This is a genomic window from Arthrobacter globiformis NBRC 12137 (assembly GCF_000238915.1).
Lineage (GTDB): Bacteria > Actinomycetota > Actinomycetes > Actinomycetales > Micrococcaceae > Arthrobacter > Arthrobacter globiformis.
In genome coordinates this window covers 1-55,065 of record NZ_BAEG01000113.1, presented here as the reverse complement: position 1 = coordinate 55,065, position 55,065 = coordinate 1, and the positions used below count along the sequence as shown (strand labels likewise).

53 protein-coding genes (1 of these 53 only partly in view) are annotated in these 55,065 nt (G+C 65.5%); 27 read left to right on the top strand and 26 right to left on the bottom strand.

The features are described 5' to 3' along the window. Nucleotides 1–62: the 5' portion of a ribokinase gene (locus tag ARGLB_RS21045; protein ID WP_003806146.1), read on the bottom strand. It extends 808 nt beyond the left edge of the window; only the first 62 of its 870 coding nucleotides appear in the window; the start codon lies at nt 60–62; its stop codon lies off the left edge, out of view. 142 nt (nt 63–204) lie between these two features. Here ARGLB_RS21045 and ARGLB_RS21040 point away from each other — a divergent pair, with 142 nt between their 5' ends. Continuing rightward, complete coding sequence (locus tag ARGLB_RS21040; protein WP_003806145.1) at nt 205–1,635, top strand: MFS transporter; 1,431 nt, start codon at nt 205–207, stop codon at nt 1,633–1,635. Nucleotides 1,636–1,668: 33 nt separating this feature from the next. Then, nucleotides 1,669–2,670, top strand: a complete 1,002-nt coding sequence (locus ARGLB_RS21035; protein WP_003806144.1) for a nucleoside hydrolase — start codon at nt 1,669–1,671, stop codon at nt 2,668–2,670. An 84-nt stretch (nt 2,671–2,754) separates the two neighbouring features. On the opposite strand, the gene ARGLB_RS21030 is transcribed toward ARGLB_RS21035, so the two are convergent. From ARGLB_RS21030 to ARGLB_RS24215, 3 genes are all read right to left on the bottom strand, one after another. Further along, nucleotides 2,755–3,129, bottom strand: a complete 375-nt coding sequence (locus ARGLB_RS21030) for a PH domain-containing protein (RefSeq protein WP_003806143.1) — start codon at nt 3,127–3,129, stop codon at nt 2,755–2,757. A gap of 283 nt (nt 3,130–3,412) precedes the next feature. After that, the gene (locus tag ARGLB_RS24220; RefSeq protein WP_245531581.1) at nt 3,413–3,847 is read right to left on the bottom strand and encodes a hypothetical protein; all 435 of its coding nucleotides are present in this window, start codon (nt 3,845–3,847) and stop codon (nt 3,413–3,415) included. Between the two features lie 797 nt (nt 3,848–4,644). Further along, the gene (locus tag ARGLB_RS24215) at nt 4,645–4,941 is read right to left on the bottom strand and encodes a GntR family transcriptional regulator (protein ID WP_003806141.1); all 297 of its coding nucleotides are present in this window, start codon (nt 4,939–4,941) and stop codon (nt 4,645–4,647) included. Nucleotides 4,942–5,109: 168 nt separating this feature from the next. Here ARGLB_RS24215 and ARGLB_RS21015 point away from each other — a divergent pair, with 168 nt between their 5' ends. The 6 genes from ARGLB_RS21015 to ARGLB_RS20990 all read left to right on the top strand — a co-directional run bounded on the left by ARGLB_RS21015 (nt 5,110) and on the right by ARGLB_RS20990 (nt 12,018). Continuing rightward, nucleotides 5,110–5,925 carry an IclR family transcriptional regulator gene (locus ARGLB_RS21015; RefSeq protein ID WP_003806140.1) on the top strand — a complete coding sequence of 272 codons (816 nt, stop codon included), beginning with the start codon at nt 5,110–5,112 and terminating at the stop codon, nt 5,923–5,925. Nucleotides 5,926–6,053: 128 nt separating this feature from the next. Next, entirely contained in the window at nt 6,054–7,394 is a 1,341-nt protein-coding gene (locus tag ARGLB_RS21010) for an MFS transporter (protein ID WP_003806139.1), read from the top strand. Then, a complete protein-coding gene (locus ARGLB_RS21005) occupies nt 7,394–8,437 on the top strand; it encodes a zinc-dependent alcohol dehydrogenase (RefSeq protein WP_003806137.1) in 1,044 nt (347 codons plus the stop codon). Before ARGLB_RS21010 ends, ARGLB_RS21005 begins: the two co-directional genes overlap by 1 nt. After that, complete coding sequence (rhmD, locus tag ARGLB_RS21000) at nt 8,437–9,618, top strand: L-rhamnonate dehydratase (RefSeq protein WP_003806136.1); 1,182 nt, start codon at nt 8,437–8,439, stop codon at nt 9,616–9,618. Before ARGLB_RS21005 ends, rhmD begins: the two co-directional genes overlap by 1 nt. A 35-nt stretch (nt 9,619–9,653) precedes the next feature. Continuing rightward, the gene (locus ARGLB_RS20995; protein WP_003806135.1) at nt 9,654–10,511 is read left to right on the top strand and encodes a fumarylacetoacetate hydrolase family protein; all 858 of its coding nucleotides are present in this window, start codon (nt 9,654–9,656) and stop codon (nt 10,509–10,511) included. Nucleotides 10,512–10,749: 238 nt separating this feature from the next. After that, entirely contained in the window at nt 10,750–12,018 is a 1,269-nt protein-coding gene (locus tag ARGLB_RS20990; protein ID WP_003806134.1) for a S8 family serine peptidase, read from the top strand. 3 nt (nt 12,019–12,021) lie between these two features. Here the strand turns inward: ARGLB_RS20990 and ARGLB_RS20985 are convergent, their stop codons facing one another. Next, nucleotides 12,022–12,804: a GntR family transcriptional regulator gene (locus tag ARGLB_RS20985; protein WP_003806133.1), complete on the bottom strand. Its 783-nt coding sequence runs from the start codon at nt 12,802–12,804 to the stop codon at nt 12,022–12,024. Nucleotides 12,805–12,945: 141 nt separating this feature from the next. Here ARGLB_RS20985 and ARGLB_RS20980 point away from each other — a divergent pair, with 141 nt between their 5' ends. Further along, a complete protein-coding gene (locus tag ARGLB_RS20980) occupies nt 12,946–13,893 on the top strand; it encodes a DUF6414 family protein (RefSeq protein WP_003806132.1) in 948 nt (315 codons plus the stop codon). A gap of 98 nt (nt 13,894–13,991) precedes the next feature. On the opposite strand, the gene ARGLB_RS23410 is transcribed toward ARGLB_RS20980, so the two are convergent. Both ARGLB_RS23410 and ARGLB_RS24490 read right to left on the bottom strand, forming a co-directional pair. Next, entirely contained in the window at nt 13,992–14,390 is a 399-nt protein-coding gene (locus tag ARGLB_RS23410; protein WP_003806131.1) for a hypothetical protein, read from the bottom strand. Nucleotides 14,391–15,070: 680 nt separating this feature from the next. Further along, nucleotides 15,071–15,223, bottom strand: a complete 153-nt coding sequence (locus ARGLB_RS24490; RefSeq protein WP_373279143.1) for a Wadjet anti-phage system protein JetD domain-containing protein — start codon at nt 15,221–15,223, stop codon at nt 15,071–15,073. 211 nt (nt 15,224–15,434) lie between these two features. Between ARGLB_RS24490 and ARGLB_RS20975 the strand changes: the two genes are divergently transcribed. Both ARGLB_RS20975 and ARGLB_RS20970 read left to right on the top strand, forming a co-directional pair. Continuing rightward, nucleotides 15,435–15,962, top strand: a complete 528-nt coding sequence (locus ARGLB_RS20975; RefSeq protein ID WP_003806130.1) for a hypothetical protein — start codon at nt 15,435–15,437, stop codon at nt 15,960–15,962. 68 nt (nt 15,963–16,030) lie between these two features. Further along, entirely contained in the window at nt 16,031–16,834 is an 804-nt protein-coding gene (locus ARGLB_RS20970; RefSeq protein WP_003806129.1) for a hypothetical protein, read from the top strand. A 40-nt stretch (nt 16,835–16,874) separates the two neighbouring features. Here ARGLB_RS20970 and ARGLB_RS20965 read toward each other — a convergent pair whose 3' ends face one another. The 3 genes from ARGLB_RS20965 to ARGLB_RS20955 all read right to left on the bottom strand — a co-directional run bounded on the left by ARGLB_RS20965 (nt 16,875) and on the right by ARGLB_RS20955 (nt 21,468). Beyond that, nucleotides 16,875–19,061, bottom strand: a complete 2,187-nt coding sequence (locus tag ARGLB_RS20965; protein ID WP_003806128.1) for an amylo-alpha-1,6-glucosidase — start codon at nt 19,059–19,061, stop codon at nt 16,875–16,877. Between the two features lie 92 nt (nt 19,062–19,153). Further along, nucleotides 19,154–20,848, bottom strand: coding sequence for a thiamine pyrophosphate-binding protein (locus ARGLB_RS20960; RefSeq protein ID WP_003806127.1), 1,695 nt, complete (start codon nt 20,846–20,848; stop codon nt 19,154–19,156). Nucleotides 20,849–20,964: 116 nt separating this feature from the next. After that, nucleotides 20,965–21,468: an Lrp/AsnC family transcriptional regulator gene (locus tag ARGLB_RS20955; protein WP_003806125.1), complete on the bottom strand. Its 504-nt coding sequence runs from the start codon at nt 21,466–21,468 to the stop codon at nt 20,965–20,967. A gap of 93 nt (nt 21,469–21,561) precedes the next feature. On the opposite strand from ARGLB_RS20955, the gene hisC reads away from it, so the two are divergent. From hisC to ARGLB_RS20940, 3 genes are all read left to right on the top strand, one after another. Continuing rightward, on the top strand, nt 21,562–22,671 hold the full coding sequence (gene hisC, locus ARGLB_RS20950) for a histidinol-phosphate transaminase (RefSeq protein WP_003806123.1): 1,110 nt from the start codon (nt 21,562–21,564) through the stop codon (nt 22,669–22,671). 69 nt (nt 22,672–22,740) lie between these two features. Next, nucleotides 22,741–24,153 carry an amino acid permease gene (locus ARGLB_RS20945; protein WP_043420104.1) on the top strand — a complete coding sequence of 471 codons (1,413 nt, stop codon included), beginning with the start codon at nt 22,741–22,743 and terminating at the stop codon, nt 24,151–24,153. Nucleotides 24,154–24,319: 166 nt separating this feature from the next. Continuing rightward, nucleotides 24,320–24,769 (top strand): YybH family protein, encoded by a 450-nt coding sequence (locus tag ARGLB_RS20940; protein ID WP_003806121.1) that lies wholly within the window; start codon nt 24,320–24,322, stop codon nt 24,767–24,769. Between the two features lie 84 nt (nt 24,770–24,853). Here ARGLB_RS20940 and ARGLB_RS20935 read toward each other — a convergent pair whose 3' ends face one another. Further along, entirely contained in the window at nt 24,854–25,261 is a 408-nt protein-coding gene (locus ARGLB_RS20935; protein ID WP_003806120.1) for a (R)-mandelonitrile lyase, read from the bottom strand. Then, a complete protein-coding gene (locus tag ARGLB_RS20930; RefSeq protein ID WP_043420134.1) occupies nt 25,258–26,130 on the bottom strand; it encodes a helix-turn-helix transcriptional regulator in 873 nt (290 codons plus the stop codon). The genes ARGLB_RS20935 and ARGLB_RS20930 overlap by 4 nt, the downstream gene beginning before the upstream one ends. 128 nt (nt 26,131–26,258) lie before the next feature. On the opposite strand from ARGLB_RS20930, the gene ARGLB_RS20925 reads away from it, so the two are divergent. After that, nucleotides 26,259–26,603, top strand: a complete 345-nt coding sequence (locus ARGLB_RS20925; protein ID WP_003806118.1) for a carboxymuconolactone decarboxylase family protein — start codon at nt 26,259–26,261, stop codon at nt 26,601–26,603. A gap of 21 nt (nt 26,604–26,624) precedes the next feature. On the opposite strand, the gene ARGLB_RS20920 is transcribed toward ARGLB_RS20925, so the two are convergent. The 4 genes from ARGLB_RS20920 to ARGLB_RS20905 form a co-directional block, all read right to left on the bottom strand. After that, nucleotides 26,625–28,475, bottom strand: coding sequence for a glycoside hydrolase family 15 protein (locus ARGLB_RS20920; protein WP_003806117.1), 1,851 nt, complete (start codon nt 28,473–28,475; stop codon nt 26,625–26,627). A 45-nt stretch (nt 28,476–28,520) separates the two neighbouring features. Then, nucleotides 28,521–28,997 (bottom strand): hypothetical protein, encoded by a 477-nt coding sequence (locus ARGLB_RS20915; protein WP_003806116.1) that lies wholly within the window; start codon nt 28,995–28,997, stop codon nt 28,521–28,523. A 137-nt stretch (nt 28,998–29,134) separates the two neighbouring features. Next, nucleotides 29,135–30,412, bottom strand: coding sequence for a flavin-containing monooxygenase (locus ARGLB_RS20910; RefSeq protein WP_003806115.1), 1,278 nt, complete (start codon nt 30,410–30,412; stop codon nt 29,135–29,137). A gap of 2 nt (nt 30,413–30,414) precedes the next feature. After that, nucleotides 30,415–30,801: a TfoX/Sxy family protein gene (locus tag ARGLB_RS20905; RefSeq protein WP_003806114.1), complete on the bottom strand. Its 387-nt coding sequence runs from the start codon at nt 30,799–30,801 to the stop codon at nt 30,415–30,417. A 431-nt stretch (nt 30,802–31,232) separates the two neighbouring features. On the opposite strand from ARGLB_RS20905, the gene ARGLB_RS20900 reads away from it, so the two are divergent. Then, complete coding sequence (locus tag ARGLB_RS20900) at nt 31,233–31,436, top strand: cold-shock protein (protein ID WP_003806113.1); 204 nt, start codon at nt 31,233–31,235, stop codon at nt 31,434–31,436. Nucleotides 31,437–31,596: 160 nt separating this feature from the next. On the opposite strand, the gene ARGLB_RS20895 is transcribed toward ARGLB_RS20900, so the two are convergent. After that, nucleotides 31,597–33,441, bottom strand: a complete 1,845-nt coding sequence (locus tag ARGLB_RS20895; protein WP_175305044.1) for an AfsR/SARP family transcriptional regulator — start codon at nt 33,439–33,441, stop codon at nt 31,597–31,599. A 119-nt stretch (nt 33,442–33,560) separates the two neighbouring features. On the opposite strand from ARGLB_RS20895, the gene ARGLB_RS23760 reads away from it, so the two are divergent. Beyond that, nucleotides 33,561–33,725: a hypothetical protein gene (locus ARGLB_RS23760; RefSeq protein WP_003806109.1), complete on the top strand. Its 165-nt coding sequence runs from the start codon at nt 33,561–33,563 to the stop codon at nt 33,723–33,725. Nucleotides 33,726–33,869: 144 nt separating this feature from the next. Next, nucleotides 33,870–35,222, top strand: a complete 1,353-nt coding sequence (nhaA, locus tag ARGLB_RS20890) for a Na+/H+ antiporter NhaA (RefSeq protein ID WP_003806108.1) — start codon at nt 33,870–33,872, stop codon at nt 35,220–35,222. A 31-nt stretch (nt 35,223–35,253) separates the two neighbouring features. Here the strand turns inward: nhaA and ARGLB_RS20885 are convergent, their stop codons facing one another. Then, nucleotides 35,254–35,988, bottom strand: a complete 735-nt coding sequence (locus ARGLB_RS20885; protein WP_003806107.1) for a FadR/GntR family transcriptional regulator — start codon at nt 35,986–35,988, stop codon at nt 35,254–35,256. 190 nt (nt 35,989–36,178) lie between these two features. On the opposite strand from ARGLB_RS20885, the gene ARGLB_RS20880 reads away from it, so the two are divergent. The 3 genes from ARGLB_RS20880 to ARGLB_RS20870 all read left to right on the top strand — a co-directional run bounded on the left by ARGLB_RS20880 (nt 36,179) and on the right by ARGLB_RS20870 (nt 38,564). Further along, nucleotides 36,179–36,724, top strand: a complete 546-nt coding sequence (locus ARGLB_RS20880; RefSeq protein WP_003806106.1) for a gluconokinase — start codon at nt 36,179–36,181, stop codon at nt 36,722–36,724. 53 nt (nt 36,725–36,777) lie between these two features. After that, on the top strand, nt 36,778–38,181 hold the full coding sequence (locus tag ARGLB_RS20875; RefSeq protein WP_003806105.1) for a GntP family permease: 1,404 nt from the start codon (nt 36,778–36,780) through the stop codon (nt 38,179–38,181). Between the two features lie 116 nt (nt 38,182–38,297). Next, nucleotides 38,298–38,564 (top strand): hypothetical protein, encoded by a 267-nt coding sequence (locus tag ARGLB_RS20870; RefSeq protein WP_043420101.1) that lies wholly within the window; start codon nt 38,298–38,300, stop codon nt 38,562–38,564. A 68-nt stretch (nt 38,565–38,632) separates the two neighbouring features. Here the strand turns inward: ARGLB_RS20870 and ARGLB_RS20865 are convergent, their stop codons facing one another. Further along, a complete protein-coding gene (locus tag ARGLB_RS20865) occupies nt 38,633–39,334 on the bottom strand; it encodes a type 1 glutamine amidotransferase domain-containing protein (RefSeq protein ID WP_003806103.1) in 702 nt (233 codons plus the stop codon). A 40-nt stretch (nt 39,335–39,374) separates the two neighbouring features. Next, on the bottom strand, nt 39,375–40,694 hold the full coding sequence (locus ARGLB_RS20860; RefSeq protein WP_003806102.1) for a class I SAM-dependent methyltransferase: 1,320 nt from the start codon (nt 40,692–40,694) through the stop codon (nt 39,375–39,377). 348 nt (nt 40,695–41,042) lie between these two features. Between ARGLB_RS20860 and ARGLB_RS20855 the strand changes: the two genes are divergently transcribed. Then, nucleotides 41,043–41,510 (top strand): hypothetical protein, encoded by a 468-nt coding sequence (locus ARGLB_RS20855; protein WP_003806100.1) that lies wholly within the window; start codon nt 41,043–41,045, stop codon nt 41,508–41,510. An 81-nt stretch (nt 41,511–41,591) separates the two neighbouring features. Here the strand turns inward: ARGLB_RS20855 and ARGLB_RS20850 are convergent, their stop codons facing one another. After that, nucleotides 41,592–42,074, bottom strand: a complete 483-nt coding sequence (locus tag ARGLB_RS20850) for a hypothetical protein (protein ID WP_003806099.1) — start codon at nt 42,072–42,074, stop codon at nt 41,592–41,594. A gap of 383 nt (nt 42,075–42,457) precedes the next feature. Between ARGLB_RS20850 and ARGLB_RS20845 the strand changes: the two genes are divergently transcribed. Then, the gene (locus ARGLB_RS20845; protein WP_003806098.1) at nt 42,458–44,098 is read left to right on the top strand and encodes an alkaline phosphatase D family protein; all 1,641 of its coding nucleotides are present in this window, start codon (nt 42,458–42,460) and stop codon (nt 44,096–44,098) included. Between the two features lie 27 nt (nt 44,099–44,125). On the opposite strand, the gene ARGLB_RS20840 is transcribed toward ARGLB_RS20845, so the two are convergent. Further along, nucleotides 44,126–44,479, bottom strand: a complete 354-nt coding sequence (locus ARGLB_RS20840) for a GYD domain-containing protein (protein ID WP_003806097.1) — start codon at nt 44,477–44,479, stop codon at nt 44,126–44,128. Nucleotides 44,480–44,624: 145 nt separating this feature from the next. On the opposite strand from ARGLB_RS20840, the gene ARGLB_RS20835 reads away from it, so the two are divergent. The 4 genes from ARGLB_RS20835 to ARGLB_RS20820 all read left to right on the top strand — a co-directional run bounded on the left by ARGLB_RS20835 (nt 44,625) and on the right by ARGLB_RS20820 (nt 49,944). Next, nucleotides 44,625–44,876 (top strand): hypothetical protein, encoded by a 252-nt coding sequence (locus tag ARGLB_RS20835; RefSeq protein ID WP_003806096.1) that lies wholly within the window; start codon nt 44,625–44,627, stop codon nt 44,874–44,876. A gap of 1,080 nt (nt 44,877–45,956) precedes the next feature. Then, on the top strand, nt 45,957–47,450 hold the full coding sequence (locus ARGLB_RS24210) for an excalibur calcium-binding domain-containing protein (RefSeq protein WP_139023435.1): 1,494 nt from the start codon (nt 45,957–45,959) through the stop codon (nt 47,448–47,450). Between the two features lie 577 nt (nt 47,451–48,027). Further along, nucleotides 48,028–49,047, top strand: coding sequence for an exonuclease domain-containing protein (locus ARGLB_RS22545; RefSeq protein ID WP_003806094.1), 1,020 nt, complete (start codon nt 48,028–48,030; stop codon nt 49,045–49,047). Nucleotides 49,048–49,188: 141 nt separating this feature from the next. Next, a complete protein-coding gene (locus tag ARGLB_RS20820) occupies nt 49,189–49,944 on the top strand; it encodes a ZIP family metal transporter (RefSeq protein ID WP_003806093.1) in 756 nt (251 codons plus the stop codon). Between the two features lie 19 nt (nt 49,945–49,963). Here ARGLB_RS20820 and ARGLB_RS20815 read toward each other — a convergent pair whose 3' ends face one another. From ARGLB_RS20815 to ARGLB_RS20800, 4 genes are all read right to left on the bottom strand, one after another. Continuing rightward, nucleotides 49,964–50,146, bottom strand: coding sequence for a PspC domain-containing protein (locus ARGLB_RS20815; RefSeq protein WP_050934442.1), 183 nt, complete (start codon nt 50,144–50,146; stop codon nt 49,964–49,966). Nucleotides 50,147–50,339: 193 nt separating this feature from the next. Continuing rightward, a complete protein-coding gene (locus ARGLB_RS20810; protein ID WP_003806091.1) occupies nt 50,340–52,688 on the bottom strand; it encodes a multicopper oxidase domain-containing protein in 2,349 nt (782 codons plus the stop codon). A 162-nt stretch (nt 52,689–52,850) separates the two neighbouring features. Next, nucleotides 52,851–54,251: a GAF domain-containing serine/threonine-protein kinase gene (locus tag ARGLB_RS22540; RefSeq protein ID WP_003806090.1), complete on the bottom strand. Its 1,401-nt coding sequence runs from the start codon at nt 54,249–54,251 to the stop codon at nt 52,851–52,853. A 140-nt stretch (nt 54,252–54,391) separates the two neighbouring features. After that, nucleotides 54,392–54,649 (bottom strand): hypothetical protein, encoded by a 258-nt coding sequence (locus ARGLB_RS20800; RefSeq protein WP_003806089.1) that lies wholly within the window; start codon nt 54,647–54,649, stop codon nt 54,392–54,394. Nucleotides 54,650–55,065 lie beyond the last annotated feature (416 nt).

Here is a 55,065-nt window from a genome sequence, read left to right as displayed (position 1 = left end):
GTGGCGATGATGTCCAGGTTGATACTGCCGACGACGGTGACGGCAGGAAGCTGAGTGCTCATAAGGAAGTCCTATCAGGTCGAGCCAGGGGCGGCTGAATTAGGAAATAGTGTACGGCATGGTTGTACTTGTTCGTCATACATGGTTGTATAACAACTGATTTCCCATCCGCAGGACCCCCTGCAGAGAACAATGGAGTTTGATGTGAACACCCCAGTTACAGCTAGTATCTCGCCGCCCACCGCCGTCGAAAGCGAAACTGATGTGAACAGACTTGCCGGCCGCCCGGCCGCCCTGCTCATTTCCACCCTGCTCCTCGGCGTGCTGTCCTTCCAGCTCAACGCCAGCATGGTCACCCCCGCGCTGCCGCAGATTGCCGCCAGCTTCGGCCAGGCACCCGACGCCGCAGCCCCCGTGCAGTCCATGTTCTTCCTCGCCGGCGCCATCGCCGGCCCGGTGATCGGCAGGTGGAGCGACTTCATCGGCCGCCGTGCCGCTCTCCTGCTGGTGCTGGCCATCATGGGCACCGGCACCATCCTCTGCATCGCGGCGCCCACGCTGCCGCTGCTCATCACGGGCCGCTTCCTGCAGGGCGTGTCCAGCGCCGTCTTCGCCCTGTCCTACATCGTGCTCAGCGAGAACCTGCAGCCGCGCGTCTTCGGCACGTCCGTGGGCATCATCGCCGCCATCAACGGCGGCATCGGGGGCGTGGACGGCTACGTCGGCGGCCTGATGTCCGAGACCCTCGGCTTCCGGTCCATCTTCGTCGTCGTGCTGGTGCTGACCGCCGTCGCCGCCGGCTGTATCCTCAGGACCGTCCCGAAGGGGCGGCCGCAGCACGTCCGCGGCGCCATGGACTGGTGGGGCGCGGGCTCGCTCTCGGTGTTCCTGGTGTTCATCACCTACTTCGTTTCCGGCGGATCGGCCGCCGGATGGACCGCACCCGGCACCTTGGCCCTGCTCGCCGGCACCATTGCGTCCTTCGCCGCCTTCTGGATGATCGAGAAACGGCGCAGCCACCCGCTCATCGCCGTCCACCACCTGCGCTCCCGCCAGGTGTGGCCCGTCATTGCCACCACCGTCCTGACCCTGGCCGGCATCTTCGCCGTCATGAACTTCACCGTGGTGCTGCTCAGCCAGGACAAGGGCTCCGGCTTCGGGCTCAGCCCGTCCCTGTCCGCACTGCTGTTCCTCACCCCGGCGGCGCTCATCGGCGTCTTCGCCGCCCCGCTGGCCGGCTGGCTCGCCGGCCGCCGCGGCTGGATCAAGACCCTCCGCACGGGCACCGCCCTGAGCCTGGCCTGCGCGGTGGCGGCCGCCTTGTTTTCCGGCAACCAAGTGGCGGTGATGATCGCCGTCGCGTCGCTCGGCATCTTCTACAATGGCCTCTTCCTCACTGCCATCAACGGACTCTCCGTCCTGCTTTCGCCCAAGGAAGCACCCGCTTCCCTGCCCAGCATCAACGGCGCCTCCTTCGGCATCGGGGCGAGCCTCGGCGTCGTAATTGTTGCGCCGTTCGCCGCCCAGGCGACATCCGCCGGCTACGCCACCGCCCTCTGGATTTCTGCGGCCATCACGGCGGCGGCGTTCATCGTCAGCCTCTTCGTCGCCGCCCCCAAGGGCGAAACCCTCTAAACCTCTCCCCTGACTGAAAGAAGGACCACTCCCATGACCAGCTTCCCGTTCTACCTCGACTGCGACACTGGCATCGACGACGCCCTCGCCCTGGCCTACCTGCTCGCCTCGCCCCAGGCGGACGTGCGGGGGATCGGCGCCGTGAGCGGCAATGTCAGCGCCGCCGTCGGCGCCCGCAACAGCCTGGACCTGCTCGAGCTCGCCGGGCACGCGCACATTCCTGTTGCCCTCGGCGCGCACGACCCCCTTGCCGGTTCCTTCGGCGGGGGAGCGCCGTGGGTGCACGGCGCCAACGGCATCGGCGAGGTGTCGCTTGCTGCGTCCTCTGTTTCGCTTGCGCCGGAGACGGCGGCGGAGATGCTGGTGCGGCTCGCGCACGAGCACCCCGGCACGCTGCGGGTTCTGGCCATCGGCCCGCTGACCAACATCGCCGAGGCCCTGGGGCTGGAGCCTTCCTTGCCGGAGCTGGTTGCGGAGATCACCATCATGGGCGGCGCGGCCCTGGCCCCGGGGAACCTCACGCCCGTGGCGGAGGCGAACATCGCCAACGACCCCGAGGCCGCCGCCGTCGTGCTGTCCGCCGGCTGGAACGTGACCCTGGTGCCGCTGGACGTGACCATGACCAACGTGCTGGAGGAGAACCACCGGCAGGAGCTGCTCGCCTCGTCCGGCGCCGTGCCGCGGGCGCTGGGGGAGATGCTGGGCTATTATTTCCGCTTCTACGAGGGCATCTTCGGCCGCGCCTGCTCCGCCATGCACGACCCGCTCGCCGCCGCGCTCGCGGTCGGTGCCGTTACGGCTGCCGTTGCCCCGGTGGTGCATGTGGACGTCGACACGACTTCCGGGCCAGGCCGCGGGCAGACCGTCTGTGACCTGCGCGGGCTCTACATGGACTACCCGGAACAGCCCGGTGCCCGCTGCCGTGTGGTGCTGTCGCTGGAGGACGACTTCGCGCCGCATTTGGTGGAGAGGCTGCTGAACTACTTCGAAATCCCTGTGGTCGGGCCTGTCGAAACCGCCCTCGTGGGTGGTTGAATCCGTCGACGCTTTTGGACACGGAAACGGCGGGAGGACATTCAGTTTCGGGTGTCCTCCCACCGTTTCGATTCAGGGCACTTATTAGTGCTGAGATCCGATGACCGAATGCGCGATCAGCATGTCGAGACGACGTACGTCCACCTTCTTGCCCACCTTGATCTTGATGTGACCGGCGCGGGTCCAAAGCTCCAATTCGGCGTCGAGATCAAATTTGCCGGCATTCTCGGAGGACCACATGTTGATGGCGGTGTACGGCAGGGAGTAGACCTCCACCTTCTTTCCGGTGATTCCTTGGGCGTCGCGCACGATCATGCGCTTGGTAGTAAAGATGGCGCTGTCCCGGAAAGTCCTGTAGGCGGAGACGGGCTGCTCGCCGGGGAGCATCAACTCCATAACGTCATGTGGAATCGGACATTCTTCGACGAACATCCACGTGGTTACTGCTGCTGCCTCCATGGGGAGCCCCCTCTTCCTTGGTTACGAACCGGGTCAGTCTTTCAAATGCCTTGGCTACAGGCTTGCTGACGCGCTGAGGGACGGGTCGCTCCCGAACGGTGGAGGCCCAGTCCGGCTCACCGCTCCGGGTTGGCGGCTACTCACGGATCGCCGAGGCCATCCGCAACCCACAAACTCGGTTTGGGGCGGGCTCAAAATCCCAGACGTTCCTGATGCGGGACCGTCGCCCACGGCATTTGAAAGCCATAGGCGACGGGCCTGCTAGCAAGAGACTGGCCAGGAACTACTCGCACCCTACGCCGTCACCGTTCCTGTCGAGACCGTAGATGTCGGATCCGACGACGGTGACCGGTCCTCCTACGTACGCGGGACCGTTGCCGCTTCCCCCCGCGCAATCCACGTCTGACGCAATGGGCACGCAGGGCCCTGCATAGTTTGGATCGCATCCTGACGGAGCTGCGGGGGCGGCAGGCTGCACGGGCACCTGGGCTTGCGCCGCCGCGGCGGCAGCGGCAGCAGCGGCGGCTGCCTGCTGCTGACGCTTCGCCTCCTCGGCTGCAGCCTGTTGGCGGGCCGCCTCCGCGGCGGCCTGCTTCTGGGCGGCTTTAGCCGCCGCTTCTTGGGCTGCCTTGTCGGCGGCGGCCTTCTCGGCAGCAGCCTTCTTAGCAGCGGCCTTTTCGGCAGCAATCTTCGCTGCCGCCGCCCGCGCGTCCGTCACCCGTTTCGATTCTGACTGCTCCATCCACAGCAGCTCTCCAGCGTCGCTCTTCGTGCAGATGAAGACCTTCGGCGAGTACTCTTCGGTCGCATTTTCCGTGACGCACTCGGATGATGCCGGTGCAGTTGGAGTGGGTGTCGGCGTAGCGCTCGGGGATGCGGGCTCGGTGGCCAGAGGCGTTGAAACTGAAGCAGCCGATTGACCTCCGCATGCCGTTGCTGAGAGCAGGACGGCGAGCGCCACGGCCGCACCTCTAGCGCGGTGTTGAGAAATCCATTGTCGTGGCCCGGCGCCTACCGGGGTAGAAAGCTCATGGCTGATAATCTTCCGTGCTTCACTGCGGCGAAAGAACGTATTCATTTATGCCCCCATAAATCAGGTCTAGTTGCGAATGGCTCGCCGAGCTTAACACTAAATCTTGCATAAAATATGCAGATTGAAATGACAGAATCGGTCAAGAGCGCAACTGGAGGCGTAGCGCGGTAGCTGCTACGGGTTCAAGAGTGGATGTGACGACCGGCGCGATCTGTAAGACGTCCTGCTGCGAGTATTTCCGGCGCCCGCTGGCAGCGGTAGCAACCTGGCTCGGCTGGGACCGACTTGGCTGAGGCTGATCTGGCGTTCGCCGGGTCCCAGTCCCCGGCCCGCCGCTCTGTTGAGGGCCCCGAGAAGTGGGGTGCCGCCGTTGTCCTTTATCGCTAGGGGCGCGGCGGCGCCGCGGGCGAAGCTGACCGGCTGGGCGGAGATGCTCTCCTGCAGGTGCGCAATGGGCTCGCCGTCCCGGATCAGACGGACTCTCAGGGCCAGGCCTCGGTGCCGGGTTCGACGCTTACGCCGGGGGCCACGAACTCGGAGGCAGGCTGCCGCTCGACCTGGATGCGCTTGATCTGGATCTGGTGTCCGGGGCCGCCGAGAACTTCCTCGAAGGAGCGGATGCGTTCGATGCCGATGCGGGGGAGGGTGTCGGAGACGAACCGGCCGACGCCGCGGCCGGCCCGGATGAGGCCGTCCTCCTCGAGCATCATCAGGGCCTCGCGGACGAAGGTGCGGCTGACCAACATGCTCGTGCCCAGTTCGGTTTCGGCGTCCAGCATGCAGCCGCGCTGCAGGAGGTGTGATGACTGCTTTGGCTGCGCCGGCCCGCCGTCGCCGTGGTTGACGGTGCTTTCGCGCCTGCGTGGCGAGCGGGCCTACTATTCATGTATGCGAACTAGCCCGTTCGGAGCAAACGCCAACGGGCCGCATCAACCTCGGGAGCGCACATGAACGAAGACCGGACCAACCCGACAGTGAAGTCCGCGGACCGGGCCCTGGCTGTGGTGGAATTCGTTGCGGGTAAAGGGTCGGCGAGCTTCACCGAGATCCTCGAGGCTCTGCGTTTGCCCCGATCCAGTGCGCATGGACTGCTGAACACTCTGTGCTCTGCGGGGTGGCTGGACCACAATGCAGCCAACCGGCAGTACTCGCTCGGTTTGCGGGCCTGGCAGGTGGGGCAGATGTACACGGGACATCAGACCCTGGCCAACGTCGCGAAGCCGGTGATGGACCAGCTTTCCATCTCTTTGGGGGAGACTGTACAACTGGCGCTCCTCGATGGCGTGGAGAACGTCTACATCGCGATCAGTCAGGCATCCAGCGGCATGAGGCTCGGCTCCTCCGTCGGAATGCGTCTTCTGGCCCACGCGACCGGCATCGGCAAGGCATTGCTGAGCATGCTCGAACCCGAGGATGCGCAGCAGCGCCTCAGTTCCGTCGCGTTGCCGCGCCTGACCGCAAAAACAGTCACCGACGTGAAGGCCTTGGAAGGACTGGTTGCCCAGGCAAAGGCCAACGGTTTTGCGCTGGATGATGAGGAATACCTCGACGGATGCCGTTGCGTGGCTGTCCCGCTGACCAGTGAGGCCGGCGGAGGCATGAACGCTGCGCTGTCGGTGACGATGCCGACCGTTCGGACGGATGAGGAGTGGCCCGGAAGCATTCTGCGGCCGCTAACAGGAGCAGCGCAGGAAATCCGCGCTCTCCTCGGGGTCAGGGAGCCGGGGATTGCCTTGCCGGCCGCGTTGGTGAAGGCGTCTTAAACCCCTTCTATAGCCGCCTCGTAGAGCCCATCTCGTAACTGTTGCTGCTCGGGGTGACCTGTGCCATACTCATCCTGTTCACATTCTTGAACTCTAATTCATGCTCATGAACTCAATGAGGAGTTACTTTGTCCAAGCAAGTGCCTGCTCCCACCAGCGAAGCGCTGGCGCCGATCGTCAAGCGAGTTACCCGGCGGCTAATTCCCGTCCTGCTGCTGATGTACATCTTGGCGTTCCTTGACCGTTCCAACCTCGGGTTCGCCAAGGCGGCCTACCAGACCGACACCGGCCTGTCGGACGCTGCGTACGCGCTGGGCGCCGGCATCTTCTTCCTCGGCTACGCTGCCCTGGAGGTCCCCAGCAACATCCTGATGCGCCGGCTCGGCGCCAAGATCTGGCTGGCACGGATTATGATCAGTTGGGGCATCGTCTCGGCACTCATGATGTTCGCCCAGAACGAGTGGTCCTTTTACATCCTCCGGGTCCTGCTCGGCATCACGGAGGCAGGCTTCTTCCCGGGCGTGATCCTGTACCTGACCTACTGGATTCCCACGCAGTTCCGCGGCCGCGTCAATGGCCTCTTCTACTTCGGCGCGCCCCTTGCCTTCATCTTCGGCGGACCGCTCTCCGGCCTGCTGCTGGACCTCGACGGCCTAGGCGGCCTGCAGGGCTGGCAGCTGATGTTCGTCGCAACGGGCGCCCTCACGGTCGCCGTCGGACTCTGGGCGTTCTCCTACCTGGACAACGGCCCGGCCGATGCCAAGTGGCTGAACGCGAGCGACCGTTCGATGCTCATTGCAGCCCTCGACGCGGAGGAAGGGGCCAAGGCGGACCACTCTCCGAAGGGCGCCCTGCGCGCGCTGACCAATCCGAAGGTCCTCTACTTCTGCGTCATCTACTTCACCATCCAGATGAGTGTCTACGGCGTGACCTTCTACCTGCCCACACAGATCGCCGCGCTTGTCGGCAGCAAGGTCGGGCTCGGCGTCGGCCTGATGACAGCGGTGCCCTGGGGCATCGCCATGATCGTCACCTTCCTGCTCAGCCGCCTGGCCGACCGGACTGGTCGCCGCCGCCTCGTGGCGGCTGCTTCCCTCACGGCCGCCGCAATCGGCATTTTTGGCTCCGCGCTGACCGACAATCCGCTCATGGGGCTGGCGGCACTGTCCTTGGGCGCTGCCGGATTCATCAGCGTGCAGCCGGTGTTCTGGACGCTGCCCACGGCGATGCTCGTTGGAGCCGCCGCCGCAGGCGGCATCGCGCTGATCAATTCCATTGGCAGCCTGGGCGGTTTCGTAGCCCCCATCGCGAAGACCTGGGCCGAATCGTCCTTTGGCCCCAAGGCAGGGCTCTTCCTGCTCGCCTTCACTGCACTGCTCGGTGCCGTCCTGCTCTACAACAGCCACCGGATCAGCAAGATCGTTGACACCACGCCGCATACGCAGCTCACCGAAGAGAAAGTGCACTGATGAAGGCCCTTGAACTGAAAGACTTCCACCAGCTGGTGGTCGTGGACCGGGATGAACCTATGGTTGGCCCTGGCGATGTCCTGATCGACGTCGTCGCCACCGGCATCTGCGGATCGGACATTCACGGCTACACGGGCGAGAACGGGCGGCGCGTTCCCGGGCAGGTCATGGGGCACGAAACGGTGGGACGCATAGCCGCCCTCGGCGCCGGGGCAGATGCCTACGGCCTGGCCGTTGGCCAGCCGGTCACCTTCAACCCGCTCATCAGCTGCAACGCCTGCGAAGCCTGCGACGCCGGCCAGCAGCAGCACTGCCCCGAACGAACCGTGATCGGCGTGAACCCGTCCATCGTGTCGGCCTTCGCCGAGCAGGTCTCGGTGCCCGCTCAGAACGTCGTGGCACTGTCCGCCGAAACGCCGATCGTCTACGGCGCGCTGATCGAGCCCCTGGCCGTTGCCTTCCACGCCGTCCGGCGTGCCCGGATCGGCGCCGGCCAAAAGGTCCTGGTGATCGGAGGCGGGCCCATCGGCCAGTCCGTCATCCTCGCCGCAATCCAGGAAGGGGCTGGACGGGTCCTCGTCTCGGAGATGGACCCGGCCCGCCGCGCCCTCTGCCAGCGCTTGGGCGCGCAGGCCCTCGACCCTGCTGCGGGACCGTTGGACGAGCAGGTCCGGGCCGCCTTCGGAACCTTGTCCGACACCACAGTGGATGCTGTCGGCATTAAGCCCACCATCGCCGGCGCCCTGGAAGCCACGAAGTTTGGCGGGGTAGTTTCCCTGGTGGGCATGGGCTCGCCCGAACTGGCCTTCAACGCTTACCGCGTCTCCACCGAGGAACGTGAGATCGTAGGCAGCTTTTGCTACAACAACCAGGACTTCCGTGATGCCGCCGCCTGGGTGGATCAAGGATCGCCCGTCCTGGCCGAACTCATCAGCCGTGAAGTGTCCATGGACGACGCCGATGCTGCCTTTGCCGGGCTCGCCTCGGCCGACGGCACCGCCGGCAAAGTCCTCGTCCGCCTCGACTCAGCAAGGAACAATTAGTGAGCATCGAAAACCGCATCCGCCACGTCCGTGCCTATACCCTTCGCGGCGGCGGCGCCGACTACCACGACCAGGACGCCGGGCACTGGATCGACGACCACATCGCCACGCCCATGTCCGTGTACCCGGAATACCGCCAGTCCCGCCAGAGCTTCGGCCTGAACGTCCTCGGCACCCTCGTCGTCGAGATTGAGGCCGACGACGGCACTGTCGGTTTCGCCGTCACCACGGCTGGGGAGCTGGGCGCTTTTATCGTGGAGAAGCACCTCGCCCGTTTTGTCGAGGGCGCCAGGGTGACCGACATCGAAAAAATGTGGGACCAGATGTACCGGTCCACGCTCTTCTACGGCCGCAAGGGTGTAGTGCTCAACGCCATCAGCGCTGTGGACCTGGCGCTGTACGACCTGCTGGGAAAGATCCGGCAGGAGCCTGTTTACGCTCTGCTGGGCGGGCCGGTCCGCGACGAACTGACCATGTACGCCACCGGCGCACGCCCGGACATCGCCAAGAAGCTGGGGTTCATTGGCGGCAAGATGCCGCTGCACCACGGGCCGGCCGAGGGTGAGGAAGGCCTCCGCAAGAACCTGGAAATGATCAGGGATATGCGGGAGAAGGTGGGCGACGACTTCTGGCTCATGCTCGACTGCTGGATGTCCCTCGATCTTGACTACGCCACCCGGCTGGCGCACGGTGCGGCGGAGTACAACCTGAAGTGGATTGAAGAAGCTCTTCCCCCGGATGACTACTGGGGCTACGCGAAACTCAAGAAGCAGGTCCCGCCTAAGATGCTGGTGACCACAGGCGAACACGAAGCGACGCGCTGGGGATTCAAGCTGCTCCTGGACATGGACTGCGCCGACATCATCCAGCCCGATGTGGGATGGTGCGGCGGCATCACCGAACTCACAAAGATCTCGGCGATGGCCGACGCCAACGGCGCACTTGTGGTTCCCCACGGTTCATCCGTGTACTCGTACCATTTCGTGGTCACGCGGACCAACAGCCCCTTCGCCGAGTTCCTCATGATGCATCCGACCGCCGAGGAAATCGTGCCCATGTTCTCACCGATGCTTCTGGGCGAGCCCGTCCCCGTGAACGGCAAACTCAAGGTCCCTGAAACCCCGGGCTTCGGCGTCGAGCTGAACCCGGCGCTGGAAAAACTGCGCCCCTACAAGCACTGACAACCCTCTCATTACTAACAACAAGGAAACGAACAATGGAATTGATGCGCTTGGGCGAACCCGGGCAGGAACGGCCGGTAGCCAAGGAAGGCGAGAAATACTTCGATCTGCGGGGGATCACCGCGGATATCGACGGCGGCTTTCTCGCCAATGATGGCATCGCCAAGGCACGTGAGGCAGTCAAGGCTGGCTTGCCGGAAGTTGAGGATGCGGCATCACTGCGGATCGGCGCACCCGTTGCCCGGCCCGGGGCGGTGCTGTGCATCGGCCAGAACTACGCAGCCCATGCCGCAGAATCCGGTGACGCACCGCCGTCGGTCCCGATCCTCTTCTTCAAGCACCCCAACACCGTGGTCGGTGCCTTTGACCACGTGGTGATTCCCCCCGGAGCCGAGAAGGTGGACTGGGAGGTGGAACTCGCCGTGGTCATCGGCAAACGCGCGTCCTACCTCGAGTCGCCCGAGAAAGCACTGGACTACGTTGCCGGGTATGCGGTCAGTAACGATGTTTCGGAGCGGGCATTCCAGGTGGAGCACTCAGGCGGGCAGTGGTCCAAGGGCAAGTGCTGCCCGACCTTCAACCCGCTGGGTCCGGCGCTGGTTCCCGCCGACGAGGTGGGGGATCCGCAGCAGCTGCGGCTGCGGTCCGCCGTGAACGGGGAAACGAGGCAGGACTCCAACACGTCGGACATGATCTTCTCCGTGGCCTACATCATCTGGCACCTCTCCCAGTACCTGGTCCTGGAGCCCGGCGACATCATCAACACCGGGACTCCGCAGGGTGTCGCCATTTCCGGCAAGTTCCCCTACCTGCGCGAAGGCGACCGTATGGAGATCAGCATTGAGAAGCTGGGCCGTCAGGAGCAGAAGTTGGTCAGTTACACGAAGCAGTAACTGCAGCCTGGTCCCGTCCGCTTCCCGGCCCACCGCTTTTGGTGAAGGCAATGAGCAAGGGGGTGCCGTCGTCGTCCGTTTTTCAGGGCGAGGCGGCACCCACGCCTTGGGCCACCCGAGTTTCTGTACAGATAATCCGCGGTTGGCACGATCCAAACCGTGATAGCTGGACAAAAACTCTGGGTAATCTTTGGGCAGACGCTAGGTGGCCGGACCGGAGTGAAGCAAGATGCTCGGTATGAGAAAAGTCGTTACAGCCAGCCTCGCCGCAGCAGTCGTAGGTTTTGGCGCACTCACGGTAACTGTCCCGAGTAACGCGGCAACGGAGCCGCAGCAGATCTCTGGTCAGATCATCGTCAAGTTCCGCGACAGCGGTGCAGCGCCTGGCCTGCTACGCCAGAACGGTCTCAGCGACGGCGCTGGCATCGGCAGCACTGGCGCCCACCTCATCAAGGTGCCGGCCGGCAAGGAATCTCAGCTCATCGCATCCCTGAGCCGGAACCCGGCCGTTGAATACGCCGAGCCGGACCAGCTCGTCACCGCCGCCGTCGACGAACCCGACCCGGACTACTTCCCTCGCCAGTACGCTCTGCACAACGAGGGGCAGTCATTCACCAACACCAACGACACAGTAACGGTGGCCGGCGGCAAGGCCGATGCCGACGTGGACGCCGTCGAAGCATGGGCCGTCACTACCGGCAAAGACATCAAGGTTGCCGTGCTCGATACCGGTGTCGCCACCGACAACGACGACATTGCAGCGAATGTCGATCTGCACGCGAACTTCAGCACCGCGGCAACAGGCGAAGACAACTACGGCCACGGCACCCATGTGGCCGGCATTATTGCCGCCACCAGAGACACGGAGGGTGTCTCCGGTGTATGCCCGGATTGCTCCATTTTGGACGGCAAGGTCCTGAACGACGCCGGATCCGGCTCCACATCATCGATTGTCAACGGCATCAACTGGGCCGTTGAAAACGGTGCCAAGGTGATCAACATGAGCCTCGGACAGCGGGTTTCATCGCGGGCCCTCGAGTCTGCCGTCAACAATGCGTGGAACAAAGGTGTGGTGATAGTAGCCGCGGCCGGCAACGCCGGTACCCAGGCGCCGATCTACCCGGGCGCTTACCCCAACGTCATTGCGGTCGCCGCTACCGATAACAACGATGCCAAAGCCTCCTTCTCAACCTATGGCAAGTGGGTGGATGTGGCAGCGCCCGGGGTCAATGTCTACTCCACCTTCCCGAAGCACCCCTTCGAGATCGGCAGGCAGAACGGCCGCGAGATGGGCTACGACATCGCCAGCGGTACCTCAATGGCCTCACCTGTCGTTGCAGGCGTTGCCGCGCTTGTCTGGAGCAACACACCCGCGGGCACTGAAAACAAGGCTGTCCGCACAATAGTCCAATCCACCGCCGACACGATTACCGGCACTGGCACCTCCTGGGTGCACGGCCGCGTGAACGCATGCAAGGCCGTGGCTGGTGTCTGCGACCAGCCCTGAGGTTTAGGACTGGAGCGACTGCGTCACCGAGAGGTGGCCGGCGCGGTCGGCGATGAGGCACTTGGCCAGGTAGAACGGCCGGTTGGCGTGCCGGACGTACTGGGTGAGGACCAGCACCGGGTCCGAAGCGCGCAGGTCCAGCAGCTTGGCGCGGCTGGGCCCGACCTGGCTGAGCCCGATCTGGCACTCGCCCGGGCCGAGCCCCCTGCCCGCTGCTTTGTTGAGGGCCGTGAGCAGGGTGGCGCCGCCGTCGTCCTTGATGTCCAAGGGGGCGGCGGCGCCGCCGGCGAAGCTCACGGGGAGCGCGGAGATATTTTCCTGCAGGTGGGCGATGGGTTCGCCGTCGCGGATGAGGACGGACTCCCAGAGCCAGACGTCGCTGCCGGGCTCGACGCCGACGCCGGGGGCGACGAACTCGGAGGCCGGCTGCTTCTCGACCTGGATGCGTTTGATTTCGACCTGGTGGCCGGGGCCGCCGAGGACTTCCTCGAAGGGGCGGATGCGTTCGATGCCGATGCGGGGGAGGGTGTCGGAGACGAACCGGCCGACGCCGCGGCGGGCGCGGATGAGGCCGTCCTCCTCGAGCAGCATGAGGGCTTCGCGGACGACGGTGCGGCTGACTTTCATGTCGGTGCCGAGTTCGGTCTCGGTGGGGAGCATGGAGCCGGGCTGCAGCAGGTTGTTGCGGATGGCTTCGGCGATCCGCGAGTAGACGGCGACCCGGAGCGGTGAGCCGGGCTGGGCTTCCACCGGCTGGGACAGGAACCGGACGGCGTCCTCGTGCACGTTATGCCTCGCTTGCTCTTGTTCGGGGAGTTCCAGCGTAGCAAGTGGTACGCGCTTGTTGGACAACGTGGGTGTTTTCACTCCTTTCGGGATGCCGCGCCGTACAGGTGATTGCACCAAAGTGACCGTTAAGGTGGCCCTATGGCTGTAAATACTCGGGGCTACGGACTGGCCCATCCGGTTTACCTTGACGTTCCCATGATGCTCAGCTTCCTGGCATATCTGGAAGGAGGTTTCGCAGTTTCTGAAACGGAAAAGACGACTGCCAGTGGAGCACGCGAGCGCTTCCTCAAGGCACGCGGTGGTCTTCGCGCAAAACTCTGGGCCATTGGGGAGGCCAATGTCGAAGGTGAGGGAAGCACAAAGAACACAGACCAGACACAAACAGAGTCGTCTACGGAACGGCACCACACGGAGGCAAGCCTTTTCAACCTGCTCTATGAGTACCTGGTAGCGGACGAAGAAGTCATACAGCTTGAGGAATCAAACCAGCTCGAGGGACTGTACACCGGACAGCTTGTGGAGCTTTCCGGGGAATACCTAGGCAACCCGATTGAGGACGTATTGAGTTTCTTCAACGCCGTCCTTCCGTACGTGGCAGGGGAGGACGGGACCGCAGCCCAGGACAAGGGCGTCTCCGGCCGTCAGGCGCAGCGGTCCGGGAATCCAGCAAAGCGGGCGGCCGGCGCCCAAACCGCTGCTTCAAAAGACAAGGACAACTCCGAGACGATCTACCTCCTTAAACGCATGAGCCAGGACATCGACAATAGTCCGGTTCATGACGTGCTGTTCCGCACTGAAAGTGGCCTGCAGGCTGTAGTAACCGCCTCCTCTTTGTACTACTCGACGACGACGGCTGAGTATCTTCGGGCCGGACAATTTCGGGTATTTGGGAAGGTCACAAAGGTGGTCGCGGCTGGAGACTCCATAAATCTGACCCGGAGGACAGTTGTCGGAGCCGCTGGACCTGACATGGCAAAGGGCATGGTCGCCAGCGTCAGTGAGCAGGAAGACCTCCACCTAAGCATCGCTAATCCAATCGTTCCCGGCCCGACAGTGCAGGTCCTTCCTATGGCGATATTCATTTAGAGCTAGGTCCGGGACATTTATTCATAGGAGTCTGCGGCTGCGCGGCGCCGCAGAGCAGTCGACTCTGCGGCGCCTTGTTTTGCCCCAACCTCAGGCTGTTACTTAGCTGGACAGCTGCCTGATGTGTCAGACGGCAAATTGAGCTTGACCCTGATTTTCTGTGCGACAGCACTCGGTGAGCTTTCCCATGCATTCCAAGCCGATATCAAGTTGGCTTCAGTGGTCTGGCTCGCCACATTTGCGGCGCTGCTCAGTTCCACGTACATATTGTCGGCAAGGGTCGCTACATCCGTTTTCACTGATCCTGGCCATTTGGCGGCCGGGTCTGAAAGCCCTTCAATCGTCGTACGGTAGCCATCACGTAGAGCCGCGGTTGCTTTTCTTGCCGCCGCAAGGTCCAGAGGCTCAGTTTGTAGGACTTTATTTGCCTTGTCAGCCAGAATGTTGCTAGGACAGACCGCGCCCAGATAGTACCGTCCTGCCTCCGTGAGGGTCATTAATGTGGGTGTGGGAGTTGGCGGGGCCGTTGCGGTGGCGCTGGTGGGTGGGCTTGAGCTTGAGTTTGTCTGTCCCTCGGCGTTGCAGGCCGTCAGAGCTAAGGCGGATACAGCCAGGACAGCATAGATTGTCTTCAATGAATTCCCCATATAGTGCGGTTGGTAACCTCCGAAGACTAGCTGGTAGGCGGGACATTCATGTAGTTGGGGGCGACGATCTTCTTGTGAATTGGCCCTTTAGGTTTTGCCGATAGCGGTAGCGTCGTGACTTTTTGTTCCAATTGCGCGCCACCGCAAGCTCGGGCGGTCAGCCGCAAGGAGTACAAACTCGTAGTTACCCGTCCTTGGGACTTCCTAATGAGGCCAGTCGCAGGAGCTCGTCGAGTGCCTCGTAATTACCTGTGACGGCTTCTCCGCCCGATAACCGCAGGCTTCGGTAAGGATTTGAGCAGCGGTTGCGGCCATCGTCGGGCTCCACTGGCAGGAGAACTCAGCCGGGGTTTGGTGATCTATGGACTTTATTCCAATCCAATAAAGCCAAATAAAGATCATAAACACGATCAACAGGTTCGGGTAATCAACGGATGCTCCTACCTTGGACATACCAGCCGTAGGGTTTTGACAAGGTCAGCCAGCCGACCTCGTCAGGCGCGTTCAACGGAGACGCTCGGGGCCCAGTCTCAGTTGATCGGCTCCTGTTCGAGGCGAACGCATGATCCGCAGATGTCGCTGCCCAGCGCTCTATGGAGCTTCGACTCCTCTGCAGTCAGCCTGGTCAGTGCAGCCCTCGACGGCGCCTGCTCCGGTCCCCAAGCGTCGCGGTGCGCCAGCAGGGTTTTGTGATTCAGGCGATGTCCTGTTCACTGAATGAGATCGTACTTCGGTTTCAGCGGGCTCGGTTTCGACGAACTCAACCAGCGGAGTAATTTCAACAGGCTCGCGCTGGCAGGCCCGGTTAGCGATCTGGGCGATGGTGGCGACAGAATGTTCTGAAGCGAATCTGGCCCTGGCTCGGCTTCGTCAATACCGGATACCCGCCTTTTCATGATGCGCCGAACTAAGGAATTCCCGTTGCAGATCAACAAACAGACGCTGAAAGAAGACGGGTTCTCCGGATTCAGGTCGTTCAAAGAGTTGGACATCAACCGGGTTCCCCAGGCCCCCGGAATCTATGCGGTGCTCAAACCCGAAGGATTCGAACGGTTATTCCTTGCGAAGAGCGTAGGGGGCCGGTTCAAGAGGCGGAACCCGTCCCTGCTCCCGGCCGCGTTGGAGGCGGAGTGGATCGAGGACGCGGATGTCCTCTACATCGGGAAAGCAGGTCCCGGCAGCACCGGCAATCGCGGACTCCGAAAGCGCATTCAGGAGTTCGCCGACTTCGGCCAGGGGAAGCCTGTTGGCCACTGGGGCGGGCGGCTCATTTGGCAGCTCAGCGACTCCCAATCACTGGTCATTGCGTGGAAGGAACTGGCAGCAGCCGAGGTGAATGCTGCTGAAGCCGCCTATCACGCGAAATTCATCAGCACGTACGGAAGACTGCCCTTCGCCAACTTGGTGCAGGCCAGGGCGTAGGGACACGCATGCCCCAAGCGTGATTTTGGTGGGTTCTGCTTCCGGGCAAACTGCTCTACCTTTTTGCTATGGCCATGGGCAACGTTGCCCTGACCCTTTATAGGAATTTCTACTCAGTGAGGAGTGGGAAGGTCATGCCTCTACGGACCAAAATTTTTCTTGGCGTCCTCGTCCTGTTGCTGGTTGTCGGCGGCGGAGTGTTTTTTTACAACGACAACATCAAAAGAAGCCGGGCAGGCGAGTACAACCCCGAGATCAGCCCGGCAGATTTCACCACCAACATCACCAATAAGTATTTTGCACTCCCCGTCGGCAAGAAGATGACGTATGAGACCATGGCCGGAGGAGGGGTCACCGAACGGATCGAGATTGAGATCCTGCCGGAGAAGAAGCAGATAGACGGCTTTGAGACGGTCGTCTATCTGGACAAGGAATACAAGAACGGGCAGCTGGTAGAGGAAACCAGGGACTACCTCGCGCAACACAAGAACGGTGACGTGTGGTACTTCGGCGAGGATGTGAATAACTACTGGAACGGGATTCTGATCCACCACGCGGGCAGCTTCATCCATGGAAAAGATGGGGCAAAAGCCGGGATTTGGATGAAGGCCGAGCAGCGTGTTGGGGATTCCTACCGGCAGGAATTTTACATTGGCAATGCGGAGGACATGAGGGATACCCTCGCCACCGGCCAGACCGTCTCCACGAAAACCGCCAAGTACACCGACTGCGTCAAGGTCTACGACTGGACGCCGCTCGAGAAGAACTCACGGGAGCATAAGTATTACTGCCCCCAGGTCAGGTCGCTGGTCCTTACCGAGGACCTCGAGACGGGCAGCCGGTCAGAGCTCGTAAGTGTGGTCCAGCCGTAGGGTCGGTTTCGACAAGCTCAACCGGCGGGCGTCGACAAGCTCAACCAGCGCCCATTGGCGGAACAGGGCGGGGCCGGTCACCTGCGTGGTTCGCCTTTTCCACCAGATCAGACGCCCAGGGGCGGGGCCCATGGTGGAAGAGCATGCCTTCGGGCAGCCCCTGAACAGTCGCGTCGGAACCTGAAATGTCGATGGTGATCCGGCTGTTAGCCATCGGGGCGTTGGAGATGTGCAGGTGGCCGTAGGATTCCGGGAGCACGGGATCCATCCAGAGGCCGCCGCGGGCAACGTCGGCGTAGTAGCCCATCAGGCCCTTCACGAGCTGGATTGGCGTGGTCGCCGCCCAGGCCTGCGGCGAGCATGCCGTGGGGTAGGGGACTGGTTCGTCGAAGTGCTCCCGGCTGAACCCGCAGAACAGTTCCGGCAAGCGTCCTTCCGAGTACTCGGCCGCCTCAAAGAGGGCTGTGGAGATCCGCTGCGCCTGCTCGACCAAGCCGTAGCGCAGGAGGCCCGCCGCGATGATCGCATTGTCGTGGGGCCAGACGGATCCGTTGTGGTAGCTGGCGGGGTTGTAGGCACCCATGTTGGTGGCCAGGGTGCGCACTCCCCAGCCGCTGAACATCTCGGGGGACATGAGCCGTTCGGCCACCAGCGGGGCCTTGTCCGCATCGACGATGCCGAACAGCAGGCATTGCCCCATGTTGGACGCGCAGGCGTCCACCGGCCGCTTGCGGCCGTCCAGGGCGATGGCATAGTAGCCGCGGTCGGGCAGCCAGAACTGCTCGTTGAACTGCCTTTTTAGCTGCGCCCCGCGCTCCCGGTACTCGGCCGACAGAGCCACGTCGCCGGCGTCGTATGCTATCCAGGACCGGGCCATGTAGGCGCTGTAGACGTAGGCCTGCACCTCGCACAGTGCGATCGGGGGCTCGGCCAGAGTCCCGTCGGCAAAGTTGATGCCGTCCCACGAATCCTTCCAGCCCTGGTTGATCAGACCGGTGTCATTGAGCCGTTCGTACTCGACGAAGCCGTCGCCGTCCTTGTCGCCGTAGTCGCGGATCCAGTCCAGCGCGCGGTCCACGTGCGGCAGCAGGGCCGAGATGGTTTCGGCGGCGAATCCCCAGCGGCTGACTTCCCCGAACAGGGCCACGAACAGGGGTGTGGCGTCGACGCTGCCGTAGTAGGCGGACTTTCCGCCCAGGGCCAGGCCGCTGGAGACATCGAGCCGGACCTCGTGCAGGATCTTTCCGGGTTCCTCCTCGCTCATCACATCCACCACGCTGCCCTGGCGCTCGGCGAGCGTCTGGATGGTGCCGAAGGCCAGGGACGGATCCACCGGCAGCGCCATCAGGGATGCCCACAGGGAGTCCCGGCCGAACAGCGCCATGAACCAGGGCGCGCCGGCGGCCACCACGATCCGGTCCGGGTGGTCGGGATCCTCGATGCGGAGCGCCCCCAGGTCGTCATAGCTGCGGCGGAGCGTCCGCTCGATGGAGCGGTTGCCCATGCGGAGCATCGGGATCTTTGACACCCACTCCTGCCGGCGGAGATCGCGCGGAGACAGCCCGCCCTCGTCGGTACGGACAAAGGGCGCCACGGCCCCGGACATGTCCGCGGTGGGCACCGCGCTGACGGTGGCGCTCCATTCTCCATGCGGCGGGACAACGGCGTGGAACGTCAGGGCCTCCGGTGTGGCGTCTGCGCCAATGGCTGACACGACGACGCCCTTCCGAATGTCCTGCCAGACGGCCCGGATGGTCAGCGCGTCACCGTCCGTTTGGCGGGACTCGTCCCAGCGCCGCTGGACGCGGGCCTCCTTCACCTCGAAAAGGTCCGCGAAGTCCGCGTCGACTTTGAGGGAGACCACGCATTCGGCGGGGACCGTCGCGTAGTTCCAGACGGTGATCTGCTCCAGGATTCCGGTGCCCACCTCGCGGAGCCGTTCAACAATCAGCGGGCTGTCCGCGTGGCCGTCCGGGCGCGGGACCCGGCCGGCAAACAGGCCCCGATACGGTTCCTTGGTCTTGGCCGCGAGCGGCTCCAAGGGGGCTCCGTTGACGGTCAGATGCCAGCCGGACAGGATACGGGTGTCCTCAAAGAACACCCCATGCGGATACTCCGGGCTGATGTCCCCGTTCGACCCGGAGATGCAGAATGATGAGCCCTCCACCAGGGTGACCGCGCCCGGCCCCGCCGAACCTGCAGCAGTGTCAGCATTCCATCCAGCCATCCCTGCTCCTTCTAAGGACCGACTTCAATCAGACGCTACGCCTGCCCGCCGATCGATACCAGAGCCGGTCGATACCAGAGCCGGTCCGGACCTCAGCTGGCGACCGTCTCCTTCGCAGCAGATTCCTTTGCCTTCATCCATTCGGTCATCCACGGTGCCCGGACGCTGGAGGTGATGCGGCAGTCGGCCACGAAGGTGCCCTTGGCGCCGGCGTCGATCCAGTCCTGGAGCGCGGAGAGATCCTCCAGGGTGCGGACGATTGCGGATTCGGCCCCGATCGCGCGGGCTATCCCGCTGAAGTCCACCTCGGGGATCAGCATGGGCTTTTCGGTCAGGCCCTGCGAACCATACTGGTGGATCTCGGCCCCGTAGGCGGCGTCGTTATAGATCACGACGACGGCGCTGCTCGCCGTGCCCACGAGCGACTCCAGGTCGGACAGGCCCATCAGGAATCCGCCGTCGCCCGCGGCCAGTACCAGGGTGTTGCCGTCGTCCACCGCCCGGGCGGCCCCCACGCCGCTGGCCAGTCCAAGCCCGATCGTCTGGTAGGCGGTACCCACCATGACCAGGTCCTGAGGGCGTGGGATGCGCCAGTACATGGGTGCCCAGCCCATGAAGTGCCCGCCGTCCTGGACCACGGTGCGGCGTTCCGGCAGGACGGCATCCAGCGCGGTGGCAAGCGCCCGGGGGTCAAGGCGGCCGTCGGGGGTCTCCGCGCTGCCCGGGTGGTGGCAGGGTCCTTCGGCCAGGCGCTTGAGGGCTTCCGCGCGCCATGCCTTCGATGCAGCGGCCTTCGATGCGGCGGCCTCGGACGGAGCGGCAGGATCCAGCAGCCGGAGGAGCCCGCCTGCTGCGGCCTTCACGTCCGCGCCGACGAACAGGTCCACCCGCGGGTGCGTCGGCTCCATGGCGGTGTCGATCTGGATCACGGTGGCGTCCGGGCTGATCAGGTGGCCGAAGCGCATGGTGAAGGGAGTCAGGCTTGCGCCCGCCACGAGCACCACGTCCGCCTCGCCCATGAGCCCGGCGGCGGTATCCGTGCCGAAGCCGCCCGCGACGCCGAGGTAGCCCTCGCCCTGCAGCAGGTTCAGCGCCAGTGCCGTCCCGGCCGTGAGCGCACCGAGGCGGTCGGCGAGCTCCCGGAGTTCGGGGCCGGCTCCGGCCAGGTGCGCACCGCGGCCGGCAAGGATGAGCGGCCGCTTTGCGCCGGTGAGGAGTTCGGCTGCCCGTCCGAGTCCGCCGTCGACGTCGTCCCTCACCGCTGCCGCCGCCGGCGGCACGGGAAGCTCCTCCTCCGCCGCCTCAACAGCCGCCAGATCGTACGGAATGGCGATCACGACGGCGGTCCGCCGGGCAAGTGCGTACTCCACCGCTTCCTGTGTGATGGAGCCCGCGGCGTCACGGGTGGCCGTGAAGGTCGCCGCCCCCAGCCCTGCGGCGATCGCCGCCTGGTCCACGTCCCACGGACGTGCGCCGCTGCTCGGGGCGTCCCCGGTGACGAGCACGACTGGGATCTGCGCCTGCACCGCTTCCGCGAGGGCCGTCAGGGCGTTGGTGTAACCGGGGCCGTAGGTGGTGGTCCCCGCCGCGAGGCGCCCGGATGTCCGGTAGTAGGCGTCCGCGGCCGCGATGGCGGCACCTTCATGGCGTACGGCCGTGAAGCGGAGGCCCTCCTTCTCGGCGGCGTCCAGGAAGTGGACGTTTCCGTTGCCCATCACACCGAACACATCGCTGACATAGCTGCTGAGAACCTGCGCCACGCGTCCGGACACTGTAAGTGAAGTCATGCAGGAATCGTCGGATGTAGGCTGGCGATAGGCAAGAGAGCTGACTTTCGCTGGGATATTTGTCAGCCAGACCGCGAGCTAAGTGAAAATATGCCCAGTGTGGTGCCAATCACAACCTAGCTGGGCAGGCGGTTCTCCTGCTGTGACAGCCGGTCCAGGAGGCCGTCGTAGCGGGGCGGCATGAGCTCCACTACGGAGATGGCCGTGCTGGTTCGCTGGATCCCGTCTATTTCCAGGATCTCGTTGGTGATCCGATAGAGATCGGCCGTGTCCCGGGCCACCACTTTGGCCATGAGGTCCGCGTCTCCCGTGGTGGCGTGGACCTCGATGACCTCCGGGATCGCAGCGAGCCCGCTTTCGATCGATTTCGCGCGGGCCTGGCTGATGGCCAGGGAGAGGAAAGCCAGCAAGCCGTAGCCGAGCGCCGCCGGGTTCAGCCTCCGGCTGAAGGACCGCAGGGCGCCGCCGCTCTCAAGCTTCGTCAGGCGTGCGTGGACGGTGTTCCGTGCGACGCCGAGCGTCCGGGAAAGAGCCAGGGCGCTGGCTTCCGGGTCCTTGTCGAGGGCGAGGATGATCCTGGCATCCAGGGAATCGAAGGTGCGGGGATTCGGGATGGTCATATTTTCACCACAGACGATAGAAGTTGAGCAGAAATCCCAAGGGGTTAAGCGTATCTTGCAATGTGGCCCGGGTCACTTCCATGATCAAGCCTCATGACCAGTGATCAAATTCTGATGGCAACGGAAACCGCGCACCCCACCCTGCGTGCAGCGGTCTCCGGCCTGCCGTCCTATGTCCCGGGCCGGCGCAGCGCCGGCGCGGACATCGCAGCACTCGCCAGCAACGAAAGCCACTACGAACCCTTGCCCGCGGCCGCCGCCGCGGTGGCTGAAGCGGCGGGCAGGATGAACCGCTACCCGGACATGGCCGCCGTCGAACTCCGCGAACGGATCGCCGGCCATCTTGCTGTCACCGCCGGGGAGATCGCGGTGGGACCCGGCAGTGTCGGTGTTCTCCAGCAGATCATCACCGGGCTATGCGACGCCGGGGATGAAGTGATCTTCGCGTGGCGCTCGTTCGAGGCCTACCCCATCCTGGTGGAGCTGGCAGGTGCCCGGCCCGTCCGCGTCCCGCTGGACGACGCCGAGGGCCACGACCTCGACGCCATGGCCGCAGCCGTCACCGAACGGACCAAGGTGATCCTGCTCTGCACCCCCAACAACCCGACGGGCGTCCCGATCAGCCATGACCGCATCGCGGCGTTCCTCCGCTCCGTCCGCTCCGACATCCTCGTGGTGATCGACGAGGCCTACGTGGAATACGCCGAGGCGGGCAGCGGGCCGGACTCCCTGACGCTCTACCGTGAGTACCCGAATGTGTGCATCCTCCGCACCTTCTCGAAGGCCTACGGACTCGCCGGCCTGCGCGTGGGATATGCAGTGGCCACACCAGACATCGCGGAGGGACTGCGCCGGACCGCCATCCCGTTCGCGGTGACGGCCCTGGCCCAGAAGGCTGCCGTCGCTTCGCTGGACGCGACCGGCGAGATGCAGGCAAGGGTCGCCGTCGTCCAGAAAGAGCGCTCGCGGTTGGCCGCACGGCTGGAGGCCCAGGGATGGACGCTGCAGCCAAGCCAGGGCAACTTCCTGTGGATCCGGGCAGACGACGACCTCACGGCGAGGCTCGTGGCCGCCTTCGACCAGGCGGACATCCTGGTCCGCGCCTACCAGGGCGACGGCATCCGGATCACTGTTGCCGAGCCCGCTTCCAACGACCGCGTGCTCCACGTTATGGAAGCCGTCCTGGCAGCCCACGCTGCCTGAAAAACCCCACCCGTTCCACCTTTACCCGTTCGATCTTTTCCCGTTCGACAGACAACCAGAGGACTCCCCATGGAACAACGGACAATGACGTCTGGCCGCGCACTGGGCGCGGCACTCAAACCCCGCCAGCTCACCATGATGGGGCTCGGAAGCGCAATCGGCGCGGGCCTCTTCATCGGCTCCGGTGCCGGCATCCAGGCCGCCGGGCCGGCCGTGCTGATCTCCTACCTCGTGGCGGGCACGCTCATCATCCTGGTGATGTGGGCCCTCGGCGAGATGGCCGCCGCCAACCCGGACAGCGGTGCCTTCTCCGTCTATACCGCCAAGGCCTACGGGCCGGTGGCCGGTGCCACGGTGGGCTGGCTCTGGTGGCTGCAGCTCGTGGTGGTCATCGCCGCCGAAGCGCTCGGTGCGGCAGGCCTGCTGTCCACCATCTTCCCGGCCCTGCCGGTGTGGCTGACGGCCTTCGTGTTCATCGTGGTGCTCACCGCCGTGAACCTCACCAGCGTGAAGAACTTCGGCGAGTTCGAGTTCTGGTTCGCCCTGCTCAAGGTGGCAGCCATCGTCGGGTTCCTCCTGGTGGGTGCTGCCCTGCTCTTCGGCTGGCTGCCGGGCGTGCAGTCGCCGGGCCTGGCCAACTTCACCGGAGGCGATGTCGCTCCGCACGGCTTCGCCGGGATTGCCACGGCACTTTTCGTGGTGGCATTTGCGTTCGGCGGCACCGAGATCGTGTCCGTGGCGGCAGCCGAGACCGCGGAGCCGGCCCGCAGCGTGAAGAAGGCAGTCCGGACGGTGCTGTGGCGCATCCTGGTGTTCTACATCGGCGCAATCTTCGTCATCGCTGCCGTGGTTCCCGTGGGTTCGGCGGGGCTAAAGAGCCCGTTCGCTGCCGTGCTGGAGGCCGCGGGCATGCCCGGTGCAGCGACTGCCATCACCCTGGTTGCCGTAGCGGCACTGCTCTCCGCCCTCAACGCCAACCTTTACGGCGCCTCCCGGATGGCGTACTCCCTGGCTGAGCGGGGTGAGGCTCCCCGCTTGTTGGCTTCCGTCTCCAAGGCCCAGGTCCCGGTCGTCGCAGTCCTGGCCAGCGTCGCCTTCGGAGTTGTTACGGTTGTGCTGGAGCTGGCCTTCCCCGAGATGGTCCTGCCCGTCCTGCTCAACATTGTGGGCTCGACCTGCCTGCTGGTCTGGACGTCGGCGCTCCTCGCCCAACTTGCACTGCGTCTCCGCGCGGACCGTGATGGAACCACCCTTCCGCTGCGGATGCCCGGCTTCCCGTGGCTCACGGGCCTTGGCCTGCTCATTCTCGCGGCCATCTTCACCGTCGGCTTCATCGGCGAGGATTCCCGTCCCCAGCTCCTGAGCACCTTCGGCCTCGTGGCGCTCCTGGCGGTAGCGAACTGGCTGCGCCACCGTTCCGCCAAGACTCCGGCGCGCGTCCAGTCCCCGGAGCGCGTGGAATCGCCGGTGCTCGTCGACTGAACCCTGCCTGGGGATTTCGCAAAGTGGAGGGCGCGTCCGGCCTGGCCGGACGCGCCCTCCGCTGCTGCGTGCCTCAGGTCGTTGACGCCGTACTTGGGAGCTGCCACCCTGACGGCAAAGCCCCGATGGGCACGACGCGACGCCTTGATCGGCGAAGGAGACGGACATGAGCGAGCTCGACGATTTCCTGACCACCATGCTGGACCGACAGATAGCAGCGGAAACGGCGATCCACAACGGCGATGTGGAGCCGAGAATGGCCCTGTGGTCACGCTCCGATCCGGTCACCCTATTGGGCGCGATGGGCATGTCCAACGTGGGATGGGACGCCGTCAGCCAGACGTTCCGCTGGGTGGCGTCACGGTTCTCGAATTGCACCGCCTACAGTTTCGAGCTGCTCGCCGCCGGAGCCAGCGGGGACCTTGCATACACCGTCGGGTTCGAGCGCGCTGCCCTAAGCGTCGACGGCGGTCCGCCCCAGTCCACGAAGCTCCGCGTCACCCACGTCTACCGCCGCGAAAGCGGAGAGTGGAAAATCGTCCACCGGCACGGCGACTATGTTCCGCTTGACGCGACCGCTGCGGCTGAGGGAAATGCAGCCGGACCGGAGACCTGACGGAAGCCGGGGCGCCATCCGCTGCTCACAGATGTAACGGCCCGCCGCGGCGCCGGCTAAGGGAAGCGATCCCGGGCAGGGGGATCAGGGCTGGGTGCCGTTGTACTCGTCGTCGGTGATGTGCTCCAGCCAGGTCGTGGTTGTGGCGGGGTCGTCACCGTGCTCCAGCATGGCGATGTGCTCCATGAAGCAGCCGGGCGCGGCAGCGTGCCAGTGCTCTTCGCCGGGCGGGGTGTACAGGGTCTGGCCGGGGTAGACCTCGATGGTGGTGCCGTCGCGGCCACCGAACCGGGCGACGCCCTGGGTGACGCGGAGGTACTGTCCGCGGGCGTGGGAGTGCCAGGCGGTGCGGGCCCCGGGGGCGAACCGCACGGTCGCGACCACCATGCGCTGGTCGCCTTCGTGGGGAAGCGCGATGGGGTCCAGCCACACATCGCCGGCGAACTGCTCGGGCGGATTCTTGCCGGTGGGGTTGGCGGGTTCGATGTTCATGCGTTCTCCTTGCTGGTTATGGAAGTCGATTCTGTCGCCGCCCAGCTGGCGAGCAGCCGGAGGCCGTCCTCCGACGGGGTGCCGGGGTCGGCGCTGTAGGCGGTGAGCGTGAGGCCGGGCGCGTTCGGGAGCATCAGGGCGTCGAACGCCAAATGCAGGTCTCCGACGGCGGGGTGGCGGAAATCCTTGTAGCCTCCCCGGTGGAGGCGCACGTCGTGCCGTGCCCACCGGGCGCGGAAGTCCTCCGAACAGGTGGACAGCTCCCCGATCAGCTCGGTAAGGGACTTGTTGAACGGGTCACGGCCCGCCTCGGTGTGGAGGATCGCGACCGAGGTATCGGCCGCCTTCTCCCAGTCGGGGTACAGGCCGTGCGAGCGGTGGTCGAGGAAGGCGAAACGTGCGAGGTTCACGGTTCCGGTGTTCTGTCCGTACGCCTCGGAGTACAGTGCGCGCCCAAGGCCGTTGATCGCCAGGACGTCCAGCCGGCCGTTGCGGACGAACGCGGGCACGCCGACCATGGATTCCAGCAGCCTCTGAATGCTGGGGGTCACACCCTCGCTGGGCTTGCGCCGCGGCCGCGCCGAAGGTGACGCCGCGCGGGCCAGGTTGTAGAGGTGCTCCCGTTCGGCCTCGTTCAGCTGGAGCGCCCTGGCGAGCGACTCGAGCACGCTTTCCGAGACCCCGGCAAGTGAGCCGCGTTCGAGCTTGGTGTAGTACTCGACCGAGACGCCGGCCAGCAGCGCGACCTCTTCGCGGCGCAGCCCTGGGACGCGGCGGGTGCCACCGAACGAGGGCAGGCCCGTCTGCTCCGGGCTGAGCTTCGCCCGCCGGGTGCCGAGGAACTCACGGATCTCGCTGCGGTTGTCCATGCCGACCACGCTACTTTCACATCCTTTGTGGAGGGAGTCTCTGTCAGTACCCGTATCGGCAGAGTCTCCCGCACGGGCGGGCCGAGGGCGTTGACTTGTGCCATTCGACCTACTGAAAAGGAACACCCATGACTGACGAGACAGCGGGCTGGACGGGCGGCCAGCGCGCCTTCGGCGATTTCGCCCCTGGCCTGGTGCACTACACCGACCGCGTCCTCTTTGACGAGGTGTGGGAGCGCCCTGAGCTTTCCAAACGCGACCGCAGCCTCATCACGGTCGCGGCGCTGATCGCCGGCGGGAACGCCGAGCAGCTGACCTTTCACCTCGACTACGCCAGGAAGAACGGCCTCACGGAGGAACAGCTCATCGAGGCCATCACCCACCTCGCCTTCTACGCCGGCTGGCCCAGGGCCATGTCGGCGATGACCGTCGCGAAGAACGTCTTCACCGCTTGTTCGGGGCAGGAGAACTGATCCAGCTCGGTTTCGACAGGCTCAACCGGCCGGGTTAGGCTCGGTTTCGACAGGCTCAACCGGCGGGGTTTCGACGGGCTCAACCAGCGATGCATCGCGGAGGGCCAGGGCTGCCTGGACCAGCGCGGCGTGGGTCATGGCCTGCGGGTAGTTGCCGAGCAGCGCGCCGGTGGCGGGATCGATCTCCTCACTGAACAGACCCAGCGGGCCGGCGACCCCAAGGACCGCCTCAAACATCTCCGCCGCCTCCGCTGCCCGTCCCGTGAGGGCGAGGGCCTGCGACAGCCAGAAGGAGCACGGCAGGAACGCACCCTCGTCCCCGGGCAGCCCGTCCTGTCCCGGCGGGTAGCGATACAGGAACGGGTAGCCGGCCGAGAGTTCCGCCCCCACAGCATCCACCGTTCCCCGCAGCCGTGCAGAGCCCGGCGACTCGAAGCCGGTCACAGGCAGGATCAGCAGGGCCGAGTCGAGGTCGGTGGATCCATAGGAGCGGGTGTACGTGTTCCGAGCAGTGTCGAAGCCCCGTATCCGGATGTCGGCGGCCACAGCGCTCCTCGCCGCTTCCCACCGGCGCCGCCGCCGGGCACTGATGTGATGGCTCCCGGCGATGCGCAGGGCCCGGTCCAGGGCAAGCCAGCCCATGATCTTCGAATGCACGTGGTGCGCGGCGTCCGCGCGGATCTCCCAGATCCCGGCGTCCGGTTCCGGCCAGCGCCGCGCCACGAGGTCCGTGAACCCGCGCATCGCCCGCCACGTCTCCGAATTGAGCCGGTGCCCCTGCCGGACGAGGTTCCATGCGGCGTCCAGGACCCAGCCGTAGCCGTCGAGCTGATGCTGGTGTGAGGCGCCGTTGCCCATCCGCACCGGAGCGCTGCCCATGTAGCCCGGCCAGTTCTCCAGGGTGCGCTCGCGGGGGACGTGCCCTCCGGTCAGGGTCAGCAGGGCCGGCAGCTGGGGCCGCTGCAGCCTGCTGGCATGCAGCAGCCAGTTCAGGAAGTTCAGTGCCTCGCCGTCCTTGCCCAGGCCAAGGAAGGCGGCGATGCCGATGCTGGCGTCCCGCGGCCAGGCGTATCTGTAGTCCCAGTTCCGGATGCCGCCCGGATCCTCGGGCAGGGACGTCGTCGGGGCTGCCACGGGCGCGCCCGACGGCGAGTAGGTCAGCAGCTTCAGCGTCAGCAGGCTCCGCAGCACGGGCTCCCGGAACGGGACGTCCCCGCTGATGCCCGATGTCCACTCAAGCCAGCGGGCCTCGTCGGCCTCCACCAGGTCCCAGGCGGTCTCGGGATCGACCCAGACCAGCGGTTCCGTGTACGCCAGGGCGAGGACCATCACAACGGGACGGCCGGGCTCAACGGTGATAACCGTCGTCGTACCCGGCTCCACGCGCACCCCGCCGCTGCAGCCGAGCGACATGGCCAGGGCACCCCATTCGCACACCAGGTGCTGTCCCTGCCGGACCCGGGGACGGAGGTGGCGCTCGCCGAGGCGGGGGTTAAGTTCGACGGCGGCCTGAACCGGGACGCCGTCGGCCTCCAGCCGCCGGATCAGGAGAGTCGTGGGCAGCAGGCGGCCCGACACCTCCGCCACCATTGCTTCGGTGAGGGTCAGGGTGCCGCCGTTCGTGGCCCAGACCGTCTCGAGCGTGGCGGTGTGCCGACGGTAGCGACGGATGAGGCGCTCGGCGGGCAGGGCGGGGCCGGCGCGGAAGGTGCCCGCTTCCGGGCCTCCGAGCAGGGCACCGAAGACGGGATCGCCGTCGAAGGTGGGAGCGCAGAGCCAGTCGATGCCGCCGTCGGCCGAGACCAGGGCAGCGGTCCGCGTATCTCCCAGCAGCCCGTAGTCGGCAAGGGCGGGGGAGTGCATGGCTTCCATATTCCCGTTCACCTTCTCTCGCGTACGTTCTCCCGGGCGGAAGCGTCAGTTGACCGTGAGCAGCAGCCCAAGCAGCGAGCCGTAGACCAGGTGGGCCGCCACGGCCACCGCCGGCGTCTGGATCCCGTAGTTCAGGCCCAGCAGGCCCGGCGGTTCAAGCGCCGCGCGGCTGGCGGGCCCGGCTCTGGTGCTGGCCATTCGGGGATGGATGCCGGGCAGCAGGGGCAGAATGACGGTGAGTGCAACCGCAACGTGCAGGAGTCCGAGCAGGGCGCCGATCCACCAGGTGGCCCGGCCCAGCAGCGCAAAGACCGCCGCGTAGCCAAGGGCGAAGACCTGCCCCGCGGCCAAGTGGATGAAGAAGCCGGCGATCCGCGCCTTGTCCGGATCCGGCGTGACGAGGCTGCCCAGGACCAGCGGCAGGTCGAGCCGGGTCCAGCCGGCCATCTGAAAGGCGATCATCACCGCGGTCAGGGCTGTGGTGGCAAGCAGCCCGAACAGAGCCCAGCCCTGCCAGTCCATCTCAACCTCCCGTGGCCTTCTAAAGCTAACTTAATTAATTTTAGAACCCGGGGGCGCGGCGGGCAAGGTCCGGCTGGTTTCGACGGGCTCAGCCGGCGGGCTCGGTTTCGACAAGCTCAACCAGCGGCTCCGGTGGTTCACCGCCCGGCGAGGTGCCCCACCACGTACTCGGCATCCATCCCCACCGCCGCCACCGTGGACGAAGCGTGCTTGGTGAGCCACGGGAGCCCGACCGCATAAAGCCCCGGAACCTCCGTGACTCCCCGGGAATGGCGCGGGTAGTTCCACTCGTCGAGCACGGGAATGTCCAGGAAGCCGAAGTCCAGGCCGTAGCCGGTGCTCCAGATGACGGAGGTGATGCCCTCGGCGTCCAGGTCCAGGCGCGCCCCGGAGGAAGGAAGCTGCCAGTCATCCACCGGAGCAGGTTCAGCAACGGGCGCCTCGATGCCCGCCGCGGCGATGTACGCGTCAAGCATCACCTTCATCCGCTGCCCGAACGCCGATTCCACCAGCGCCATGCGGGCGGCGAGGTCGTCGCTGAAGGTGATTACGCCGTCGTCCGTTTCCTCAAAGTGGCCGTGCAGGCGGACGCCCCGGCGGCCCAGGTCCCGCAGCCGGATGCTGTGCCCGCCGTCGTTGCCGGAGACGAGCGGATTGCACATGAAGCGTGCGGCGGGCGACGGGAGCTGCGCAGCCTGCAGGCCGTTGATGCCGTAGTCCGGCCCGTGCAGGTTGACCTGCAGCAGCCAGTAGAACGTGTCCTGGCCCCGGTAGCGCCGCGGCGCCTCGGGGCAGGCCGACACGGACAGGTGCACCTCCCGGCCGGCGGCGAGCAGGTCCTCGGTGATCTGGCCGCCCGACTGCCCGGTCCCCACCACCAGCACCGCGCCGCCGGGCAACTGCGCCGGGTTGCGGTAGTCATGGCTGTGCAGCTGGGTAATGCGCTGGGGGAGTTTGGCGGCCGACGCCGGAATCCGCGGCCGCTGATAGGCCCCGTTCGCCAACACGACGTTCCGTGCCAGCCAGCGCCCCTGGTTTGTGTCGACGGCGAACCCGCCGTCCGCCGTCGGCCCGCCAGCCCGGGCAACCCGGGTGACCTCGGTCCCCAGCCGCACCGGTGCCGCGATCCGCCGGGCGTAGTCCCGGAACAGCTCGATCACCTGATCCCGGGGCAGGAACGCGTCAGGCTCGGGCCCGTCGTACGTCATGCCAGGCAGCAGGAAAGCGAAGTTCGGCGTGTTCAGGTAGAACGAGTCCCAGCGGTCCTGCCACGCGCCGCCCAGTTCCGGGCGCTGCTCCAGCACCTGGTGTTCGACGCCGGCCCGGCTGAGCCAGTAGCTCGTGGCCAGGCCGGCCTGCCCCGCCCCGATGACCAGGGTGTCGACCTCTCGTGCGGGGGCGGCAGGCGGGGACATGGCTACTTCTTCGCGGCCCTGGGTTTGGGTTCCTTGGCGGCCTTGGGCGGCAGGCTGGCGACGTACGCGAACGCCTTCTCCGTCCAGGCCCGGGCCCGCGCCTCGTCGCCGTCGCCCTCTTCGTTCCACATCTCCGGCAGGCCTGTGTACCCGCCCATGGGACGCTCTGCGGGGCCGAAGGGAACCGTCCGCTCCGAGGACTCGAGCACTTCGCGGTCCTCATCGGAGAGCTTGATGCCGATGGTCGGCCCGAACAGCCCGGCGAACATGTTGCCGTTGACGAACGCGCCGAGGTTCCCGAACATCGGCTTGATGACCACCCCGGGATGGTCGGGCACCACGGCCCGGAAGTGTTCCTTGTCAGCCTCGGACGCTTTGGGCATTTCCATCGGTGCACCTCCGGGTAGCAGGGCTCAGGCAGCATCTCATGGGCGCGGCTCAGTGCCGTCCCATGCCGGGATCATACGCCCGCCCGGCGGCCCCGGCCACCGTCGCGCTGACCAGGCCGGCCGGAGCGCGGACCAGCCCCCAGATGCTCCGCGCCGCCGCCTGTCTGGGAGCCCTCCTCACCGCCTGCTCAGCCGGGAGCTCCTGCGCTGCGGCGGCTCTGCGCCGGATCGAATGGTTGTTCCTGCAAGTTTGGCGAGGTGCCGGCTGGATCTCGTGTAGAGTGGAGACCGTTGTTGTGTTTGTATTTGGTAGTTCAGGCAGTACGCGCGGTCGAAAGTCCGCGTTCTTCTGAAGTAGCGGTTTTGAACACCCCACGCCGGAGGACCCGAAAGTCGGGACTTTTCCTCCACCTTCACGAAGGACAAAAATAATGGCTACTGGCACCGTCAAATGGTTTAACGCTGAAAAGGGCTTCGGCTTCATTTCCCCGGACGACTCCTCGCAGGACGTTTTCGCGCACTACTCCGCGATCAACTCCTCCGGCTTCCGCTCCCTCGAAGAGAACCAGAAGGTCTCCTTCGAAACCGAGCAGGGCCCCAAGGGTCCCCAGGCCGTCAACATCCAGGCCATCTAATTTCCTAGATAACCTGGGACCGCAAGGTTTCTGAGCAGGGCCCGTCTCCGGACGGGCCCTGCTTTTTGTTAACCCGGGTGTGCTGGTTGAGCCAGCAGCCGCTGATTGAGCTTGTCGAAATCAACGCGAGCCGGGTTTCGACAGGCTCAACCACCGGCTGTTAGAGCTGGCCGCGCGCGGCCAGAAACGCGGTCAGCGCGGGGTTTTCGACTTCTTTCGCCAGCCAGGGGACGGCCTGGGCAGCGGTCTCGTCACCGAGCACCGCGCGGTGGGACTGTGCCCGGACTACGAATTCGCGCATTCCGCTCCGGCTGGCAAGTGCCCCGAGACGCTCGACCACTTCTTCCGCCCGCTCAGACCGTGCCGCGAGAGCCACTTCCGCCGCAACATCCAGCAGCCGGGCCGAATACCAGAGATACCAGGGCTTGGGCTCCATCCCTCTGTCCACCCAGTGCTGCGCCGCGGCGAGGTCGCCGTGCGCCAGGAACAGGCGCGCTTCGGCCCCCGCGGCGAGGGCCATGTAGCAGTGGTCTCCGGCCAGGTCCGCCATCACCCAGGAGCGGTCGATCATTTCGGCGGCAGCCTCGAGGTCGCCGGCCGCCAGGTACGTTTCGCCGCGTACTCCGGCCACGAACGGCTCAAACGCTGTCCAGTGTTCGGCGGCGATCCATTCCAGAGCATGGTCCAGGGTCTTGGCCGCCAGGTCCAGCTCCCCACGCAGCAGCAGGACCCGGCCCAGGAGCGCGCTGCTGAACGCCTGCTGCCGGCGGTTCCGCATCTCCCGGGCCAGCTTCGCGGACGCGGTCAACGCATCCATCGCGTCCCCATAGCGTGCGGTGTCCGACGCCAGCATGCCCTGAATCGCCAGGACCCGTGCCTGCTCGTCGGGGAACCCGGCGGCGGCAGCACTGGCCCGGTCCAGCCAGCCGGCCGCCCGGTCCGGTACGCCCCGCTGCACGGACAGGTACCCCAGCTCGCGGTAAGCCGCCGCGGCAGTCGGGGACCCGCCGTCGTACTTATCCGACGGCGCCACAGCCCTCGGCGCTACGGCCGACGGCGATTCGGCCGTCAGCGCCCGGTGCAGGAAGTCCGCTACTTCCGCGCCGCGGCCGCCCGCCTGGTGGATCATCGCCCCGGCGAGCGTGACCAGCGACTCGGCGAGGAGGTGCCGGTCCGGCGTGCGCTGGGCCAGGACGACGGCGAGCCGCAGCTGATCCAGCCCCCGGTCCACGGCGCCGGCAGAGAGTGAGGCGCCGCCGGCGTCGAGATAGGACCGGACGGTAGCCACCGTGGCGGGAATCCCCGGGTCGGTCTCAGGTGCCGCGCCGGACAGCGCCGTGCGGATTTCAGGAGGCAGCGGGAGGCCCAGTTCGTCGCGGTAAAGGTTGGCGCACTTGCTCACATGCTCGCGCGCATGCCGGTGCTCACCAATCGCCACCAGCGCCCGGACCAGCACCGCGTTGCAATCAGTGTGGAACGGGTCCCGCTGAAGCGCCCGGGAGGCCAGCTCCGCAGCCTGCCGCGGATCGCCCGAAGCCATGGCGGACACTGACGACTCGTACAGCACGGACTGCGCGCAGTTCTCCAGCCGGTAGCGCTGATCCGCCAGCCAGGAGTCGAAAACCGGGCAATCGACGAAGGACAGCCCCTCGAGCAGCTGGCCGTTCAGGCTGTACGGGTCAGGGCGGGGGACTGGCCCCGGCCCGACGAGTTCCACAGCATCGCAGCGCCACGGCGGGCGCATCTCAAGCCGGAGCGGATCACCCGCCATCGTCACGCCGTCGAGGGTGCGCCGCAGCTCCGACAGGTTCCAACGCAGCGCACCGAGCGGATCGGCAGCATCGGGAAACAGCAGCCCGGCGGTCCTCGACCGTCCAGTGCCCCCAGCCTGCAGGGCGAGGTAGGCCAGCACAGCCCATGCCTTGCGGCCGCGGGGCTGTGGAGGACTTGCGCCAGGGGACTCGATCCGCGGCGGACCGAGGAGCCGGATCCACGTCTCGGCCATACGGCTCATGGTACCGCCGCGGCTATTCGCTGTCTGCGGTGCCTCACACGCTTGTTCACACGCCCGCCGAACACACTGAGATCACCAATCAGCACCAACACGCATCCGAGGGAAACACCATGGAACTGCTCATCATCATCCTGCTCGTTGGACTCTGGGTTGTCGGCGCCACCGTCCGTGCCGTCCTCACCGACGGCCGTGGCCACACCCCCGTCGTGCGTTCCACCGAGGGATGGCACGCAGGGCGTCTGCCCAGCGTTCCCTTCTCCGAGGCGCGGCTTTAGGCTGGGGACTGGGGTTTTGAAGGACACAGCCAACAGAAGCCCGGGGCCGTTCGTGTCTGGGCGGCCCCGCCCTTAGACTGGGGGCAGGTGAGCCGGGAAGTCTGGTCGGCACGGTATTTGGCGACCCAACGATCAGGACACCTCATGGACCAGCACACCCCCTCACCTCCGCCCCCCGGCGGATCCACCGTTTTCGGACGCGGCAGTTACGCCGAGGCGCTGCGCATCGCGGCGATACTGCGGAAAGAAACGGTCGGCGGCGCCCTGCTGGTCGCTGCAGCAGTCGTCGCGCTCATCTGGGCCAACTCACCCCTGGCCGACAGCTATTTCGCCCTCCGGGACTTCAGGATCGGCTACGAGCCCTGGCACCTAAACCTCAGCCTCGGAGCCTGGGCCGCCGACGGACTGCTGGCAATCTTCTTCTTCCTCGTCGGGCTCGAACTCAAACGGGAGTTCGTCGCCGGAGACCTGCGGCAGATCAGCAAATCCGTCGTCCCCATCGCCGCCGCCGTCGGCGGTGTCGCTGTGCCCGCGGTCATCTACGCCCTGGTCAACCTCTCGAGCCCGGAGCTGTTGCGGGGCTGGGCCATCCCCACCGCCACCGACATCGCCTTCGCCGTTGCCGTCCTGGCGATCATCGGCTCCCACCTGCCCAGCGCGCTGCGGATCTTCCTGCTCACCTTGGCCGTGGTCGATGACCTGATCGCGATCAGCATCATCGCCATCTTCTACTCCAGCGACATCCAGCCCGGGCCGCTGCTGCTGGCACTGATTCCCCTGGGCCTCTACACGTTCCTCGCCCAGAAATACCGCCGGTTCTTCGGAACCAGGCTGGCAGCAGCCTGGCTCATCCTGCTGCCCCTGGGCATCGCCACCTGGACGCTCGTGCACGCCTCGGGCATCCACGCCACCGTCGCCGGTGTGCTGCTGGGGTTCGCCGTCCCCGTGATCCGCTCCCAGGCCAGCGGCGGTCCGGACGCCGGTCCTGGCCTCGCGGAAACCTTCGAACACCGCTTCCGCCCCATTTCCGCCGGCATCGCCGTACCGATCTTCGCGTTCTTCTCCGCCGGAGTCGCCCTCGGAGGATGGGAAGGGCTGGTCTCCGCCCTGACCGACCCGGTCGCCCTGGGAGTGATCCTCGCCCTCGTACTGGGTAAGCCTGCCGGGATTCTCGGCACCAGCTGGGTGCTCACAAAGGCAACCCGGGCAAGGCTGGATGATTCGTTCAAATGGATCGACATCTTCGGCGTCTCCGTCCTGGCGGGAATAGGTTTCACCGTCTCCCTGCTGGTGGCTGAACTCAGTTTCGGTCACGGAAGCATCGAGGACGACCACGCCAAAGTCGGCATCCTGACGGCGTCCCTCATTGCTGCGCTGCTCGCATCAGCCGTCCTCAGCACCAGAAACCGCCAGTACCGGCTGGCAGAAGCCGAAGAGAAAATCGACTCGGACCATAACGGCGTCCCCGACGTCTATGAACGGGACCACCGCTCCTGAATCACGTCCCGGTGGGCTCAACCGGCCGGGCCTAGTGCAGCCCCATCGCCTCGCGCACCTCGTCCAGGATGTGGTGCATGGCCGTCTCCGCCGCGGTGGCGTCCCCGCCGGCGACGGCGGCGGCCACCTTTTCATGGGCGTCGAGCGCCTCGGGCCGCGGTTTGAACGGCATGAGCCCCTGCTGGGTCCGGCTGGTGAGGACCTCGGCCACCATCCCTTCCAAGGCTGAGAACATCTCGTTGCCGCAGCTCTTCAGCAGCAGCCGGTGGTAGGCGACGTCGGCCGCCGTGAACGCCTCGAGGTCTCCGGCTTCACCCAGCCGCCGCAGCTCCGCGGCCAGGGCCACCAGCTGGCTGCGCTCCGAGGCACTGGCCCGGCGCGCTGCACCAGCAGCGGCGATGGGTTCGACGGCGATGCGCAGCTCTGTGAGGCTGGCGTACTGTTCGGCGCGGCGCTCGGACGCCAGACGCCACCGCACCAGCTTGGGATCATAAACGTTCCAGAGGTCCGGGCTCTGGACCACAATGCCCACCCGCCGGCGTGAGTACACCAGGTTCATCGACTCGAGGACCTTCATGGTGTCCCGCGCCACCGTCCGGGACACCCCGTACTCCTGCTGCAGGACCTCAAGGGTGAGCCGGCTTCCCGGCGCCAGCGCGCCGGACGCGATGGCCACGCCGACTGTTTCGAGAACGCGTTCGTGCATGGCGGGGGACAACCCGCCGTCGTACGCGTTGTCCGCGCGGTCCTCTGTCGCCGTCGACATGATCCTGCCTTTCTTTTGCGCTGAAGCGCTCCTCCAGCGTACCGGAAGATGACGGCAAAGGTATGATCTGTGACACGCAAAGATAGTATCTTTCGGCCGAATTGGTGATACCTTATCTCCAGCGCAGTTCGGGTCGGGCTGCAGATTGAGCTTCTTCCACAAGCCAAAGACGTCTTCTTCGGAGGTAAAGATGCAGTATCCAGCCACGCACCTGGTGGTGATGGGCGTTGCCGGTTCGGGCAAGTCCACGATTGCCGCCGCCCTGTCCAAGCACCTCGGCTGGGCCAGCGCGGAAGCGGACGAGTTCCACCCGCAGGCCAACATCGACAAGATGAGCCAGGGCATTCCGCTGCAGGACGAGGACCGCTGGCCCTGGCTGCAGGAGATCCAGAACTGGATGACCGAACAGGCCCGGGCCGGCCACAGCACGGTACTCACCTGCTCCGCCTTGAAGCAGAGCTACCGCAGGCTGCTGTCCGAAGCCGAAGGCCGCGTGCTCTTCATCCACCTGGACGGCGATGCCGCCCTCCTCAGCCAGCGCATGCAGGGACGCGAAGGCCACTTCATGCCGCCCACGCTCCTGCCCAGCCAGCTGGCCACCCTGGAACCGCTCACTGCGGAGGAGCTGGAAGCCGGCAGCCTCCGCCTGGACATCACCCGCTCCCCGGAGGAGCTCATCGCCGCCATCCTGGTCGCGCTGAAGCTCCCGTCTGGCAAGACCCCGTGCGCTAACTAAGCGCCCAACCTCTTTCACCTCCCCAACGCAAGAACCTGTTTCAAAGGAGAATCATGACCATCGAAGGATGGACCCAAACGCTGAGCGCAGGACCCCTGCTGCTCATTGCGGCAGTGGCGATCGGCGTCCTGCTGTTCCTGATCATCAGGCTGCGAATGCACGCCCTGCTTGCCCTGATCCTGGTCAGCCTGGGCACCGCCTTCGCCACGGGCATCCCCGCCAACCAGGTAGTCCCGGTGCTCATCAACGGTTTCGGGACGACCCTTGGAACCGTGGCGCTGCTCGTCGGCCTGGGCGCCATGCTCGGCCGCATCGTGGAAACCAGTGGCGGCGCGAAGGTGCTGGCCGACTACATGATCGGCATTTTCGGTGAAAAGCGCGCCCCCTTCGCTCTGGGCCTGGCCTCGCTGATCTTCGGCTTCCCCATATTCTTCGACGCCGGCCTCGTGGTCATGCTGCCCGTCGTGTTCGCCGTGGCCCACCGCCTGGGCGGGGGAGTGTTGCGCTACGGCCTGCCCGCTGCTGGCGCGTTCTCCGTGATGCACATCTACCTGCCGCCGCACCCGGGCCCGGTCTCGGCGTCGGCCTTCTTTGAGGCGAACATCGGCCTGGTGACCATCGCCGGCCTCATCACCGCCATCCCCACCTGGTACCTCACCGCCTACCTGTACGGGCTGTGGACCGGCAAGAAGCTGCATCTCCCGGTGCCGGAACTCCTGGGCCACGCCACCGCCGAGGCCGAATCCCACCCGCCGCGCTTCCGCACGATCATGGGCCTGCTGCTCCTGCCGCTGCTCTTCATCTTCATCAACACCGGCCTGAACACCGCGGCCTCCGCCGGCGTGCTGCCCGCCTCCGTCAAGGACGAGCAGTGGTTCCAGTTCCTGCGGACGCTGGGCGAAACGCCGGTGGCGCTGCTGATCACGGTGTTCGTGGCGATGTTCGTCCTCGGAGCCCGCCGTGGTGTCCACAACGGCGTGCTGGAGAACCTGCTCGAATCCTCGCTGGGGCCGGTCTGCTCGGTCATCCTCATCACCGGCGCCGGCGGCATGTTCGGCGGCGTGCTGCGCACCTCCGGCATCGGCGACGCGCTGGCCGACGTCCTGGGTAACATGGGCATCCCGCTGATCCTGGCCGGCTTCCTGATTTCGTCCATCCTGCGCATCGCCCAGGGGTCGGCCACCGTGGCCCTCACAACCACCGCCGGCCTCATCGCCCCGGGCGTCGCGGCTGCCGGAATGAACGGCATGCAGGTTGCCGCCCTGGTCATCGCCGCGGCCGCCGGTTCCGTGGTTGCCTCCCACGTCAACGACGCCGGCTTCTGGATGGTGGGCCGCTTCTTCGGCATGGACGTCAAGACCACGCTGAAGACCTGGACCGTGATGGAAACCCTGATCGGCGTGATGGGCTTCGGGATCTCCGTTGCCATCTTCGCTGTGGCCGGGCTGGCCGGTTAGCGTCGCTTTCTGAAGTCCGACGGCGGGAGGCGGCAGATCTGCCGCCTCCCGCCGTCGTACTTTTTTGTCCGAAAAGTGCGGGAGACTGGAAGCCACAACCACGAAGGCGGACCACATTGATCAATCTGCAGCAGGATGCTGAAGGCTTCATCCGGATGAACCGGCATTTCCCGGAGAGCATCCTCGTCTCCGTCACCTTTTCCGACGGCTCGGTGGAAGAGGTCTCCGGCAAGCGGCTCAACCAGGCGTACGACGAAGCCCTGGCCGAGTTCCGCGCACAGAACCATCTGGACGCGAAGGGGTTCTCGCGCCACCAGAAAAGCCGGAGCAATCCCGGCAACAAGGTCGACTTCGTGCGGGTCCAGCCCGGCATGGGTGGCTGAGTCCCTACCGCTGATCGAGGTTGCCGAGATCCAGTCCGGGTTTCGACGAGCTCAACCAGCGGTTCCGCCTACTCCGCGAGGGCCTTGATGACCTCCTTGGCCACGTCCTCACTGGACTGCGGGTTCTGGCCGCTGATCAGGTTGCCCTCGCGCACCACGTGGCTGGCCCAGTCCGGGCCGGTTTCCACGTTGGCGCCCTTCCCCCGCAGGGCCGTCTCCACGAACCAGGGCGTGTTCTCGCCGGTGCCGCCGCCCATCTCCTCCGAGTTGGTGAAGACCGTGAGTTTGCGCCCCGCGAAAGCGAACGCGCCGTCGTCGGCCGTGGCACTGAGCAGGCCTGCCGGGCCGTGACAGAAGGGCGCGATAATTTTGCTGGCGCCGTCCGCCTCCACGAGGATCCGGCCGAGGTCCTTGTCCTGGAACAGGTCCGCCATGGGGCCGTGGCCGCCCGGCAGGACGACGGCGTCGTACCCGGACATGTCGACGTCGGCCAGCACCATCGGCGCGAAGAGGTCGACGTCGATCATCTCCAGATAGGTCCGGAAGTCCTCCGCCCGCTCCTCGCTGCCGACCATGTCCGGCTGCAGGCTGATCTTGTCCACGGTGGGCTTGACGCCGCCGGGAGTGGCGAAGTCCACGTTGTGTCCGGCCTGCTGCAGGGTCCGGTGCGCCACCACCAGCTCCTCGGCCCAGAACCCCGTGGGGTGCTGGCTGCCATCCTTCATGGTCAGCGAATCGGCCGCCGAGACGACCATCAGAATGTTAGCCATTGTCCTTGCTCCTTGTGTGGTTTTCTTGGTGTTGACGGGCTTAGCCGGCGGTCCATTCCCTCAGCCGCAGCGGCGGCTCCTCGCCGCCGGCCTTCTGAAGCAGCACTTGGTTCACTCCCGTCAGGCCGCCCTCGAAGCCGAGAGCGCTGGCCGCCATGTAGAGCCGCCAGATGCGGGCGCGGCCGTCGGATGTCAGCCGCACAGCATCGTCCCACTGCTCCTCGAGGTTCTTCACCCACGCCCGCAGCGTCAGCGCATAGTGCCGGCGGAGGGCCTCGACGTCCAGAACCTCGAAGCCGCCGCCCTCCAGCGCCACCACCAGCTCGCCCAGGCTGAGCATCTCGCCGTCGGGGAAGACGTAGCGGGGGATGAAGGAATCCGGATCGTCCTCGGTGGGCCCGGCGTTCCAGGAGATGGCGTGATTCAGCAGCCGGCCGCCCGGTCGCAGCAGCCCGTGGAGCTGCGCGACGTAGCGGCCCAGCTGTTCGCGGCCGACGTGCTCGGACATGCCGATGGAGCTGATCGCGTCGTAGGGGCCGTCGGTCATATCGCGGTAGTCCTGGACCCGGATGTCCACGAGTTCAGTGAGCCCGGCCTCGGCCACCCGCTTGCGGGCCAGCTCGGCCTGCTCGATGGACAGCGTGATGCCGACGACGTTCACCCCGAACCGCCCGGCGGCATGCAGTGCGAAGCTTCCCCAGCCGCAGCCCACGTCCAGCACCCGCATGCCGGGTGTCAGACCCAGCTTCCGGCAGGCGAGGTCGAGTTTGGCTTCCTGCGCCGCATCCAGGCCTGCTTCCGCGTCCGACCAGACCGCGCACGAGTAGACCAGCGACGGGCCGAGGACCAGCCGGTAAAAGTCGTTGCCGACGTCGTAATGGTGTGAGATGGCGGCGGCGTCCCGTTTCTTGGAGTGCCTCCTGCCGTGCTTTTCCACCCTCGCCTCCTCCGGCGGGGGAGCGGGGTTGGGCCCGAGCGCGCCGAGCCGGACACCCGTGGTCACCAGCGTCCACAGTTCCCGGGGTGTCAGCGGACTGAACGGGCCGGGCTCGGCGAACTTGCCGGCGGAGCTGAGGGCCGCGAAGGCCGCGAAGATGTCGCCGTGCGCGTTGATTTCACCGGCGACGTATGCCCGGCTCAACCCCAGCTGGCCGGGCGCCCACAGGATCCGCCGCAGCGCCCGCCGGGACGTGAACTCGATCAGCGGGGCATCGTGGGGACCGGCTTCGGAGCCATCCCACGCCCGCAACCGGACGGGTATCTGCTCCGTGGCGGACCGCCCATTGTTCAATTCCCAGGTGCCGAGAACAATGGCCAATGCCCTGGCCAGCTTTGGTGCCGCTCCGGTCGTCTTTGCCATCCTCGCTTTTGTCATCCTCAGCGCCTCTCGTCCCGTGCCCCAGCTCGCGGGGCTGCGCCATTGCAGTCCCGTGGCAATAACGTACACAAGCCTGCGTGTAGCGCACAGGGAGACAACCCTGTCTCGCGGGGCCCGATGGGCGGCGGGAGTACCTTCGCTCGCCGAGTTCGCCGGAAGCCTGCCAGAACGCCGGAAGTTTCCGGCGTCCTCGACAGGTTCCGGCGAACTCGCTGATTTGGGCGGCCAGGTGAACCGGGGCCGTCGCCAATATCTCGACTCTGGACCGGATATCAGGCCGGTGGGATCCTGATCCAAACGTCGACGGGGGGAGAAAGGCTGTAACTAACCATGGAAGAATCCGCCGATACGCGGCAACGGCTGTCTGAGCGCATTGATCAAAAGCAGCAGGCCATCCGGTCGTACCTCGGGCGGGAGCGACCTCGCCGGAACAGACTCTCCAACATCAGCATCGTGGGCAGTGCGCTGGCGGCCGCGCTCACAGCCGGACCGGCGGTCGGCGGAACCGGATTCACGGAGGCTGTGCGCGGGATCTTCTCGCTGGACGACGACTCCATCGTGTGGCGGTTCCTCTGTCTGGCGGCCGTGATTTTCTCTGTCTCCGCCGCATTAGCCACCAACTTCGCCAACTCCCGTGCCCTGGGCGAAAAGGTCAGCGCGGCCGAGAGCGCCAACGCCCAGCTGGAGGGCCTGCAGCTGTCGTTGAACTTCGGCAACCTCGCCGTGCCCGACGCCCTCAAGCTCTACCAGCAAGCCGTGGCGCCGGTGGCGTTCGTGGACGAGGTCCCTTTGCGCTGAGCTGCTTTTTCCAAGAACGCACGACGACGGGTGGCTGGCGAGAATGCCAGCCACCCGACGTCGTGACACGTGGAAGTGTTCTTATCGCGCTAGGAAAGCGCAGACGTCTGTGACTCTACCGGTTCCGCTAAATACGTGGACTTCGATGGGCCCGTTGAGTTCAAATCGGAACGTACCCTCGACGAGGAAGATTCCCGGGCGGATTGTTTGGTTGAATGCGATACTGTTGACGATGGTGTTCCTGCCGGTCACGGTGGAAACCACATTACCGTTGGCCAGTGTTTGGTTGTGCGTAGCTCCCGTGATTACATAACTGACGGACTTTCCAGTAAGCGTATTCGTGAACGTTGCTTTCAGTCCAGGCGCGATAAGGATGGAGTCGTCCCCAGGGGCGCCGATTTCTTTACTCTTTCCAGCGACCTCCACCAAAACAGGAAATGCACAGACATCGCCAGCGGTAGTGGTGAAGTCAAAAGCGATGGGTTCTACGGGCGCCGCCGCAACCGGTCCGGAGGTGACCATCGAGCCCAGGAAAACCCCAATGAGAATGAATAGCTTTTTCATGATTTATCTCCACTGTTTTTTGGCATATAAGCGCACTGGGCAGAATAACGCCGCAAGATGCGCGCGAAGAAGTGTGGGGCGTTGAATATTCGCAGAAGGCGAATGTTCCTATGAGGCGGGTTCTCCCACGGAGTAGCCCGCAAATGAGTTGCCGCAGGGAACGCAAATGCATAAATTCCCACTCATTTACCCTTGCTCGAAAGTAAGGGTCAGCTCTCGGCATTTTCTTCTTTGATTAGTGCCTAGGTGCAGGATATTAGCCCCTGCTTCTCCAGCTTGGGAAGACAATTTCATTATTTGTCAAGGAATTCGATCTGGTTGTCACCGCCGCGATTCACCCGGTTCACCCCGTCGTCGCCGGCTCTTAACCCGCCCCGGCAACCATGGGCCCCATGACTGCTCTCTCCCGCCGTAATATCCTCAAAGGTGCCATCGCCGCTGCCGGTGCAGCCGCCGTCGCGCCCTCACTGGTGGTCCCGGCCCACGCAGCCCGGCCGTCCGCGGTTCCCCTGGTGCGCAACCGCCTGACCCTCCCGTCCGGCATTTCAACCGGGGACGTCACCACCAACTCCGGAGTTCTATGGTCGCGCGCGTCGGGCGCCGGCCGGCTGGTAGCCAGCCTGGTGGCGGTCGACGAGGACGGGTCCGCGCTCCGCGGCAGCCGCGCCTTCAACCGCGTGCTGCGCGGCACCACTGCCAGCGACGCCACCGACTTCACCTCGAAGATCGCCGCCCGTGACCTCCCGGCGGGAACCCGCTTCGCGCTTACCATGCACTTCGAGGACCCGGACGGCAACGCAGGCGAAGCCGCCCGCGGCTCCTTCAGCACCGCGCCCGGCTCGAAGGCCAACAGCGTCTGGTCCCGCAGCGGCGGGACAAGGCGCGGCCAGAGCTTCGTCTGGACCGGCGACACCGCCGGCCAGGGCTGGGGCATCAACGAGGAGATCGGCGGCATGCGCGGATACGCGGCGATGCTCGCCACGAAGCCGGACTTCTTCATCCATTCGGGCGACACCATCTACGCCGACGGCCCCATCGCCGCCCAGGTCACCGAGCCCGACGGCCGGATCTGGCGCAACCTCGTGACAGAAGAGGTCTCCAAGGTGGCCGAAACCCTCGAGGAGTACCGGGGGCGGCACCGCTACAACCTTATGGACAAGAACATCCGCGCCCTCTACGCCGAGGTCCCGGTCATTGCCCAGTGGGACGACCACGAAACCACCAACAACTGGTACCCCGGCGAAGTCCTCACTGACCCGCGTTACACCGAGCGCCGCGTGGACGTCCTTGCCGCCCGCGGCCGCCAGGCCTGGCAGGAATACCAGCCCATCGCCCAGCTCAGCGACGGCAGCACCGGCTTCGAGCCTGCCCGCATCTACCGCAAGATCACCCGCGGCCCGCAGCTGGACGTCTTCTGCCTGGACATGCGCACCTTCAAGGACCCCAACACGGACGGCAAGGAAACGAATCTCACCCACATCCTCGGCCAGGAACAGGCCGACTGGCTCATCCGCGAGGTCAGCACGTCCAACGCAACATGGAAGGTGATCTCCGCGGACCTGCCGCTGGGCATCATCGTCCCCGACGGGCCGGCAGCGCAGGAGTCCCTCTCCAACCGCGACGCCGGCGCCCCCTTGGGCAAGGAACTCGAGATCGCACGCGTGCTGTCGGCGTTCAAGCGCAACCGGGTGAAAAACGTCGTCTGGCTCACCGCGGACGTGCACTACTGCGCCGCCCACCACTACTCACCCGAGCGCGCCAGCTTCCAGGACTTTGACCCCTTCTGGGAGTTCGTGGGCGGCCCCATCAACGCCGGCAGTTTCGGACCGAACCAGATGGACGGCACCTTCGGCCCCGAGGTGGTCTTCTCGCGGGCAGGGGCCTACGCCGGCGAGTCCCCGCGCAGCGGTGAAAGCCAGTACTTCGGCCACGTGGACCTCGCCGCGGACGACGTCTTCTCCGTCACCCTCCGCAACGCCAACGGCACGGTGATCTTCCGCAAGGACCTGAACCCGGAGCGCTGACGACGGGCTCAACCTGCGGGGACAGGCTCAATCGACGGTAACCTCGGGCTGCTGAACGGCGCCGGGCGATTGGTACCTGATCTTCGCGGCCTGCCGCATGGCTTCCATCGATTCCTCGACGCTCAGAAGCACCGTGGTTTCGAATGAGCTCAGTGCACCGCCTCCGCTGATTGCCAGTGCCACTGCTGCCATGGACACGTTGTCGGGGGCCTCCCACAGGTTGTACCCGTCGTGGGTGCCGAAGGCGTACCAGAACCCGTGGAGCTTCCCGCCGACCGATTCGATGTAAGCCTGGGCGGCCTTTCGTCGGTCCTCGGGGTTGTTGATCAGCCGTGCCCAGGTGTCCGGTGTGTAGCTGAATTTGGATAGGTAGAGCGGCATCGTCTCGTCCTTTCGTTCACTGCCGGAAGCAGGATGCACCCAGAATGGCAGGCTGCCGTGCGGCCAGCAACGGCTGGATTTCTGGCCTGACGTGCTCGCGGTCAGGGAGGTAGTCACCCGGCCTGTCCGGTGGGACGATTCAACTATGAGCGAGAACTTTCCGGACCATGGGCCGCACCTGCACGCGCATGCGGCTCCCACCACCCAGCAGATGCGCACCGTTGGCCAGCGCCGCCGGGATGCGGAAGAGAAGCTGGAACAGCATCTTCAGGAAGCCCGCCACAAGGACGGCCCCAGGCCTGATGAGCCAGTCACTCTGGCGGGCACTCCCGCGGCGGACGAGAACGACGGCGGCCTGGCCGCCTCGGAGGGCGTTGATCCGAACCCCGGGCGGTAGGTTCCGACACGCTCAACCAGCACGACGGCGGGTGGCCGGCAGACCTTGCCGGCCACCCGCCGTCGGGATTTCTAGGTGCTACAGCTACTCGAAGAGCCGGACGCGCGGTTCGCTTTGAACGTCTGGGAGCGGCAGGGAAAATACCAGCCAAAAACCATGGCATAGTTCTCTCAGTTGAATGTTGAAGTTCTTCAAGTAATGGGGGGATCCATGACCAATAATTGTCGCGCCAACACTGTTTCAATTTGGGCTCGACGCCTAGCAGCAACCCTTGCGGTCGCCGTTGCTGCTACGGCCGCAGGAGTGACGCCAGCAAACGCTACCGTCGCGCAGAACGAGCCAGTCCAATTCACGCTCACCGAACCGACCGACTCGTCTGCTGCCACGGCGCCGACTGTGTCAGGCGAGGCTGTGGTGGGCCAGACGCTCACTGTCGACGCCGGGGACTGGGAGCCGGAAACCACCCTTGAGTATCAGTGGCTGGCGGACGGCCAGCCGCTGGATAGCGCTACAGGGTCCTGGCTCGTCCTGGGCCCAGACCATGCAGGCAAGCGGATCACGGCGCAAGTGACCGGATCTCGGCTTAGCACTACGCCCGAAACTCGCACGAGCGAGCCAACGGCGCCAATCGGATACGGGACACTCGCGGTTACCACGCCGAGGATATCCGGCGAAGCCACTGTCGGTCGGACGCTCACAGTCGAGGCTGGCGACTGGACCCCCGGCACTACGTTTTCATATCAGTGGTTGGCTGACGATACTCCCGTGGGCGGGGCCACAGAGTCCACTCTGGTCCTTGACGAGCTCCATGCCGGCAAGACGATATCTGTTCAGATCACAGGCTCGCAGCCCGGATATTCGCCGGAAACTCGCACGAGCGAGCCCAGTGCCACGGTGGTCCGCCTAGCAATCCCGGCAGGAGTGACGTTCACAGACGAGGATGGCACGAATAACGACACCTACATCGTGCCGACGTCGGAAGGAGTCGACTACCGAGTCAACGGGGAGACTGTGCCGGCAGGTACTTATCCGGGAACCGGCACCGTCACAGTGACTGCGACAGCAAAAGAAGGATTTGCCGTGGCTCCAGACGTTGCTGCGTCCTGGACGGCGACGTTCAAGGCAACTCCATACTCTGTGTCTCCGGCAGGAGTAGCGTTCACAGACCTGCTCGGCACGAAGGATGACACCTATACCGTTCCGGTCACGACGGGTGTTGATTACCTCGTGGGCGGGAAAGTTGTGGCGGCGGGAACGTATCCAGGCGCCGGTACGGTCACGGTGACGGCAATCGCAAAAACCGACTATGTCATTCCGTCCGGAGCTGTCGCGTCATGGACAATGATATTCAAGGGCGACTTGAGCGGGGCTGCCCCGAAGATCACGGGCACGCCCAAGGTTGGCTACGCACTTACCGCGGTCCCTGGTACGTGGTCACCGGCTCCGGTGACGCTCAGTTACCAGTGGTACCGTTCCGGCGTGGCTGTTGCAGGAGCAACGGCGGCCACGTACACGCTTCCGGCTACTGCGGCCGGAGCGACGTATACGGTCCGTGTCACCGCATCGAAGGCCGGCTATGCCTCACTGGCTAAGCTTTCCGTGCCCACCGCAGTTATAGCCAAGGGGTCGCTCGTTGGGGCCGCCCCGAGGATAACTGGGACCGCCAAGGTTGGCTACGCACTCACCGCGGTTCCTGGGGCTTGGTCACCTGTTCCGGTCTCGCTCGGTTACCAGTGGTACCGGTCGGGTGTGGCGATCGTTGGTGCGACGGCCGCGTCCTACCGACTTCCGGCCAGTGCCGCCGGCGCGACGTACACCGTCCGTATCACCGGGTCAAAGACCGGCTACACATCGTTGGTAAAGGCCTCCGCGGCCACGTCGGTTGTAGCCCGGGGTTCACTCGTTGGGGCTGTTCCGCGGATCACCGGGACTGCCAAGGTTGGCTACGCTCTGACTGCAATCCCGGGTGCCTGGTCACCGGCTCCGGTGGTGCTCCGGTACCAGTGGTACCGTTCCGGGGTTGCCATCGCTGGCGCGACTGCTGCTTCCTATAGGCTCCCGGCCAGCGCCGCTGGTGCGAGGTTCTCGGTCCGGGTCACGGGTTCGAAGACTGGCTACGTTGCCTCATATAAGGCATCTGCAGCGAGCGCTGCTGTGGCCAAGGGGTCCCTGGCCGGACCGGCTCCGAGGATCACCGGCACCGCTAAGGTCGGCTATGTGCTGACCGCCATCGCTGGCGCCTGGTCGCCGGCTCCGGTGGCACTCCGGTACCAGTGGTACCGTTCCGGTGTGGCCGTTGCAGGCGCAACTGCGGCTTCCTATAGGCTCCCGGCCAGTGCCTCAGGGGCGACCTACACGGTCCGTGTCACGGGGTCAAAGGCTGGCTACACCACACTGGTCAAGGCCTCCGGGGCCACAGCGCGCATTGCGGCACCCTACGTGCCCCCGGCTCCGGCAGCCTACTACGCCAATTGCGCCGCTGCCCGGGCTGCGGGCGCGGCTCCGCTATTCCGGGGAGAGCCGGGATACAGGAGTGCCCTCGACCGTGACAATGACGGAATCGCCTGCGAGTAGGTTCCGACACGCTCAACCAGCACGACGGCGGGTGGCCGGCAGACATTGCCGGCCACCCGCCGTCGGGCTTTCTAGGTACTACGGCTACTCGAAGAGCCGGACGCGCGGTTCGCCCTGGACGCCGGCACGCTGCATATGCGTCTCCTTTGAAGCGGTGAGTGGTTGAACTGGCGCGCGCTGGTCAGGCGGCCGGGCCTTTGGTCAGGTAGTTATGGACCTCGTAAAACGTCACTCGGGCTTTTCGGTAATGCCCACTTCGGCGGTGATGGGATCGATCTTCTCGCGGGCGAACGCCTCGAAGGCCTCCCTGCTCTTCCACGTGTCCACCACGCGGATCCCATTCTCAGGAGATGCTTGCAGAATCAGCTAGGGCGGCCCGGAATTGGACCACCCAAGGCCGTGGCACTCCGGGCGGGGCAGAGTGTCAACGGTCTTTTCATTGACCGGATGGTGCACGTCACATTTTCCGTCGAGAACGTAATTCGGCATCTGTTCTGCAAGAATGGCGAAGTCATGTGCGGGAGGTCACAAGCAAAGGCGCTTGAGGCCTCCCGCGCTATGCCCTGGGGAGGCAAGGATGTCAGGAATCAGTTTTACGGCCATCGATTTTGAAACGGCCAACAGCCACCGCGGCTCGGCGTGCGCCGTCGGCCTGGTGAAGGTCCGCGATGGGCACATCGTGGACACGGCGTCGTGGCTCATCAAGCCGCCGCCCGGCATCGACGACTTTGATCCGATCAACGTGGAACTCCACGGCATCGCCGAACAGGACGTCCAGAACGCCGCCGACTGGGAGATGTCCCTCGAAGGCATCCTGCAGTTCGTCTGCGAGGACCCGCTCGTGGCGTTCGACGCCGCCTACGACGCCTCCGTGATGCGCCAAGCCACCGAGCACCAGCACCTGGACCTGCCGGCCAAGGACTTCTACTGCGCCCTGCACCTCGCCCAGGACCACCTGGCCCTGCCGCGGCACCGCCTCAGCGACGTTCTCGCCGCCCTGGATCTTCCGCCGGTTGAGCGGCATGAGCCGCTGGCGCACGCGCTGGCCTGCGCCCAGATTGTGCTCGCCATTGCGGCCGCACGGCGTTTCTCCACGCTGGCCGAGGTTTGGGAACAGCCGACGACGGCGGTCGGCAAGCGCCGCCGTGGCCGGCGCGTCCGCACCGACGCTGACCCTGAGGCTGAAACACCCGGCGCCGGACGTTCGGAACCTGATGCTGCACCTGACGGACGGGATGAGCCTGATGCCAACCTGGCGGTCGTGGCTCCCGACGCCCGCTTGCGCCGGACTGCTCACCTGGTTCAGTTGGGCCGGGCAGAGACTGCGCCCGTAGAAGACGGTGACGCTGAACCGGACCGTACACCCCGTCGGGGTGCCGCGAAACGGGCGTTCAGTACCGCCGCGGGACTGGTGCTGTTCGCGCTGGGTGTGGCGGCCGCCGTCGGACTCGCCTACCTCACCGGACTCACCATCCGGTCCTTCGCGGCCGGCCAGAGCGCCGCCGCTGCCGTGACGCTCGCCGCAGGCCTGGCCACAGCCTGGGCGGTCTGGGCATCAGTGACGGGCGGATGGCACCGGCTCCGGCCCGGCAACTGAGCAGGCTTTCTCCGGCCTGCCGCCGCGGCTTCATTCTTCCTGTCTGCGAGAATGCTCCTGACCGGGGGCGGGCACAGTTGACCACTAAAGCTACGTCCCTTCAGCTCAGCGAGGCCTTGCGGCCGGGGAAGGCGGACATCCATGCCCATGTGGGCGCAGGCGCTGCTGTGGGGAACTCTTGCCGGCGGAGCGCTGGTTCTCGGCTCGGGACTGTCCTGGAAATGGAACATCCCCGCGAAGCTTGTCTCCTCGATCATGGCGTTCGGCGCAGGCGTCCTCATCTCCGCGCTCGCGTTCGAACTCGTGGACGAGGCCGTGCAGGGCGGCGGACTCTGGCCCACAGTCCTCGGCTTCCTCGCCGGCGCGGTAGTCTACGTCAGCGCCAACGCGCTGCTTGCCCGCTCCGGAGCCAAACACCGGAAGCGGTCCAAAGACCAGCAGCCCTCCGAAAAGGAGGATCCGGGCAGCGGTACGGCCATCGCCGTCGGGGCACTCCTGGACGGCATCCCGGAATCCGTGGTCCTGGGCCTCGGCCTGATCACGGCAGGCACCGTGAGCCCGGCCATGCTTGCCGCGGTCTTCATCTCGAACGTCCCTGAGGGGCTGTCCAGCACGGCGGGCATGAAGAAGGCCGGCCGCAGCGCCAAGTACGTCTTCGGTGTGTGGGGCGGGATCGCGCTGCTGTGCGGGCTCGCCTCGCTTATCGGCTACACGGCCCTGGAAACCGCGCCCGCGGGGATGGTGGCCTTCATTACGGCCGTGGCCGCAGGCGGGATCCTTGCCATGCTCGCGGACACGATGATCCCCGAGGCCTTCGAGGAGCACCACAACCTCACCGGCCTGGTGGCGGCCGTGGGCTTCCTCTCTGCCTTCACCATCCACCACGTCGGCGGATAATTATCCTTTTTCGGGAGGTCTAACGCTCCTTGGGGATAAGGATCCACAAGGCGATATAGACCAGCTCCCCGACGCCGAACAGGCCGAACAGCACAAAGCCGATCCGGACAAGAGCCTTGGAAATACCGAATCGTGCAGCCAGCGCCGCGCAGACGCCCGCGATCATCTTGCCGCTCCGGGGGCGAACCATACCTGCTTCCATGCCGCCACAGTAGCAGCCGGTTACGCGTGAGTCAGCGGCCCGGCCGCGGCAGTTTCCGGAGCGCTTGAACCCGACGACGGCGGGCCCGGGGCAACCCGGTGTTGGGTCACCAAAAGTACCCCGACGACGGGCGGGCGGCGACGCTGTCGCCCTCCCGCCGTCGAGCTTTAACGAGCGGTCCCTGAGGATCCGCTCAAGCTGCGGTGACGGTTACTGTCTTTGTGGCGAGGACCTTCGATGTGATCCAGTGCAGGAACTGGACGCTGATGGTGTACTTTCCGGGCGCCGGCGGGCGGAGCAGGAAGTCGAACTTCTCTGCGGCGCCGGACTTGATGATGTTGGTCAGCAGCGGCTGCCCGGCCATCGAGGGCTGAACCGCCGGGCCCGTGGGGTTCGGGGTGGTCCAGAACGCCCGGCCGTCGTGTGCGATCAGCTCGGCGATCCTGGCCGGTCTGCCCGCCGCGTCGGTGATCGTGGTCAGTGTGGGGAAGTAGTCCACGTTGACCATCCGCACCAGGGTTGGGTACCTGCCGTTCCGGACAACGTTGGCCCGCATCTGGGAGATGGTCCAGACTACGTCATCACCTCTTGGCCGGCTGGGGAGGGTGCCGCCAATGAGGAAAAAGTGCCTGGGCTCGAAGCGGTTTAGTCCCGCATCTTCGCCGTTGAGCCCGGCAGCGTGGTTCATTTCGTGCCACCGGGGATCGATGGAGTAGGGCGCTATCAGGGTTTCCGTGGCGATGTCATACAGTGGGCCCTCAAACGTGTGACGGCGCGCCCCGGCCGGCGCCGGCATGGCCGGATTGGCCGGAGGATCGACGACGATGGCACCGAACATGCCCATCTGCACGTGGAGCGGAGTGTTGACGTGGCAGTGGTAGAAGTAGGTGCCGGCCGAGCCACGGTTGGGGTTGCCGCGTTCGGCAACATCCGGCCTCCACTGGTAGGTGTAGTGCCCGGTAACCTCGAAAGAGGTGTGGCCCACGCCGTCGTTCCGCGGGTCCGGTTCGATGCCGTGCCAGTGGATGGTGTGAACCCTCTTGCTGGGCTTAATAGTGGCCTGGAAGAGCTGGCCCTCCCGCATCCGCACCGTTGCTCCGGGGACCTGGCGCCCGAACTCGTTGCCCTCGAAGCTCCACATCTCATGCTCGGAGCCATCCGGGAAATCGAACTTCCGGTTGAAGAAATCCAGCTCGACGAACACGTCAGGCTTCAGCTGGAACTCGGTTTCCGGGCTGCCTTCATGGGGCTGGTCCGAGGAGAAGTCCACCTGGCTCCTGAACACGTGGTGCGGATCCGTGGCCGTGGGCGGCGTCCCTTGGACAGGGCCGGGCTGGGCGGCCAGCACCCAGTCGGCCACCAGCCCGCCCGGGTAGAGCCCGCCGCGCGCCGTCTGGGAGGGTTCCGCATGGCAGTGCATCGGGTACGTCCAGTCCTCGTTCCTGGCGTTCCACACCTGGTCGATCACCTCCGGCGGCCTCCGGACCGGAAGCATCGCCTCCTTGCGCTCCAGCGGCTGCAGCTGGACGGTGTCCTCCCACTGCTGGAGCACCACGTCACCCTGCGGTGAGACGCGGCCGTTGGACCGGGGGAAATCGATGCCGTTGGCCCGCACGGTCCAGACATGGTTGCCGTGGTAGTGGAGCTGGTGGTCCACGATGCCGGCGTTGAGCATCCTCATGAGGTGTCCGGTGCGGATTGCCCCGGCTGACGGGGTGGCGCTGAAATTGCGCACGTCGGTTTCGCGGGGATGGCCCGACGGCAGGGTGTCCTCATGCCGCCGCTCGTTGAACTCCAGATCTGCGGTGACAGCGAGCGACTGGAACCCGGCGAACCCATTAATGGTGAAGTAGTTCGGCACCGCCGGGGTAGCGAGGGGATCCACCGTCTGCCCCCTCGAAGCGATGCGGGCCCAGTTGGAATCCACGTCGTGGCACAGCCACAGCCACTGGCGCTCGAATTCGGCTGCGCCGGGCGCGAGTCGCCATGCGTTGCGGGGATCTATCACCACGAGGGCTCCGTAGAGACCCAGGGTCCGTTCCACAGGCTGGTTGCCGGGGTCAGTGAAGACGTAGGTCCCGGGTAGCGGGGCCCGGAATTCCACAAGCTTGTTTTGGCCGGGGGTGACGGGACCGGATCCGACGTCGGCCCCGCCGGGTCCGGCGCGGTGGAACCGGATCTCGTGGGGCTGGGGAAGATTGTTGTGCAGTCGGACCTGGATGGTGCTGCCCGTTTCCGCGATCAGCGTGCGGTCCGGAAAGTAGCTGGCCCAGTAGCCGCGCCGTGCAAGAAACTGCCGGGTGAATACCGGGTCCGGCCGCAGTGGGGAGGGCCTGCCGCGCGGTGGTACGGGCGCCTCAATGGGATAGCTCCTGCTGGCCATCACCCGGCCGTTAGCCGCAATGACCCGCGGGCTTATAGCCAGCGCGGGCTTCGGATCATTTCTCTCGGTGCGGCGGTCCCCGAATCCACGGTGGTAGACGAGCGATCCATCCACCATCGGAACGAATCCCTCGTTGACGTGGATGTCCAAGACTGCCATTGCCGACCTCCTGTGTATTGGAGACCGGGAAATGCTGAACACAGGTCCATGTCGCCCCCAATTGCGCTTACAGACAGCACTCATGGTGGTCGGGGGAGCCTAGAGAAAACTTGTGGCGCCGTTGAGGGAGGAGCATGTCCTGACATACGCCTCCCGGCGGGGTTAGTTCACGATGCCGGAATCCTGGGGAGTGCCGGGCAACCCCGCGGCGGCCTCGAGCCGCAGTTCAAGGTCAGCCATGACCATCGCCGCCAGGTCCCGGAGGTTGGCGTTGTCCTCGGCGGTCATGGTGCGCGGTTCGAAGTCCAGGATGCACAGGGTGCCGAGGTTGTAGCCGTCCCGGGTCTTGAGGGGAGCGCCGGCGTAGAACTTCAGGCCGAAGTCACCCGCGACCAGCGGGTTGAGCAGGGTACGGGGGTCTTCCGGGGCGTTCTCCACCACCCAGAGCCCGTCCTGCAGGATCGCTGACGCGCACAGGCCAGGGTCCCTGCTGATCTGCTCAACATCGACGCCGTGGTGGGACTTGAACCAGATCCGGTCATGATCAACGATCGACACGATGGCCACCGGCACCGAGAAGAGCCTGGCGGCCAGCGCCGTGATCCTGTCGAAGGCGCCGTCCGGGGGAGTGTCGAGGATGCCGTAGCTGTGCACCGCCTGCATCCGGGCTTCCTCGTCTGCAGGTATGACAGCGGCATCCACCTTGTGCTTGCCGCGGCTGCTCTGGGACAGCTCATACAGGGCCTGGCTCACCTCGGTGGTTGACGGCCTGTCCTCCGGATTCCGCGCCGTCATCGCGGCCAGGAGGAGCCGCCACTCGGGATCAACGTCGTCAGGGATATGCGGGTCGTCCATGAGGCGGGCGAGGGCGCTCTGCAAGGGGTCACCCGGGAAGGCTTGCTGCCCGGTCAGGCTTTCAAGCAGCACCAGGCCCAGGGAGTACACATCACTTGGTGGCCCGATGGGCTCGGCCTTCGCCTGCTCCGGGCTGAGGTAGCCCGCGGTGCCGAGGAATCCGCCGTCGTGCAGGTCCGGCGCGTCGGCCATGAGTGCGATGCCGAAGTCCGTCAGCTTTGCGTGCATTCGCGCGGTGTCGTGCTGGTAGTCGAACACCAGGATGTTTCCGGGCTTCACGTCCCGGTGAACCACGCCGCTTTCGTGGATGTAGGCGAGGGCATCGGCCACGTCGTAGCCCATCTCGGCCGTGTGGCGGGAGGAGAGCGGGCCTTCGCTGAGGCGGCGCTTAAGATCCGGGCCTTCCACGAGTTCCATCACCAGGTAAATGAGCGTGCGGCCGGCTTCCGCCCGGTCCACTCCGGCGTCAAGGAGTGTGATCAGGCTGTGGTGGTTCAGGGATGCGAGGACTTTGACTTCGGCGTCATCGTCGCGCGCTGTTTCCTGCGCGGCGTTGCTTCTGTTGATGACCTTAAGGGCCACTTCGCGCTCGAGGGAGTCGTCGACGGCCCGGTAGACGTTGGCCATAGCGCCGGAACCGATCTGTTCCACCACCCGGTACCTTCCGCCGAGGACTGTGCCTTCTGCAATGCCGGGTTGTACGGCCATGAGGTACCTTAATTTCCCGCCGGGCCAGGGGGCTCGGCGCTGTTAGTGCGTTGAAGCGTTGTGACAGCAGTGTGCGCCTGATACAGGGTTTTGGGTACGCAGAAAGAGCCGATATGCATCGGCTCTTTCTGCGGTTCCGCCTAGATAAGGCTGGGGGCACTCGCCAGGATGTAGTCCGCGGCTGCGGGCCCGGTCATGGCCAGCTCACAGTTCGCCGGATCGATGCCGCGCTCCCGGAGAGCCGCAAACAGGGAGTCAGGGGCGGCTGGCTGCAGCTTATGAATCAGGCACCAGCTGGTGTAAAGGCCAAAAAGCTCGTCGGGACCGAGAACTGTGTCGGTTTCCCGTTCCGTGGTCAGCGCCTCGGCGATGAATTGTTCAAACTTGGTGGCGTCCATTTTGGGCTCCTCTAAGGACATGTACATTGATCCGCCGTTTCTGCTTCAGCGATAAACGGATCTCCGCCTATGGGGGCCGTCGATCTATTTGAAACTTATGCGAGACAGACTGTTCTGTCTAGTTGAGCCGGTAACGCGCAGACCTATGTACTAGGGATAACCGCTACTGATGAGTACGCGCGTTGCTCTTGGGTGCCCTTCGGGCGGCCGGGCGGTTGCAGTCCTGTGCTCAGGTGTTGGCGAAGTGCGCCGGTCTCGGCTCGATTTGCGCGTGCCTCCGGGGCCGTGTAAAGTCATTCGAGTCGCCGCCGCTGAAGCGGAAAGATAGCGACCGCCCCCCTTTCTGACAGCCTGAAAAACGGTGCACTTAGCGGTGTGCCGGACACGGGCCGGGGACCTTCCTGCAAGCGGAAATC

What these genes read in the sequence shown, in the direction of transcription:
- ARGLB_RS21035 (WP_003806144.1), top strand. Translation starts at nt 1,669, where the DNA reads ATGACCAGCTTCCCGTTCTACCTCGACTGCGACACTGGCATCGACGAC.
- ARGLB_RS21030 (WP_003806143.1), bottom strand. Translation starts at nt 3,129, where the DNA reads ATGGAGGCAGCAGCAGTAACCACGTGGATGTTCGTCGAAGAATGTCCG.
- ARGLB_RS24215 (WP_003806141.1), bottom strand. Translation starts at nt 4,941, where the DNA reads ATGCTGGACGCCGAAACCGAACTGGGCACGAGCATGTTGGTCAGCCGC.
- ARGLB_RS21015 (WP_003806140.1), top strand. Translation starts at nt 5,110, where the DNA reads ATGAACGAAGACCGGACCAACCCGACAGTGAAGTCCGCGGACCGGGCC.
- ARGLB_RS21005 (WP_003806137.1), top strand. Translation starts at nt 7,394, where the DNA reads ATGAAGGCCCTTGAACTGAAAGACTTCCACCAGCTGGTGGTCGTGGAC.
- ARGLB_RS20995 (WP_003806135.1), top strand. Translation starts at nt 9,654, where the DNA reads ATGGAATTGATGCGCTTGGGCGAACCCGGGCAGGAACGGCCGGTAGCC.
- ARGLB_RS20990 (WP_003806134.1), top strand. Translation starts at nt 10,750, where the DNA reads ATGAGAAAAGTCGTTACAGCCAGCCTCGCCGCAGCAGTCGTAGGTTTT.
- ARGLB_RS20980 (WP_003806132.1), top strand. Translation starts at nt 12,946, where the DNA reads ATGGCTGTAAATACTCGGGGCTACGGACTGGCCCATCCGGTTTACCTT.
- ARGLB_RS23410 (WP_003806131.1), bottom strand. Translation starts at nt 14,390, where the DNA reads ATGACCCTCACGGAGGCAGGACGGTACTATCTGGGCGCGGTCTGTCCT.
- ARGLB_RS20975 (WP_003806130.1), top strand. Translation starts at nt 15,435, where the DNA reads ATGATGCGCCGAACTAAGGAATTCCCGTTGCAGATCAACAAACAGACG.
- ARGLB_RS20970 (WP_003806129.1), top strand. Translation starts at nt 16,031, where the DNA reads ATGGCCATGGGCAACGTTGCCCTGACCCTTTATAGGAATTTCTACTCA.
- ARGLB_RS20965 (WP_003806128.1), bottom strand. Translation starts at nt 19,061, where the DNA reads ATGGCTGGATGGAATGCTGACACTGCTGCAGGTTCGGCGGGGCCGGGC.
- ARGLB_RS20960 (WP_003806127.1), bottom strand. Translation starts at nt 20,848, where the DNA reads ATGACTTCACTTACAGTGTCCGGACGCGTGGCGCAGGTTCTCAGCAGC.
- ARGLB_RS20955 (WP_003806125.1), bottom strand. Translation starts at nt 21,468, where the DNA reads ATGACCATCCCGAATCCCCGCACCTTCGATTCCCTGGATGCCAGGATC.
- hisC (WP_003806123.1), top strand. Translation starts at nt 21,562, where the DNA reads ATGACCAGTGATCAAATTCTGATGGCAACGGAAACCGCGCACCCCACC.
- ARGLB_RS20945 (WP_043420104.1), top strand. Translation starts at nt 22,741, where the DNA reads ATGGAACAACGGACAATGACGTCTGGCCGCGCACTGGGCGCGGCACTC.
- ARGLB_RS20940 (WP_003806121.1), top strand. Translation starts at nt 24,320, where the DNA reads ATGAGCGAGCTCGACGATTTCCTGACCACCATGCTGGACCGACAGATA.
- ARGLB_RS20935 (WP_003806120.1), bottom strand. Translation starts at nt 25,261, where the DNA reads ATGAACATCGAACCCGCCAACCCCACCGGCAAGAATCCGCCCGAGCAG.
- ARGLB_RS20930 (WP_043420134.1), bottom strand. Translation starts at nt 26,130, where the DNA reads ATGGACAACCGCAGCGAGATCCGTGAGTTCCTCGGCACCCGGCGGGCG.
- ARGLB_RS20925 (WP_003806118.1), top strand. Translation starts at nt 26,259, where the DNA reads ATGACTGACGAGACAGCGGGCTGGACGGGCGGCCAGCGCGCCTTCGGC.
- ARGLB_RS20920 (WP_003806117.1), bottom strand. Translation starts at nt 28,475, where the DNA reads ATGGAAGCCATGCACTCCCCCGCCCTTGCCGACTACGGGCTGCTGGGA.
- ARGLB_RS20915 (WP_003806116.1), bottom strand. Translation starts at nt 28,997, where the DNA reads ATGGACTGGCAGGGCTGGGCTCTGTTCGGGCTGCTTGCCACCACAGCC.
- ARGLB_RS20910 (WP_003806115.1), bottom strand. Translation starts at nt 30,412, where the DNA reads ATGTCCCCGCCTGCCGCCCCCGCACGAGAGGTCGACACCCTGGTCATC.
- ARGLB_RS20905 (WP_003806114.1), bottom strand. Translation starts at nt 30,801, where the DNA reads ATGGAAATGCCCAAAGCGTCCGAGGCTGACAAGGAACACTTCCGGGCC.
- ARGLB_RS20900 (WP_003806113.1), top strand. Translation starts at nt 31,233, where the DNA reads ATGGCTACTGGCACCGTCAAATGGTTTAACGCTGAAAAGGGCTTCGGC.
- ARGLB_RS20895 (WP_175305044.1), bottom strand. Translation starts at nt 33,441, where the DNA reads ATGGCCGAGACGTGGATCCGGCTCCTCGGTCCGCCGCGGATCGAGTCC.
- ARGLB_RS23760 (WP_003806109.1), top strand. Translation starts at nt 33,561, where the DNA reads ATGGAACTGCTCATCATCATCCTGCTCGTTGGACTCTGGGTTGTCGGC.
- nhaA (WP_003806108.1), top strand. Translation starts at nt 33,870, where the DNA reads ATGGACCAGCACACCCCCTCACCTCCGCCCCCCGGCGGATCCACCGTT.
- ARGLB_RS20885 (WP_003806107.1), bottom strand. Translation starts at nt 35,988, where the DNA reads ATGTCGACGGCGACAGAGGACCGCGCGGACAACGCGTACGACGGCGGG.
- ARGLB_RS20880 (WP_003806106.1), top strand. Translation starts at nt 36,179, where the DNA reads ATGCAGTATCCAGCCACGCACCTGGTGGTGATGGGCGTTGCCGGTTCG.
- ARGLB_RS20875 (WP_003806105.1), top strand. Translation starts at nt 36,778, where the DNA reads ATGACCATCGAAGGATGGACCCAAACGCTGAGCGCAGGACCCCTGCTG.
- ARGLB_RS20865 (WP_003806103.1), bottom strand. Translation starts at nt 39,334, where the DNA reads ATGGCTAACATTCTGATGGTCGTCTCGGCGGCCGATTCGCTGACCATG.
- ARGLB_RS20860 (WP_003806102.1), bottom strand. Translation starts at nt 40,694, where the DNA reads ATGGCAAAGACGACCGGAGCGGCACCAAAGCTGGCCAGGGCATTGGCC.
- ARGLB_RS20855 (WP_003806100.1), top strand. Translation starts at nt 41,043, where the DNA reads ATGGAAGAATCCGCCGATACGCGGCAACGGCTGTCTGAGCGCATTGAT.
- ARGLB_RS20850 (WP_003806099.1), bottom strand. Translation starts at nt 42,074, where the DNA reads ATGAAAAAGCTATTCATTCTCATTGGGGTTTTCCTGGGCTCGATGGTC.
- ARGLB_RS20845 (WP_003806098.1), top strand. Translation starts at nt 42,458, where the DNA reads ATGGGCCCCATGACTGCTCTCTCCCGCCGTAATATCCTCAAAGGTGCC.
- ARGLB_RS20840 (WP_003806097.1), bottom strand. Translation starts at nt 44,479, where the DNA reads ATGCCGCTCTACCTATCCAAATTCAGCTACACACCGGACACCTGGGCA.
- ARGLB_RS20835 (WP_003806096.1), top strand. Translation starts at nt 44,625, where the DNA reads ATGAGCGAGAACTTTCCGGACCATGGGCCGCACCTGCACGCGCATGCG.
- ARGLB_RS22545 (WP_003806094.1), top strand. Translation starts at nt 48,028, where the DNA reads ATGTCAGGAATCAGTTTTACGGCCATCGATTTTGAAACGGCCAACAGC.
- ARGLB_RS20820 (WP_003806093.1), top strand. Translation starts at nt 49,189, where the DNA reads ATGCCCATGTGGGCGCAGGCGCTGCTGTGGGGAACTCTTGCCGGCGGA.
- ARGLB_RS20815 (WP_050934442.1), bottom strand. Translation starts at nt 50,146, where the DNA reads ATGGAAGCAGGTATGGTTCGCCCCCGGAGCGGCAAGATGATCGCGGGC.
- ARGLB_RS20810 (WP_003806091.1), bottom strand. Translation starts at nt 52,688, where the DNA reads ATGGCAGTCTTGGACATCCACGTCAACGAGGGATTCGTTCCGATGGTG.
- ARGLB_RS22540 (WP_003806090.1), bottom strand. Translation starts at nt 54,251, where the DNA reads ATGGCCGTACAACCCGGCATTGCAGAAGGCACAGTCCTCGGCGGAAGG.
- ARGLB_RS20800 (WP_003806089.1), bottom strand. Translation starts at nt 54,649, where the DNA reads ATGGACGCCACCAAGTTTGAACAATTCATCGCCGAGGCGCTGACCACG.